The organism is Pseudomonas sp. WS 5059, from assembly GCF_012985525.1.
Lineage (GTDB): Bacteria > Pseudomonadota > Gammaproteobacteria > Pseudomonadales > Pseudomonadaceae > Aquipseudomonas.
On the sequence record NZ_JAAQWO010000002.1, the window covers coordinates 451,033 to 508,703 of the forward strand.

General features: G+C 60.4%; 49 protein-coding genes (2 of these 49 only partly in view). 20 read left to right on the top strand and 29 right to left on the bottom strand.

The genetic code is table 11. The features are described from left to right. On the top strand, positions 1-2,556 hold the 3' portion of the coding sequence (locus HBO12_RS06865) for a dermonecrotic toxin domain-containing protein (protein WP_170041771.1). It extends 183 nt beyond the left edge of the window; only the last 2,556 of its 2,739 coding nucleotides appear in the window; its start codon lies off the left edge, out of view; it ends in the stop codon at positions 2,554-2,556. Positions 2,557-2,667: 111 nt separating this feature from the next. Here HBO12_RS06865 and HBO12_RS06870 read toward each other — a convergent pair whose 3' ends face one another. The 13 genes from HBO12_RS06870 to yaaA all read right to left on the bottom strand — a co-directional run bounded on the left by HBO12_RS06870 (position 2,668) and on the right by yaaA (position 20,857). Further along, a complete protein-coding gene (locus tag HBO12_RS06870) occupies positions 2,668-4,119 on the bottom strand; it encodes a mannose-1-phosphate guanylyltransferase/mannose-6-phosphate isomerase (protein WP_170041772.1) in 1,452 nt (483 codons plus the stop codon). A 185-nt stretch (positions 4,120-4,304) separates the two neighbouring features. Next, positions 4,305-4,958 (bottom strand): alginate O-acetyltransferase AlgF, encoded by a 654-nt coding sequence (locus HBO12_RS06875; protein WP_169954553.1) that lies wholly within the window; start codon positions 4,956-4,958, stop codon positions 4,305-4,307. Positions 4,959-4,974: 16 nt separating this feature from the next. Then, complete coding sequence (locus tag HBO12_RS06880) at positions 4,975-6,165, bottom strand: alginate O-acetyltransferase (protein WP_170041773.1); 1,191 nt, start codon at positions 6,163-6,165, stop codon at positions 4,975-4,977. Positions 6,166-6,176: 11 nt separating this feature from the next. Next, a complete protein-coding gene (locus HBO12_RS06885) occupies positions 6,177-7,709 on the bottom strand; it encodes an MBOAT family O-acyltransferase (RefSeq protein ID WP_169954551.1) in 1,533 nt (510 codons plus the stop codon). Positions 7,710-7,924: 215 nt separating this feature from the next. Further along, the gene (locus tag HBO12_RS06890) at positions 7,925-9,025 is read right to left on the bottom strand and encodes a mannuronate-specific alginate lyase (protein WP_170041774.1); all 1,101 of its coding nucleotides are present in this window, start codon (positions 9,023-9,025) and stop codon (positions 7,925-7,927) included. A gap of 8 nt (positions 9,026-9,033) precedes the next feature. Then, positions 9,034-10,482: an alginate O-acetyltransferase gene (locus tag HBO12_RS06895; RefSeq protein ID WP_169954549.1), complete on the bottom strand. Its 1,449-nt coding sequence runs from the start codon at positions 10,480-10,482 to the stop codon at positions 9,034-9,036. Positions 10,483-10,493: 11 nt separating this feature from the next. Next, a complete protein-coding gene (gene algG, locus HBO12_RS06900; RefSeq protein WP_170041775.1) occupies positions 10,494-12,083 on the bottom strand; it encodes a mannuronan 5-epimerase AlgG in 1,590 nt (529 codons plus the stop codon). After that, positions 12,083-13,570 (bottom strand): alginate export family protein, encoded by a 1,488-nt coding sequence (locus tag HBO12_RS06905; protein ID WP_170041776.1) that lies wholly within the window; start codon positions 13,568-13,570, stop codon positions 12,083-12,085. The genes algG and HBO12_RS06905 overlap by 1 nt, the downstream gene beginning before the upstream one ends. Further along, a complete protein-coding gene (gene algK, locus HBO12_RS06910; RefSeq protein WP_170041777.1) occupies positions 13,567-14,946 on the bottom strand; it encodes an alginate biosynthesis TPR repeat lipoprotein AlgK in 1,380 nt (459 codons plus the stop codon). Before algK ends, HBO12_RS06905 begins: the two co-directional genes overlap by 4 nt. Before the next feature lie 164 nt (positions 14,947-15,110). Then, a complete protein-coding gene (locus HBO12_RS06915; protein ID WP_169954545.1) occupies positions 15,111-16,280 on the bottom strand; it encodes an alginate biosynthesis protein Alg44 in 1,170 nt (389 codons plus the stop codon). 37 nt (positions 16,281-16,317) lie between these two features. Beyond that, complete coding sequence (gene alg8, locus HBO12_RS06920) at positions 16,318-17,799, bottom strand: mannuronan synthase (RefSeq protein WP_463671603.1); 1,482 nt, start codon at positions 17,797-17,799, stop codon at positions 16,318-16,320. A 148-nt stretch (positions 17,800-17,947) separates the two neighbouring features. After that, the gene (locus tag HBO12_RS06925) at positions 17,948-19,264 is read right to left on the bottom strand and encodes a nucleotide sugar dehydrogenase (protein WP_170041778.1); all 1,317 of its coding nucleotides are present in this window, start codon (positions 19,262-19,264) and stop codon (positions 17,948-17,950) included. A gap of 813 nt (positions 19,265-20,077) precedes the next feature. After that, positions 20,078-20,857, bottom strand: coding sequence for a peroxide stress protein YaaA (yaaA, locus tag HBO12_RS06930; protein WP_169954543.1), 780 nt, complete (start codon positions 20,855-20,857; stop codon positions 20,078-20,080). Between the two features lie 147 nt (positions 20,858-21,004). Between yaaA and HBO12_RS06935 the strand changes: the two genes are divergently transcribed. The 7 genes from HBO12_RS06935 to HBO12_RS06965 all read left to right on the top strand — a co-directional run bounded on the left by HBO12_RS06935 (position 21,005) and on the right by HBO12_RS06965 (position 32,305). After that, positions 21,005-22,129: a polysaccharide deacetylase family protein gene (locus tag HBO12_RS06935; RefSeq protein WP_169954542.1), complete on the top strand. Its 1,125-nt coding sequence runs from the start codon at positions 21,005-21,007 to the stop codon at positions 22,127-22,129. Between the two features lie 323 nt (positions 22,130-22,452). After that, positions 22,453-23,847 carry a PhoH family protein gene (locus HBO12_RS06940; protein ID WP_169954541.1) on the top strand — a complete coding sequence of 465 codons (1,395 nt, stop codon included), beginning with the start codon at positions 22,453-22,455 and terminating at the stop codon, positions 23,845-23,847. 149 nt (positions 23,848-23,996) lie between these two features. Then, the gene (gene moaC / locus HBO12_RS06945; protein ID WP_170041779.1) at positions 23,997-24,470 is read left to right on the top strand and encodes a cyclic pyranopterin monophosphate synthase MoaC; all 474 of its coding nucleotides are present in this window, start codon (positions 23,997-23,999) and stop codon (positions 24,468-24,470) included. Continuing rightward, positions 24,467-24,709, top strand: coding sequence for a molybdopterin converting factor subunit 1 (gene moaD / locus HBO12_RS06950; RefSeq protein WP_170041780.1), 243 nt, complete (start codon positions 24,467-24,469; stop codon positions 24,707-24,709). Before moaC ends, moaD begins: the two co-directional genes overlap by 4 nt. 2 nt (positions 24,710-24,711) lie before the next feature. Then, positions 24,712-25,158 (top strand): molybdopterin synthase catalytic subunit MoaE, encoded by a 447-nt coding sequence (moaE, locus tag HBO12_RS06955; RefSeq protein WP_169954539.1) that lies wholly within the window; start codon positions 24,712-24,714, stop codon positions 25,156-25,158. A gap of 223 nt (positions 25,159-25,381) precedes the next feature. Beyond that, entirely contained in the window at positions 25,382-27,340 is a 1,959-nt protein-coding gene (locus HBO12_RS06960; RefSeq protein ID WP_170041781.1) for a hypothetical protein, read from the top strand. Positions 27,341-27,430: 90 nt separating this feature from the next. After that, a complete protein-coding gene (locus tag HBO12_RS06965; protein ID WP_170041782.1) occupies positions 27,431-32,305 on the top strand; it encodes an RHS repeat domain-containing protein in 4,875 nt (1,624 codons plus the stop codon). 17 nt (positions 32,306-32,322) lie between these two features. Here HBO12_RS06965 and HBO12_RS06970 read toward each other — a convergent pair whose 3' ends face one another. From HBO12_RS06970 to HBO12_RS06980, 3 genes are all read right to left on the bottom strand, one after another. Beyond that, positions 32,323-33,450 (bottom strand): NAD(P)/FAD-dependent oxidoreductase, encoded by a 1,128-nt coding sequence (locus tag HBO12_RS06970; protein ID WP_170041783.1) that lies wholly within the window; start codon positions 33,448-33,450, stop codon positions 32,323-32,325. Between the two features lie 145 nt (positions 33,451-33,595). Then, positions 33,596-35,071 carry an ATP-dependent RNA helicase RhlB gene (rhlB, locus tag HBO12_RS06975; protein WP_169954535.1) on the bottom strand — a complete coding sequence of 492 codons (1,476 nt, stop codon included), beginning with the start codon at positions 35,069-35,071 and terminating at the stop codon, positions 33,596-33,598. A gap of 78 nt (positions 35,072-35,149) precedes the next feature. Then, entirely contained in the window at positions 35,150-35,824 is a 675-nt protein-coding gene (locus tag HBO12_RS06980; protein WP_169954534.1) for an alpha/beta hydrolase, read from the bottom strand. A 344-nt stretch (positions 35,825-36,168) separates the two neighbouring features. On the opposite strand from HBO12_RS06980, the gene HBO12_RS06985 reads away from it, so the two are divergent. The 4 genes from HBO12_RS06985 (at position 36,169) to HBO12_RS07000 (ending at position 40,338) form a co-directional block, all read left to right on the top strand. Further along, complete coding sequence (locus tag HBO12_RS06985; protein WP_170041784.1) at positions 36,169-37,200, top strand: amino acid ABC transporter substrate-binding protein; 1,032 nt, start codon at positions 36,169-36,171, stop codon at positions 37,198-37,200. 72 nt (positions 37,201-37,272) lie between these two features. Beyond that, positions 37,273-38,454 carry an amino acid ABC transporter permease gene (locus HBO12_RS06990; protein ID WP_170041785.1) on the top strand — a complete coding sequence of 394 codons (1,182 nt, stop codon included), beginning with the start codon at positions 37,273-37,275 and terminating at the stop codon, positions 38,452-38,454. A 10-nt stretch (positions 38,455-38,464) separates the two neighbouring features. Beyond that, positions 38,465-39,562, top strand: coding sequence for an amino acid ABC transporter permease (locus tag HBO12_RS06995; protein ID WP_170041786.1), 1,098 nt, complete (start codon positions 38,465-38,467; stop codon positions 39,560-39,562). A gap of 11 nt (positions 39,563-39,573) precedes the next feature. After that, positions 39,574-40,338: an amino acid ABC transporter ATP-binding protein gene (locus tag HBO12_RS07000; protein ID WP_170041787.1), complete on the top strand. Its 765-nt coding sequence runs from the start codon at positions 39,574-39,576 to the stop codon at positions 40,336-40,338. 56 nt (positions 40,339-40,394) lie between these two features. Here HBO12_RS07000 and HBO12_RS07005 read toward each other — a convergent pair whose 3' ends face one another. Both HBO12_RS07005 and HBO12_RS07010 read right to left on the bottom strand, forming a co-directional pair. After that, positions 40,395-40,889 carry a type II toxin-antitoxin system MqsA family antitoxin gene (locus HBO12_RS07005; RefSeq protein WP_170041788.1) on the bottom strand — a complete coding sequence of 165 codons (495 nt, stop codon included), beginning with the start codon at positions 40,887-40,889 and terminating at the stop codon, positions 40,395-40,397. Next, positions 40,886-41,197 (bottom strand): type II toxin-antitoxin system MqsR family toxin, encoded by a 312-nt coding sequence (locus tag HBO12_RS07010; RefSeq protein WP_169954528.1) that lies wholly within the window; start codon positions 41,195-41,197, stop codon positions 40,886-40,888. The genes HBO12_RS07005 and HBO12_RS07010 overlap by 4 nt, the downstream gene beginning before the upstream one ends. Positions 41,198-41,356: 159 nt before the next feature. On the opposite strand from HBO12_RS07010, the gene HBO12_RS07015 reads away from it, so the two are divergent. Continuing rightward, positions 41,357-42,016: a FadR/GntR family transcriptional regulator gene (locus HBO12_RS07015; protein ID WP_170041789.1), complete on the top strand. Its 660-nt coding sequence runs from the start codon at positions 41,357-41,359 to the stop codon at positions 42,014-42,016. After that, entirely contained in the window at positions 42,006-43,286 is a 1,281-nt protein-coding gene (locus HBO12_RS07020) for a CynX/NimT family MFS transporter (protein ID WP_170041790.1), read from the top strand. Before HBO12_RS07015 ends, HBO12_RS07020 begins: the two co-directional genes overlap by 11 nt. Here the strand turns inward: HBO12_RS07020 and HBO12_RS07025 are convergent. The 8 genes from HBO12_RS07025 to HBO12_RS07060 all read right to left on the bottom strand — a co-directional run bounded on the left by HBO12_RS07025 (position 43,283) and on the right by HBO12_RS07060 (position 51,090). Beyond that, positions 43,283-43,930 carry a DUF1120 domain-containing protein gene (locus HBO12_RS07025; protein WP_169954525.1) on the bottom strand — a complete coding sequence of 216 codons (648 nt, stop codon included), beginning with the start codon at positions 43,928-43,930 and terminating at the stop codon, positions 43,283-43,285. The two genes, HBO12_RS07020 and HBO12_RS07025, sit on opposite strands and share 4 nt — an antisense overlap. A 17-nt stretch (positions 43,931-43,947) precedes the next feature. Continuing rightward, complete coding sequence (locus HBO12_RS07030) at positions 43,948-45,090, bottom strand: DUF1120 domain-containing protein (protein ID WP_170041791.1); 1,143 nt, start codon at positions 45,088-45,090, stop codon at positions 43,948-43,950. Positions 45,091-45,101: 11 nt separating this feature from the next. Beyond that, positions 45,102-47,525 carry a fimbria/pilus outer membrane usher protein gene (locus HBO12_RS07035; protein WP_170041792.1) on the bottom strand — a complete coding sequence of 808 codons (2,424 nt, stop codon included), beginning with the start codon at positions 47,523-47,525 and terminating at the stop codon, positions 45,102-45,104. A 193-nt stretch (positions 47,526-47,718) separates the two neighbouring features. After that, a complete protein-coding gene (locus HBO12_RS07040) occupies positions 47,719-48,420 on the bottom strand; it encodes a fimbria/pilus chaperone family protein (protein WP_170041793.1) in 702 nt (233 codons plus the stop codon). 33 nt (positions 48,421-48,453) lie between these two features. Further along, positions 48,454-49,080: a DUF1120 domain-containing protein gene (locus HBO12_RS07045; protein WP_170041794.1), complete on the bottom strand. Its 627-nt coding sequence runs from the start codon at positions 49,078-49,080 to the stop codon at positions 48,454-48,456. 90 nt (positions 49,081-49,170) lie between these two features. After that, positions 49,171-49,791: a DUF1120 domain-containing protein gene (locus HBO12_RS07050; RefSeq protein WP_169954520.1), complete on the bottom strand. Its 621-nt coding sequence runs from the start codon at positions 49,789-49,791 to the stop codon at positions 49,171-49,173. 25 nt (positions 49,792-49,816) lie between these two features. After that, positions 49,817-50,437, bottom strand: a complete 621-nt coding sequence (locus HBO12_RS07055) for a DUF1120 domain-containing protein (protein ID WP_169954519.1) — start codon at positions 50,435-50,437, stop codon at positions 49,817-49,819. 32 nt (positions 50,438-50,469) lie between these two features. Next, positions 50,470-51,090 (bottom strand): DUF1120 domain-containing protein, encoded by a 621-nt coding sequence (locus tag HBO12_RS07060; protein WP_169954518.1) that lies wholly within the window; start codon positions 51,088-51,090, stop codon positions 50,470-50,472. 397 nt (positions 51,091-51,487) lie between these two features. On the opposite strand from HBO12_RS07060, the gene HBO12_RS07065 reads away from it, so the two are divergent. From HBO12_RS07065 to HBO12_RS07085, 5 genes are all read left to right on the top strand, one after another. Further along, positions 51,488-52,297 (top strand): response regulator, encoded by an 810-nt coding sequence (locus tag HBO12_RS07065; protein WP_170041795.1) that lies wholly within the window; start codon positions 51,488-51,490, stop codon positions 52,295-52,297. Between the two features lie 194 nt (positions 52,298-52,491). Continuing rightward, positions 52,492-53,127 carry a response regulator gene (locus HBO12_RS07070; protein ID WP_169954516.1) on the top strand — a complete coding sequence of 212 codons (636 nt, stop codon included), beginning with the start codon at positions 52,492-52,494 and terminating at the stop codon, positions 53,125-53,127. Between the two features lie 96 nt (positions 53,128-53,223). Next, positions 53,224-53,694 carry a nuclear transport factor 2 family protein gene (locus tag HBO12_RS07075; protein WP_169954515.1) on the top strand — a complete coding sequence of 157 codons (471 nt, stop codon included), beginning with the start codon at positions 53,224-53,226 and terminating at the stop codon, positions 53,692-53,694. A 36-nt stretch (positions 53,695-53,730) separates the two neighbouring features. Further along, positions 53,731-54,015, top strand: a complete 285-nt coding sequence (locus tag HBO12_RS07080; RefSeq protein WP_346266476.1) for a GIY-YIG nuclease family protein — start codon at positions 53,731-53,733, stop codon at positions 54,013-54,015. Positions 54,016-54,096: 81 nt separating this feature from the next. Beyond that, a complete protein-coding gene (locus tag HBO12_RS07085; RefSeq protein ID WP_170041796.1) occupies positions 54,097-55,026 on the top strand; it encodes a glutathione S-transferase family protein in 930 nt (309 codons plus the stop codon). A gap of 115 nt (positions 55,027-55,141) precedes the next feature. On the opposite strand, the gene HBO12_RS07090 is transcribed toward HBO12_RS07085, so the two are convergent. Together HBO12_RS07090 and yejK are read right to left on the bottom strand one after the other, a co-directional pair. After that, positions 55,142-55,495 (bottom strand): glutaredoxin family protein, encoded by a 354-nt coding sequence (locus tag HBO12_RS07090; RefSeq protein WP_169954512.1) that lies wholly within the window; start codon positions 55,493-55,495, stop codon positions 55,142-55,144. Further along, positions 55,495-56,499, bottom strand: a complete 1,005-nt coding sequence (gene yejK, locus HBO12_RS07095) for a nucleoid-associated protein YejK (RefSeq protein ID WP_169954511.1) — start codon at positions 56,497-56,499, stop codon at positions 55,495-55,497. The genes HBO12_RS07090 and yejK overlap by 1 nt, the downstream gene beginning before the upstream one ends. Positions 56,500-56,895: 396 nt before the next feature. Between yejK and HBO12_RS07100 the strand changes: the two genes are divergently transcribed. Next, entirely contained in the window at positions 56,896-57,177 is a 282-nt protein-coding gene (locus tag HBO12_RS07100) for an HU family DNA-binding protein (RefSeq protein WP_169954510.1), read from the top strand. Between the two features lie 67 nt (positions 57,178-57,244). On the opposite strand, the gene rlmF is transcribed toward HBO12_RS07100, so the two are convergent. Next, positions 57,245-57,671: the 3' portion of a 23S rRNA (adenine(1618)-N(6))-methyltransferase RlmF gene (rlmF, locus tag HBO12_RS07105; RefSeq protein WP_169954509.1), read on the bottom strand. Its footprint extends 590 nt past the window's final position; the window shows 427 of its 1,017 coding nt (coding positions 591-1,017); its start codon lies beyond the right edge, outside the window — the gene reads right to left on this strand; the stop codon is at positions 57,245-57,247.

The window sequence follows — 57,671 nt, forward strand, 5'->3', positions numbered from 1 at the left end:
ATATCCAATGAGCGGATTTTTCCAGCCTTGCAGACGGCCAAGATCCACCTGGCGCCGGATGCGCCACACTCAGGCCCGACCCTACACATCAGCCTTGCGCAATACATCACCGCCAATGGCTGGAGCGTTCCGCAAAACCGCGAAGAGCTCAGCCAACTCAGGCAGACCGTATCGTCCCTAGAGCCCACAGCCACCTCCAATGCCTACGCAGTCATTACCGAGCAGGTGGCCAGGGCCAATCTGGAGAAAGCCAAGTTCAAGTCCATTGCGCTGGATACCGCGGTGGCATTTCCCGATGTGCGCCAAGAAGCCAAAAAGCTGGCGCAAGCTATTGTGTTCCAGTTGACCGGAACCCATGTGGACGCCGACAAGACCTATTTGAATCGGTTTGACGCATCACAATCTGCGGCCACCGTTACCGGTTGGGAACACTTGAAGGAAGAGCCCACTTCATCCATCACGTTGACCGACGCGGTATTGAAGAACTTTTCCGAGCACGACGGGATTCCCGGCACTCTGGACTCGGAAGCAGGTTTGTATAAAGACGGCCCCGGGCAAAGCCAAAAAGCCGGCTACGGTGCTCATAACCAAATCCCCCTGAAGCCTTCGGACTTCATGAAGGCCCTGTGGAAGTCCGATTTCCAGACGAGCATGTCCGAAAAAATCCACAGCTTCTGGAAAGACCACGCCGACGACTACCGCACCGTTCAGAAAGGCATATTCATCTATAAGGCCGGCGAGCAACTCAAGGCCCAGGAGGCCAGGCTACCGGCTGAGCGAGCGCTGCAGCCGGCCGAGCATGAGTTCACCCACAGCGACTATCAACGGCTGATGAAGGCTGTTACCGGTGAGGCATTGGCTGAAGACCAGCCCCTGACCGTCGACAAGCTGCAGGCGAAATCCCCGGTAAGTGGCGACGTCCAGGTCCATACCTTCGATATCAATGGTTTTCAATCCAGTGACATTGTGCGTTTTACCCTACCCGGGGAGGGCTCCCCAAAATATGTCAACGGTCGGCTGGATGGCGTGCAGATTCTCTATATCCCTGATGCCCAGCCGGCTTTTCTCAAGTTCGCCTCGCTGGAAAAAATGGATCAGTGGGTCAGCGAGCAGGCCAGGACGCCCCAGTCGCGCACCGCCCTGGAGTCGCACTTTTCCCTGGCTGATCGGCAGAACAGCGATACCGGGGGATTTGGCAGCACCTTGCTCAACGCAATAGTACCGCTGAGCTCCCTGGTGCCTGATATCCGTCCCAAAGATGGCCTGGATACCACGTTGGAGTACCTCGGTACGGCAAGTGTCAGCGATCAGGAGGGCAGCGTCATTGACCGCGGCAACTTCGCGATCAAGGGCGATGTGTTCAGCCACATGGCGGACCTGAGCCAGCAGCGCATGAACAACGATGCAGACACCGCGATCAAATCCAACAGCCAAGTCACGCGTGACACCTGGCTCAACGACATCTCGGTCGGAGCACAATTGCTGCTCAAACTGGCGCCGTTGGGCGCACCGGTCGCCGCTGCCGCCGTGGTCGCAGGCCTCACGGAAATTGTACTGGGCAGCGAAAAGGAGGCGTCGGGCGACACCCAGGCCGAGCGCCGTGATGGGGCGTCGAAGACGTTCGACGCAATGCTCAACACCTTGTTCTCTTCCGTGGGTACCGGCTCGGCAGCCGAAGACCCCTTTGCACTGCCCACTGAAGAGCCGGCAGTCCTTGAACTCGCCAACGCGGGTGTCGATGTGCCCAATCTGTTGCGACCGTCACAAGCGGGCAATCTGAGCGCCTATGTCGTCGCGGATGGCGAGGCATTGCTCGCCAGGAGCACCCTCAATAGCAAAGGGATTTATCAATTCAAGGACGAGGCGGGAGCCGATCGGTGGTTTATCCGTTACACCGATCAGTCAGGTATTGCCAATACGTATGAGATCAAAAGTGATTTCAAACTCAGTGACGGTTACGTCCAGATTGTTGACCCTTTGACGGGTAAACCCGTACTGACCGTCGAAGCGGGGGCGAATGGCGAATGGCGTTCGAGCAGGATGCTTGGGGGGAACAAACAAGCCAAGGGTGTCAACGCTTCCCGAGAACGCCCGGCCGGGTCCGGCCCGCTGGCATCAAGCTCAGCGGCGAATCAAGCATTGGTCAATCATCAGGATTGGCAATCGATCGTCGACTCGGGCACCTACAACGGCAAGCCCGTTTACATTCACTACACCAGCAAGGCAGGTTCAGAAGCCATTGCCCGCGAGCACAGTATCAACGATCTGGCGCGTGGTGAACGGCGCGCTGGTTCCAAGGGCGGGGTGTACGTTAACCCTCCAGGCCAGCAATTCAACAGTGAAAACGTTGAGAACCTGCTGTTCCTAGGCAATGAACGCTACGTGGGCAGTGGCGACTATATGGTGATATTCAGCTCTGAGCAGGCGCCCACGGACCTAGGCCCGGTCACCGCAGGCAGTCCGTTTGTTGAGCTTAAAATGCCCAAGGAAATCAAGCTGACGCCGTCGAACTTCCTGTATCTGGGGACGAACACGTTCAAGGACTATTTCCAATGAAGGCTGCCACCCTGGGAGGGTGATCAATGCCGCACTCAGAAAAAGCCCCCACTCAACCCACTGCGGATAGGGGACGCAATGGGCCGGGCGAGGGCTTTTTGTTCTGCGGTATTACTGCGCGATGGTTTTTACCGAAACGCCACGCTCGATCGGGGTCGAGCGCCCGTAGATATCTTCAAACCGCTCGATATCGTCCTCGCCCAGGTAACTGCCCGATTGCACTTCGATGATCTCCAACGGGATCTTGCCCGGGTTGCGCAAGCGATGCACCGAGGCAATCGGGATGTAGGTGGACTGGTTCTCGCAGAGCAGGAACACGTTTTCGTCGCAGGTCACTTCGGCGGTGCCGCTGACCACGATCCAGTGTTCGGCGCGGTGGTGGTGCATCTGTAGCGACAGGCACGCGCCGGGCTTGACCGAGATGTGCTTGACCTGGAAACGCCCGCCCATGTCCACCGAGTCGTAGGAGCCCCACGGGCGGTACACCTCGCAGTGGTTCTGGGTCTCGCTGCGCCCCTGTTCGTTGAGGGTGTTGACCATCTGCTTGACGCCCTGGACCTTGTCCTTGTGGGCAATCATCATCGCGTCCTTGGTTTCCACCACCACGATGTTTTCCAGGCCAATCACCGATACCAGCTTGCCGTTGCCGTGGATCATGCAGTTCTTGCTGTCCTGGATCACCACGTCGCCCTTGGTCACGTTGCCGTTGGCGTCCTTGTCGTTGACCGCCCACAGCGAAGCCCAGCAACCCACGTCGCTCCAGCCGGCACTTAGCGGCACCACGCAGGCGCGCTGGGTTTTTTCCATCACCGCGTAGTCGATGGAATTGTCCGGGCAGCAGGCGAAGGTAGCTTCGTCGAAGGTCACGGTGTCGGCGGTGTGTTCGCTGCGCTCCAGGGTCAGCACGCAGGTGTCGTAGATGTCCGGGTCGTGCTTTTTCAGCTCTTCGAGGAAGCGGCTGGCGCGAAACAGGAACATGCCGCTGTTCCAGAAGTAACCGCCGCTCTTGACGAACTCGACGGCGCGTTTTTCATCGGGTTTTTCGACGAACTGCTGCACGCGGCTGACACCTTCGGGCAGCAGTGAATCGTTGGTGGACTTGATGTAGCCGTAACCGGTTTCCGGGCGGGTGGCCGGCACGCCGAACAGCACCATCTCGCCACGCTCGGCGGCCACGGTGGCCAGGGCCAGGGCGCGTTGCAGGGCTTTTTGATCGTCCAGTACGTGGTCGGCAGGCAGGACCAGCATCAGCTCGTCGCGGCCTTCGTTGACCAGCATCATCGCGGTCAGGGCCACGGCCGGCGCGGTGTTGCGCCCGAACGGTTCCATCAGGATGCGCTGGTTCTCCAGCTTGCGCGCGCTCAACTGCTCATTGACGATAAAACGGTGGTCTTTGTTGCAGACGATGATCGGTGCGTCCATGCCTTCGAACACCAGGCGCTCCAGGGTTTGCTGGAACAGCGTGTGCTCGCCGGTCAGGGCGAGGAACTGTTTAGGGAACTGTTTACGGGAAAGCGGCCAAAGACGTGAGCCGCTACCACCGGAAAGGATTACTGGGATCATGTGTTTCTCCTTGAATCGATTTGGGTCAGAGCTACGAAGGTTTGTCGTTTCACTCTTGTTTTTGTCTCGGTCCTGAGTCGACACGCGGACAGTGTGGGAGCTGGCTTGCCTGCGATAGCGCCTTCAAGACCGCCATCGCTGGCAAGCCAGCTCCCACAAGGGGGCGTCTCAACTCAGGGAAATCATCAACGGGTCGACACGGGGCGCTTGACCCACACTGGCGACAGGTTGCTGCCGGAGCCGGTGACATACAGCACCGCCGCCTCACCACGTTCCAGGGCCACCGGCTTCACGTCGCCAACCTTCTTGTCGCCGTCGTACAGCGCCAGGCTGACCTTCACCGGGTTGATCTCGCGCTCGCCACGGCCCTTGGCGGCCACGGCCTTGACCACGTCGGTCTTGCCGTCGGCGGTCTTGAGGGTCAGGGCCTTGTCGCTGAGGTTTTGCACGCGCACCAGGGATTTCTGCTTGTTCTTGAACGGCGGTTCTTCGATCAGTTGCGGCTGGCCAGTGCTGCTGTTGACCAGGGTGTAGTAGTGATCGGCGGCCAGCTTGACCGTGACGTTCTGGCTACCGACCTTGGCGCTATAGTCGCCGCCCGGCAGGAAGCTGAAGTCGCTGCTGGCCAGCGGTGCCACATCGCTCAACGCAGTGTTGCCGACGCTGGCGCTGACTTCCTGGTTGCTGGCGTTGAACAGGCGCACGAAGCTGGAGCCCTTTGGCGCAACGGGGCCGTAGAGGGCGGCGTCACCGGCGAAGACGGACATGGATACGAAGCTCATGCCGGCAGCCAGGGCCAGGGTCTTGGCGAGACGACGCGGATTAGTAGTGAAAGTCATGTGAGTTACCTCTCTTTCAGTTTTGCGCCCGGTCGGGCGTCTCGGATTTTTCGGTTTTAACAGGGGTGTTGCTTGCCATGTTCTGTTGGCGCGTACCGGCGTGTTTGAGCTGCGCGACCCACTTGGGGTCGGCCTCGCCGATTTCGTTGTTCACCGGTAGATAGCGTTCAGGAAACTCCCAGATCAGCACTTGCGGCGGGCTGTTCTTGAAGTCAGCGCTTTTCAGGTAGCTGAGCATCGGCAGGATCGGGCCGTGGCCGTCTTCGGAGTAGTTCACCACTTCGCTGCCCAGGGCTTGCTTCAGGGCACCGACGAAGTTCCAGTTGGGGTTGGCGCTGTAGCTGGTGCCCACCAGGGCCACCGGCATTTCGCTGTCGGCAAACAGCGCGTCGTCGCCTGCGGCCTGGGCCTGCACCGCGTGGGTCACGCGTTTTTGCAGGGGCTCCTTGGGCGGCATCAGGTTTTCGAACAACGGGTCCAGGGGCAGGAACAGGCGCAGGTCACCGCTGTGGGGGGCGGTGCCCTCGGCGTCGGTGACAAAACGCTGGGGTTCGCCGCTGAGCAGGGTCTTGGCGTTGATCACACGGGCCAATTGCTTGGCGGCAACTTCGGCGCCATCCGGGGTCCAGTGGGTGTCGGTGCGCAGGAACACTTGCTGGCCATGGAGCTTGGCCTGTTGCAGCGGGCCCAGCAGGTCGGGGGCGAGGATCTTGTCGGCGGCCACCCGTGCATGGAAGTCCTGGTAGAGCCCGGCATGAATGCTCGCCGGCTGCACTTCACCCAGGTGCTCGGGGTACAGGCGCACCTTGGCCGGGACAATCGCCATCACCAACTGCACGCCCTTGGCCTTGAGGGTCTGGCGCACGCCTTCGACCAGGGCGTAGTTGTCTTGCAGGTTCTGCTCTTCGTTGACGGCGGGGTTGAACTCTTCGTCGCTGTACAGCCAGTGATCGCGACCCAGCACCACGCCGGGGCGGCCTTCGTTGAACAGCTTGTAGTCCAGCGCCGCCCAGAGGTTGGTGCCCAGGCGCTTGATCGGGAACTCATCGTCGTAATGGGTTTCGACCGCCTTGGCCCAGCGCCCGTTGAGCACGGTGGCGTCGGCGTTGGTATTGAAACCGAAGAAACTGCGCACCGACCACGCGCCCAGGGCCATGAGCAGGGCCATGAACAGCGCGGCGTAGAGGATGCGGAATGAACGGGTCATGGTCGGCTCCCTCAGAATTGGAAGTAAAGGAACGGCGAGAAGCTTTGCGCCGAGAGTTTGAGAATCGACGCCACGAACAGCAGCAGGATCAGGGCGCGCATGGCGTAGCGGGGCCAGTCGGCGGTCCAGTAGGCCGGTTGCACGGCGGCGTTGCTGCCGACGCTGAAACCGGGCTCCTGGATGCTGCCGGGGTTATCCCCAGGCACTGCCTTGATCAGGCTCGGATCAGCCGGCTTGGCCTTGTCGGCCGGGCGATTGCTGTAGAAGTCGCGCAGGCCGAAGAACGCCAGCGTGGCGTAGGCCACCACCATGGTCGCCACTTGCAGGCCCGTCAGGTTGGCGCGGTTGAGTTCCGACAGCGACCACTCGCCAAAGCTGAACATCGCGCCGTACATGCGCCCGGCGACGTGCAGGTTTTCGGCACGGAAGATCACCCAGCCCATCACCACCAGCAGGAAGGTGAAGGCCCAGCGCACCGGGTTGAAACTGCGTGGCGAGGTGTTGAGGCCGATGGCTTTTTCAATCGCCAGCCACATGCCGTGCCAGGCGCCCCAGACGATGTAGGTGATATTCGCGCCGTGCCACAGGCCGCCCAGCAGCATAGTCAGGAACAGGTTGCGATAGGTGGTCAGCGTGCCTTTGCGGTTGCCGCCCAGGGTGATGTACAGGTAATCACGCAGCCAGGTGGACAGGCTGATATGCCAGCGCCGCCAGAACTCGGTGATCGACTGGCTGATATACGGCTGCTTGAAGTTCTCCATAAAGCGGAACCCCATCATCAAGCCCAGGCCGATGGCCATGTCGCTGTAGCCGGAGAAGTCGAAGTACAGCTGTGCGGTATACGCCAGCGCGCCGAGCCAGGCGTCACCGGTGGTGGGGTTTTGCAGGGCAAAGCAATGATCGGCCACCACCGCCAGGGTGTCGGCGATAAACACCTTCTTGATAAAACCCTGCATGAACCGCGTGCAGCCCTCGGAGAATTTATCCAGGGTGTGGGTACGGTTGTTGAACTGGTCGGCCAGGTCGCGAAAACGCAACACGGGGCCGGCAATCAGGTGCGGGAAGATCGCCACGAACGCCGCAAAGTCGATGAGGTTGCGGGTGGCCGGGGTATCGCCGCGGTACACGTCGATGATGTAGCTGATGGACTCGAAGATGTAGAACGAGATCCCGATCGGCAACAGCACATGGGTCAGGATAAACGGCTCCAGGCCCGCCGATTTCATCATCAGGTTGATGCTGTCGACACCGAAGTTGGCGTACTTGAAGTAGCCGAGGATGCACAGGTCGACCGCCACGCCGAGCAGCAGCCAGCGCTGGGCCGGTTTGGTGCGCACGCCCGCGGCACCGACCTTGAGGCCGATCCAGTAGTTCCACAGGGTCACGGCGGCGAACAGCGCCAGGAAGTCCACTCGCCACCAGGCGTAGAACACGTAGCTGGCAATCAGCAGCAGCAGATTGCGATAGCGTTGCCCGCTCAAATAGTACAAGCCGAGAAAGATCGGCAAGAACAGAAACAGGAACACATTGGACGAGAAAACCATCCCGATCTCTCCATGTTTAACCAACAGTCAAGGGCCAACGGCCCCCCCAAACCCCCCACGAAAAACCGGGGAGGGTGGTACTACATTTGCACTGACGAAACGGGGTCTCTGTGGGAGCTGGCTTGCCTGCGATAACGGTGTGTCAGTTGAAATCAATGCTGAATGTCAGACCGCTATCGCGGGCAAGCCCGCTCCCACATGTGTAACCCGTTCCATCAACTGCCTTTTTCATGCGCCGGGTCGTAGACCTTGGTCAGGTCGCCACCCAGGCGGAAGGTCTTGAACGGCTGCATCTCGTGCTTGCGCTCCAGTACCTCCGGGGCGCAGGTGTAGAGGGTGCAGAAGGGCTCCAGCCAGGCGAATTTCGAATCCTGCTCCAAATCCTGCATGTCCTGTTCCTTGCCGTTCTTCTGCTCGAACAGCTGCGGATCCTTGACCCCGGCCAGCACCTTGTCGCCCAGGCGCTTGAGCGCGCCGTTGTTTTCCGGGCGTACGTCCACGCCGTTGACCAAGGCGAAACTGGCGATCATCGCCAGTGGCGGCAGCGCATAGTTGTGGTAGGCCAAGGCCCGTTGCTGGCGCTTGAGTTCATTGGGCAGGTAGCCCTGGGCGTCAACCTGGTTGGCGCCGACCTTGTATTCCTTCACTGCCCAATCGAACAGGTCGCGACGGTTGGTGGCGACGGACGTGGCCATCACCGACCAGGCGGCCCAGTACGAGTGGTTGTTGGTTTTTTCCAGGGGCAGGTTGTCCCAGTCGCTGACCACTTGCTCGGCCAGTTTGTTGAACCAGGCTTCGATCAGCTGCGATTGCTGCGGGTACTTGGCCAGCGGTTGCGACTCGGAAAACTTCAGGCGCACATAGGCCGACGCCATGCTGCCCAGCGCCCATTTGCGCATCGACTTGCCGGTGTGGTTGAAGTCCTTGGACATCAACGCATCGGCCTTGGCCCAGCTCACCAGCCAGTTCAACGTGCATTGCAATTGCTCCGGGCGACCGTCGCGCATGAACTGCATCACCCGCTTGCTGGTGTCTTTTTCCAGCTTGGTGATATCGGCGGTACTGTCGCGAAAGGCTTTTTCCGACTGCACATTCAGGGTCGAACGGGCTTTGTCGGAGCCTTCGTATTTGCTGCGAAACTGCAGCGAGCCGGTGTAGGGCGTGGGCATGGCGTCGCAGTCGTTCTTGAAGTCGCCGGTCTTGAACGCTTCAATCGGCGCGAAGTAGCCCTGGGGCGGACGCAGCGGTGCGGCGGCGTTGACGTGGCCGGCAAACATCGCCAGGCCGAGCAACGTTGGAATCAATAAATTCTGCATAGGTAACCTCATTGCCCGGCAGAGGCAGTCTGTTGACCACCCGCTGGGAATACGTTGCGTGTGCAAATTTTCGCTTCGACTTTCTGCGCCGCAGCACCCGCTTCGGGGCCCTGCACTTCCACGGCCAGCAGGTTCTGCGAGGCCCAGTCTTCATCGGTGCGCAGTTCAAAGGCGAAACGCCCGTCTGTCTCGGATGTCTCGGGTTTGTCGATCTTGATGTCCTCGTGGCGCCCGTTCATGTACCAGAGGGTGGCTTGCAGGGTTTTCACCGAGGGATCGGCGAAGCGAATGTCGACCTGGTGACGGCTGTTGCGCAGGTCCATGTTCTTGCTGTTGACCATCAACTCGTTCTTGCCCGGCTTGAGGGTGGTGCTGGCGCTCATCTGCGCCGGCTTGCCTTCGCAGCCGTTGTCGAGCAGGGCCATCATCTGGCGGTAGATGGTTTCCTGGTCCAGGCGATACAGCGGCGAGAATTCCCAGATCAGAATCTTCGGTGGGCTTTTCTGGAACTCTTCGCTGCCCAGGTATTGGATCATCGAGCCTTCCAGGCCGCCGCCGGGGAAGGCGACGTTAAGGATGTCGGCACCGATTTCCTGTTCCAGGAAACCTGCGAAGTTGTAGTTCTTGCCGCTGTGGCTGGTGCCCACCAGGGTGATCTGCGGGTTGCCGGAGTCGCCGAACAGGTCGCCGTCCGCCGCTTCGCCCTTGGGCTCGGTGCTGAACTGGTCCATGTACTGGATCGCGTAGCTGGTGCCGCACAGTTGCCCTGCCATGTTGTGCAGGGTGCCGGTCTTGCCCATGCGCCCGGATTTCTTGGTCTCGAATTCGCGCTGGGGGATCCCGGCGAATTCAGGCATGGCGCGCACTTTGGCGCCAACGATTTTCGCAGTGCGCTGGGCGCCATAGGGGGTCCAGTGCTGGTCGCCACGGAAGTAGAAGTCATGGGCCGGCAGTTCGTCCGGTAATTGCTCGTTGGTCAGCGGCGACAGGTCCGGCACCACATAGCCCATCTTGGCAAAACGCCCGAGCATGCTCTTGTAGTTGCCCAGGGCTTTGTCGAAGTCAAAGCGCGCTTTCTCTGCCGGGTTGAGCTTGTTGCGGTTCACCAGGCCACGGGTCGGCTGGTAGACCACCACCAGTTCCACGCCCTTGCTCTTGAACGCGTCGTGCAGTTGCTGCATGCGTTTGTAGCCGGCCGGGGTGGTGTCGAATTCGGTGCGCAGGTCTTCCTGGGTACGGAACAGCCAGTCGCCCTGGGCCTGTACCAGGGTGGTGAAATTCTGCTGGTAGCGGGTGGTGTAGTTCTTTGCGTCGTGAGCCTCGGGGCACAGGTTGCAGCACGGCTCGGCGGTAAAGCTCGGCGCCTTGGCTTCATCGGCGCGCACGCCGCTGCTGGCGGCCAGGATGCCGAGGGTCAAACCCGAGAGGCTGAGCAGCTTGATCATGTGTGGGTGCATAAAGGTCATCCTCAGTCCTGCAATGGGGTCTGGCGTTCGACAGGGTCGATCAGCACGGCTTTTTTCTGGCGTACCAGCAAGTCGAGAATCTCTTCCTGGCGCTCGCCCAGAACGCCGGAGAAGCTGATGCCACTGGATTTGGTCGGCGCGAGCATCGACACGCGGTACAGCTCGATGCTCAGCGGCGAGTCGATGGACAGCGGCCCGCTGCCATTGGCCGCAAGCTCGCCGCCGACCACGATCAGCGAGACCTTGGTGTCGAACGGGTCGAGCTCGATGTCGCGGTCGGTGTCGGTCAGGTCCTTGATATGGCCGTAGACGCCGGTCAGGCCGTTGGCCATGGCGAGGTTCTCGTACAGGCGGATGTTCACGCTGTTACGGATACGAATACCGTGGCGGCGGTTGCTGATCACCTTGTTGCCCCACAGCAGGTTGTCGCCGCTCTCATAGAGGGTGATGCCGTCGGTGTGGTTGCGGTAGATCTCGTTGTCGGCGATCAGGTTGTTCACGCTGTTACGGTCGATCACCAGGCCCGAAAGCTTGTTGTCGTAGCTGCGGTTGTTGAAGATGAAGCTATCGTTGACCTCACGGGAAATAATGATGCCGTGCTTCTTCTTGGTGCCGTACACAGTGTTGTCGGCAATGATCAGGCCGTGGGAACGGTCGTGGGGGTCGATGCCGTAGACGATGTTGTCTTTGTAGGTGCTGCCCTTGATCACAAAGCCTGTGGTTTCGTAGCAGTAGAAGCCGTACCACATGTCCGAGAACTCGGAATCGACGATCCAGCCGGTGGGCTCCGGGCGCTTGAGGACCTTGGCCATGTTCGGCGTGTACTGGGAAATACTCACGCCATAGGACTTGCTGTTGGCATAGCCGAAGCTGGCCATCTTGCTGTTGACGATGTAGGTCTGGGTGCCGCCCCAGGCCAGCAGGAACGGGCGGAATTCCTTGGGCGAGCGGAAGGTCGCCGGGCCGTTGGTTTTCTCGCGCCAGCCGGTGATCTTGGTGTCGCGCACAAACAGCTGGCCGTCGTTGACCAGGAACGCGCCGGCCTCCTGGGACAGGCGCAGTTCCTGGGTCTGTTGATCGATTTCGAGGATGCCTTTTTCGCCGACCACAATCGGTAGCTTGGCCAGGAACACGCCGGGCGAGGTTTCGCTCAGGTATTGCTTGGGCACTTTCTGGAGCAGGTCCTTGAGGTTCATGTAGCCGTCGTCGATAAAGATCGCCTGGGGAATGCCGTGCTGGCGCACCACCCATTCGGCCATCTTGTTGTCGCCGCCGATAAAGTCCTTGAGGGCGTTTTCCTGCATCATCCGGCGCACGCTGACCTTGCCGGCCTTGCTGCGCACGATTTTCTTCGCCACGGCTTGTGCGGTGTAGCCCGAGAGGTCCGGCAGCGCCGGCTTGGCCAGCTCCAGCGGCGCGGTGGGCGGGCTGGTGATGGTGTAGGTCTTGGCCTGTTGCAGTTCCTTGGCGATGGTGGGCGCCTTGACCTGCGGCTCGACATTGGCAAAGGCCGGGGCGCACGCCAGCAGCATTGCCGCAGCGAGCAGGGCCGAGCCTTTGAGGGCGTGAGGATTCATTGCGCAGGCTCCCATCAGAAACGCCAGATCACATCGACAAAGGCGCGGTGCATGTACGAGTCGACTTGCTTGCCATAGGCGTCGCCCGGTTTGAACACGCCGCCACGAAAGCGCACCAGGGCCGACGGTTCGTCGATCGACTGGCTGAGGGCGGCGGGCAGCAGGCCCTTCTTGAAGTACTTGGTGACCACCAGGTCCATCTCCTGGCCGAGGTCTTTCTTGCCGTCTTCCAAAGGCAGGGAGGCGCTGGACAGCACGGCGCCGGTGACGTCGTCGTAGTTGTTCTGCACCGCGTCGATGCCATTGCTGCCCACCGGCTTGTTACCGTCGACACGCCAGAACTTGTGGTAGACCAGGCTGGCGTCGTAGTCGTCGCGCAACTGCCAGGAACCGAACAGGCTCATGGACTGCATGTTGTTCATCTCGCCGCGAAACGCCTCGCCAAAACGATGCACCCGCGATTGCGTGCCGGTGAAGTTCGAGCGGTTGCTTTGCAGGCCGTTCTGTTCGTAGTCGGCGCTGGCGCGGGCATAGGCCGCACCCACTTGCCACTGCGGGTCGAGGCGCAGGCGCACACCGAGGTCGGTGGCCCAGCCATCCACATCAGTATTGCGCTTGGCGTTGGCCGGGCGGCTGCCGTCGGCGTTCAGGGCGTTGACGTTGCTGCGCTCGCCCTGCATGCCGGTGACGCTGGCCCAGTAGTTGACGCTGTTGGTGTTGCGCCAGTTATAGGCGTCGCTGTTGGCCTCCAGGCCGAGCCAGGTCAGGTCGCCGTTCTGGCGCTTGTCCAATGAGTCGGCGGCCACGCCCGGTTGCGGGTAGTCGAGCTTGCCGTCGTCATGGCTGTGATGGCCGCGCACGCCAACCCAGTGGCCCGGGGTCCACTGGTAGGCCGCGTCGGCGTAGAAGTGCTGGCGGTCCTTGTCTTCGGGGGACAGTTCCTTGAGGTCGGTGCGGTACTCGCTGAAGCGCTCGGCGGCGCCGACATTGGCCTTGAGCAGGGTGGTGTCGAAGGTCCAGTTCAGCGCTTCGATATTGGTGTCGCGCCATTGCCCGTCGTCATTGCGCAGGCGTTGGCGGCCCAGCTTGAGGATCTCGCCAGGGTAGGGGGTGAAGCCGCTGTAGCCGACCCAGAACTCGCGCAGGGCCAGGTAGTTCTTCTTGGTCTTGCGGTCGTTGTTGCTCGATTGCTCGGTGGTGTCGTCATCGGACTGTTGCAGGGTGTCGGTCTCGATGATGTCGCTGGACGCCACCGCCTGGCCCATGGCGTAGGCGCTCCACGCGCCGCGCTCACCATAGATCCACGGGCGCACATCCAGACCGATGCCGTTGACGTCGCCGCCGCGCTGGGTGCCGAGGTCGCGGTCATCTTCGGACTGGCCGGTGACTTTCACTTCCAGGCCGAAGTTCTTGTCTTCGGTCAGCGCGGCCAGGGTCGGGCACGACCACAGCAGGGCGAAGGTCAGGCCAATACCGGCCTTGACGAATGGATTGAGTTTCATAGGGTTTCCTCGCCGTCTTCTTCTTGCAGGGCGTGCAGTTGCAGCGCGCTTTGGCTCAAGGCGCCACGGGCGGCCAGCTCTTGTTGCAGCAGGCGCTGGCCCTCGGCGCGCTGGGCAGGCGGCAGTTGTTGTTCGAGTTGCGCGGCCAGTTCATTGGCTTGCGGCGTGTTTTGGGCTTTGGCCAGTTGGCTGAACACATAGGCGTTGAGCGGGTCGGGCTGGGTGCCCTTGCCTTGGGAAAACAGTTGGGCGATAGCAAAGTCGGCGCTGTTCTGGCCGTTGCGCGCGGCGGTCAGCAAATGGTCCAGGGCTTTTTGCGGGTAGACCTGGCCCAGGTAGCCACGGCGGTAGATCTGGCCGAGGTAGTAATCGGCGGCGACTTCCCGGCCCTGGGCTTTCTGAAAGTGCGCTTGCGCGGCCTTGGCATCGGCCGGCACCCACTTGCCTTCGTAGTAGAGCTTGCCCAGCAGCAGTTCGGCGCGGGGCTGGTCGGCGGCGCGGCCGTTGTCGAGGTACTTCATCATTTGCTCGACGTCGCCCAGTTCCGGGAAGTCGTAGAGCAACTGCGCGAGGCTGACCCAGGACGCCGGGTAGCCGGGGGCGATTTTTTCCAGCAGGGCCTGGGCGGTCTTTTCGTCCGTCTTGCCGAGTGACGCATCACCCAGCACACGGGCCACACTGTCGACCCGCTGGGCGCTGACGGTGCCACGGCTGTAGTCGGTCTGCATCTGCTTGAGCAGTTCGGCCTGTGGCTGCGGCTGCTCGCGCTTCTGGTAGACGGTGGCCAGTTCGACGTAGCAGATATCGGTGCTGCTGAGCGCGGCCTTGCAGATTTTTTCGATGTCATCCAGGTGCTGGTCGTAGGTGCCCTGGGTGCGGTACAGCAGCACCTGCGCCAGGCCGGCTTCCGGATAGCCGGCGGTGCGCCAGGTATCGATCTGCTGCTGCGCGTTGATGCTGGGGAAATCGTGGGGGTATTGCAGGTACAGCATGGCCAGGGGGATCAGGGTGTTGCCTTCGCCATTGGCAAAGGCTTTTTTCAACAGGCCTTCGGCTTCACGGTGCTCGGCTTCGGTGGCGCCGGGCTTGGCCACCAGCAGGCGGCCGAGACGGGCCTGGGCGCGGGGCGAGATATCGGCGGCCGCGCGGTAGGTGGCTTCGGCTTGCTTGATCTGCGCCGGGTCGCCGCTGCCGACCTGGATATCGGCCAGGCCGACCTGGGCTTCGCTGTAGCCCAGTTCTGCCAGTTGCTGGTAATTCTGTGCGGCGGTGGCGGTGTCGCCACGCTTGAGGGCTTCATTGGCCAGGCGCTGGTCGGGCAGGCCGGCGCAACCGGCCAGTGTGACGGCCAATGCCAGCAGCGCCACAGGTCGCATGGGGGAGCGAGCTTTTGTAGGAGCTGGCTTGCCTGCGATGCGCGCGACTCGGTTCGCCTGCTGCACCGAGTCGATGCTATCGCGGGCAAGCCCGGCTCCCACAGAAGTGGGCTCCCACAAGGGTTGTGTTGTTCTTGAAATAGGGTTCACAGGCAAATCCTCGCTTACAAACCAGCAGCCATGGCTTTATCAATCAGCCAGTTCAGGGACGGGCCACGGTCGCTCGTCACTTCTACCGGGCGGCCGGCATAGGCGCTGTCCAGCGGGGCATCGGGCTTGATCTGCACGCGGATATCCGAGGACAGGTCGGCGCTGTTGAGGCTGGTGCTGCTGACGATGGTGCCGGTGCGGGTCTGTTCCTCATCGGCGACCTGGAAGCTCACCGGGGTGCCTGGGCGCACATCACCGAACTGGCGATAGGAGAAACGCGCCTCGACATTCGCCTGGCTGCCGCGCGGCACCAGTTGGAAGATCACATCACCCTTGCTCGCGTATTGACCGTCGGCCACCAGTTGCTGGGCGACGATGCAATCGCAGGGCGAGGTCAGGGTGCCGGTCATTTGCTTGCCGAACAGCTCTTCGACCTTGGCCGGTTGCAGCTGGTCTTCGTCCAGGTGGCCCTTGAGCACATCCAGCATGCTGGTGCTGAAGGTCGCCAATGGCGCGCCTTTGGCGGCAACCCCGTTGTCCTTGATCAGGCTTTGCACGGTGCCGTCGCGGGGCATGGTCACGTTCATGCCCGGCACGCTGACCAGGCCGGCCTGGGCATGGCTAACGAAGTACATGCCATACACCGACTTGAACACAAAACCGAACGCCGCCAGGCCCACCAGGAAGATCGCCAGGCTGAAGGTCACGGCGCGCAGGCGGCCAAAGGCGGTCATGCCGCTGCCGCTGTCCTTGACCTTGCGTGCCTTGGTGAAGTTGTCGCGCTGCAAGGTCGCCAGTACATCGCCCATGGTCACGATATCGCCGGACAGGTGCGAGGTGATCAGGTGGCGCAGGGTGGAAATATCCTGGGCATCCAGGTTCTGGAACTGGCAGCCGGTGCGGCCGGTCTGGCGGTCGTGGGAACGGATCAACAGCTCCACGTCCATCGCCAGGCCGAGGTTGTCGATGACAAATTGCAGGCGCGCCTTATGCACATCGCCAACCTTCAGCGGTTGCTGGGCGGCATTGAAGGCCAGGCCGCCGGCGGACAGGTCGATGACCCGTACTTCCATGGGGGTGCGGTCGGCGCCGAAGAAGCGCAGCTTGGCCGGGATTTTGACCCGGGCGTGTTGGCGCTGGGCTTCGGATTCGTGGACAACATTGGCGTTTACTTGACTGTTCATCAGGGCATTTCCTTAAGTTAATTCAGGCTTGGCAGGGTCAGACCATCATCAGCAACACGGCGACGAAAATGCTGCCGGCGGAGAAGGTCATGGTCCGAGACGACCAGGTGTTGAACCAACGCTGTGCGCTTTCCAAATCACGGGTCAGTTTGGTGTCCTGGCGGGTCCAGGATTGTTGATCGAGGCGGAAGAACACGTAGATCTTCACCAGCGCGCCCATGATCTGGTTGTAATAGAGAATCACCGGGTAGGCGGGGCCGATCTTGTGGCCCGAGCACGACAGCAACAGGGTCAGGATCAGGCGCGTGATACCAATCCACAAAAGGTAAGCGAGGATGAACGCACCGCCGTACTTGAAGGTGGCGATGATCGCCACGGTCAGGCCGAGCAGGGAGGTCCACATCGACACGCGCTGGTCGAACAGCACCACGCTGGTGAACAGGCCCAGTCGGCCCATACCCAGGCCCAGGGCCCGGGAGTTCTGGCGCAGGTTGTTGCCGTACCAGCGGAACATCAGCTTGCGGCTGGCCTTGATAAAGCTTTTTTCCGGTGGATGCTCGACGGTGTTGATCGCTGCATCGGGCACGTAGAAGGTGTCGTAGCCCAGGCGCATCAGGCTGAACCAGCTGGACTTGTCATCGCCGGTGAGGAACTTGAAGCGGCCCAGGCGCCAGTGTTGCAGCGAGTCGCTTTCCACGTCGGCGATAAAGCCGGGGTCGGTGACCACGCTGGCACGGAACACCGACATGCGTCCGGTCATGGTCAGCACGCGCTTGGACAGGGCCATGGAACACATGTTGATGTGGCGCTGGGCGAAGCGCAGTTTGTGCCACTCGCTCATGATGTAGCCGCCGCGCACTTCGCAGAACTCGTTGGTGGTCAGGCCGCCGACATTGCCGAACAGCTGGAACCACGGCACGGTCTTGCGTACCACGCCTTCGGCGAGCACGGTGTCGCCATCGATCACCGCCACCACGGCGCGGTTGTCCGGCAGGTGGCGGGAGATGGCGCGGAAACCAAAGGCCAGGCCATCGCGCTTGCCGGTGCCGGCGATGCGCACGAAGTCGAGCTTGACGTGAGCCGGTGGGTTCATCTTTTCCCAGAGGCTCTTGACCAGCAGCTCATCGGACATTTCCACCAGCGAGCAGACCACGGTGGTGGGGAAGCCGCACTCGATGGCCTCGCGAATCACCGAGCTGTAGACCTGGGCGGTGGTCAGCGCGTCGATGCGAAAGCTGGTGACCATCAGGAACACGTGGGAGGGGTCCGCCGCCTTGCCCAGCTTGCGCACTTTGCGCCGCAGGTGCGGGTAGACCACGTACAGGAACAGCATGCCGCGCACAAAGTGCGTAGCGCCCATGGAGTAGCGCCAGATGCCAACGGCGCCAATCAGGAAAATGAAATTCTTCGACTGCGAGTCGAATGTGCTCGCCGGCAACGCCAGGGCCAGGCACATCAACACGCTTAAAAACAACAGCCAACCGGCGGCCTGAAGGAGGCCGTGCTTTAGCCTGTGCATAATCTGCATCCGTCTGGAGTCTCGGGCGAGCCTGTGGGGTGGCCCGATGGGGTTGTGGCAGGCTTGCAGTGGGGCGCCATCGCCGGCGAGTCGGCTCCTACATGACATGCGCGACCTGTAGGAGCCGGCTTGCCGGCGATCAGCGCGCTTACCAGCAAATGCCTTCGGTACGCCCATTGACGCTGGTGGCCTGGGACATGAAGCCCACCAGGTCGATCACTTGCTTACCGTGCGGGGCTTGTTGGGCCAGGGCGCGGAATTTCTCGTCGCGGTTGCCGAGGATGATCACGTCGCTGCTGTTGATCACATCGTCGAAGTCCGAGTTGAGCAGGGACGACACGTGGGGGATCTTGCCTTCGATGTAGTCCTTGTTGGCCCCATGCACACGGGCGTATTCGACGTTGCTGTCGTAGATGCTCAGGTCAAAGCCCTTGCCGATCAGCATTTCCGCCAGTTCCACCAGTGGGCTTTCGCGCAGGTCATCGGTGCCGGCCTTGAAGCTCAGGCCCAGCAGGGCGACCTTGCGCTTGTCGTGGCTGGAGACGATGTCGAAGGCGTTCTGCACCTGGGATTCGTTGCTGCGCATCAGCGAGTTGAGCAGCGGCGCCTCCACATCCAAGGAACTGGCGCGGTAGGTCAGGGCGCGCACGTCTTTTGGCAGGCACGAGCCGCCGAACGCAAAGCCTGGGCGCATGTAGTACTGGGACAGGTTGAGGGTCTTGTCCTGGCAGACCACTTCCATCACTTCGCGACCATCCACGCCGACCGCCTTGGCGATGTTGCCGATCTCGTTGGCGAAGGTGACCTTGGTGGCGTGCCACACGTTGCAGGTGTACTTGATCATCTCGGCAACGGCGATGTCCTTGCGGATGATCGGTGCGTCGAGTTCTTCGTACAGCGACTGCAGGACGTCGCCCGAGGCTTTGTCCAGTTCGCCGATCACGGTCATCGGTGGCTGGTCGTAGTCGGCGATGGCGGTGGATTCGCGCAGGAACTCCGGGTTGACCGCGACACCGAAGTCGACCCCGGCTTTCTTGCCCGAGCAGTCTTCGAGGATCGGGATCACGACGTTGGCCACGGTGCCGGGCAACACGGTGCTGCGTACCACGATGGTGTGGCGGGTGGTCTTGTCACGCAGGACAAAACCAATCTCGCGGCATACCGCTTCGATGTAGTTGAGTTCCAGGTCGCCGTTTTTCTTGCTCGGCGTGCCCACACAGATCATCGACAGGTCGGTATCGCGGATGGCGTCGGCGAAGTTGGTGGTACCGCGCAACCGGCCGGTGGCAATGCCCTGGCTCAACAGTTCGCCCAGGCCGGGTTCAACGATGGGGGATTTGCCCGCGTTGATCAGGTCGATCTTATCCTTGGAAATATCCACGCCGACCACTTCGTGGCCCCGTGCAGACAGGCAACCGGCACATACTGCACCCACGTAACCCAAACCAAATATGCTGATGCGCATCGCATTTACCTCTATCTTTATCACGCCATTAGATGGCCGGAGTTCATGTTTTCAAGCGTCACTCATGCACTAGGTAATGCCGTGAATAGACACTGCATTGCCATGTACAGGCATGTTAAAAGTCGAGTGACTAACTAATGCACTCAAGTTGTGCGCAACTTGGCCTTGTTGTTGGGGCTTGCCCTGAAATGCAGCCAGCCTTCGGTGAGAAGGGTCTGGCGCCAGTGCCGCAATGCCTTGATATGGACATGAAGCCCTTATCTATCAATGCCTTGGGTTGTCTCACTGGCCCATTCGGGTAGGCTTAGCCTTGGCCTTGTAGGGGATGGTCATGCAACCTTATCGCCCGCCCTCAACTAAACAGTTGGTAATTAGACCGAAGAGTCATAGTTGTATGTGACAACTTCACTACTTCTTTTGGTCGCTGTGTAAGTCATATCGCACAAGAACAGAGATAATCGTTACCGGTGGTATGAGCGGCCCTGGAAGACATAGTTCCGGGCCGCTCATCCTGTTTCTCGAAATTTCTTGAAATATTAGGAAAGATGGCACTAGTACTATATTGATAGCACTTGCGGATTGGGCTAGTGGTTATAGGGAGTTGGCGCGGGGATATAGTTTTATGCCACTACTGTTTTAAAAAATTGGTGCCACTACGAAAAAAACTGACGAATGTCGAGTGAAAAAAACGTTAGGAAATCTGAAGAAAAATTATTGACGCCAAAATAATGACGATTTCATTGGGGAAATGCAGATAAAAATGTGGGAGCTGGCAAGCCAGCTCCCACATTGGATTTGCGCTGTATTGGTGACCTATTGCGGTGCGTGGTCGCGCAAAAACACCAGGTTGTCCGGCTTGGACTGTTCGGCACTGAAGCGATAGCCCTGTACGTCGAACTGCTTGAGCTGCGCCGGGTCGTTGATGCGTTCTTCGATGACGAAGCGGCTCATCATGCCCCGGGCTTTCTTGGCGTAGAAGCTGATGATCTTGTACTGGCCGTTCTTCAGGTCCTTGAACTCGGTGTTGATGATCCGCGCGTTGAGGGCCGGGCGCTTGACCGCCGAGAAGTATTCGTTGGAGGCCAGGTTCAGCAGCACGTCATCGCCTTGCTCGGCCAGGGCTTCGTTGAGCCATTCGCTGATGCGTGTGCCCCAGAAGGCGTACAGGTCCTTGCCACGGGCATTGGCCAGCTTGGTGCCCATCTCCAGGCGGTACGGCATCATCAGGTCCAGCGGGCGCAGCAGGCCGTACAGGCCCGAGAGCATGCGCAGGTGATCCTGGGCGTAGGCGAAGTCGGCGTCGTTGAAGGTCTGGGCGTTGAGGCCGGTATAGACGTCGCCCTTGAAGGCCAGCAGCGCCTGCTTGGCATTGGCCGGGGTGAAGGCGGGGGTCCAACTGCCGAAACGCGCGGCGTTGAGGCCGCCGATCTTGTCGGAAACATGCATCAGTTCACTGATCTGCGCCGGGCTCAGCTCGCGCAACTGCTCGATCAACTCTTGGGAGTGGTCCAGGTATTGCGGCTGGGTAAAGCGCTGGGTCGCAGGCGGGCTCTCGAAATCGAGGGTTTTGGCTGGGGAAATCACCATCAGCATGAAGTCGTCTCCTGTAATCGTCGGGGGATTCTAGGGGGTTGGGGCCTTCGACTCCACCTATCGCGGCAATAGCTGCCATACGGTTATCCCTGTGGGAGGATTGCGATCGGCTATAGTGGCCGACGACTCTGGAGGGGGAGACCCGTTGTGCGAATTGCGCTTTTGTTGTGCGCCTGGCTGACCTGCCTGGGTGCCCAGGCGGCCAGTGTGGATGTCGCGAGCCTGGACCGCGGCACCTGGCCGGAAAAACTCAGCAGCCCGGCGCTGTTCGATGTGGCGTCACGCGCCGAAATCCTCATGTTCGCCAACGCGCTGCTGGCCAGCGAGGCCCTGGATGAGCCGGCCCTCAAGCAGCGCCTGGGGCTGAAGATCATCAATCAGGGGGCCATCGACGACCTGCGTCGCCACCTCTGGCAACGGTTGCTGGAAAACTACGGATTTGCCCAGCAAAGCTGCGAGCAGGACGCCTCGTTCTGCTACCTGGTGGACAACATGGACGACCTGCGCGAGCAGGCCGGCAAGTTCGCGGTGGGCGAGCAGTCCTTCTATATAGGCTGGGCCGGCCCCAGCCGCGCGTTTCACCAGCGCTACCTGGACGAGCTGTTGCGCAAGGCCGCCCTGTTTCCACAGATCAGCAGCGAAGTCGCACGTTTTGGCGATTTCGAGCGCAACGGTGATGAACTCAATGACCGCCTGTTTTTACTGACCTTCGATGGCGGCCCGTCACCGATCAGCGGTAATACCGACTGGCTGGCCGACTACCTGCGCAAGCAAAAAATGACCGCGACCTTTTTTGCCCTCGGCAATAGCCTGCAAACCCGCCTGGAAAAGACCTCGCCCGCCGATATGCAGGCGTTGTACCAGGGCCAGTGCGTGGGCATCCAGGGCTGGCAGTACCGCTCCCATAGCCATTGGGTCGACTGGCAGAGCTCGATCACCCGCACGGCATCACTGACCCAGAACCTGTTGCCGGAAAACTACGTGCCGCTGTTTCGCCCGCCCTACGGCCAGCGGCGGGCTGACAGCCAGGGCTTCTTCCAGGGCCAGGGCCTGCAAGTGGCGCTATGGGATATCGACTCCCAGGACGAGCCCGGTCAGCTCAAGGCCGACGAGTCGGCCCAGCGGGTGCTGACGCTGATGCTGTTGTGGCGCAAAGGGGTGATTGTGTTCCACGACACCCAGGACAAGGCGCGGGTCGCATTGCCGCTGTTGCTCCAGGCAACGGCGCAAAGTGGACTGGGCTGGCAGGACTGTCGGGAGGCGTTTCGCTGAAAAGCGCAAAGGCCCGGCCCTGTTGGGGATGATGGCGTTTCGGGGTGATTTGCTGCGACATTTCGATGCAGGCGGACTTCCGACTTTAGCGGTGTGTGTGGCGGCCCGCCAGTGCTATTCGTCATCCTGAAAAATAAACTTCAAAAAAGCGTCAAAGTGCTTTTTCCTGTCATGGGTTTTGCGGTATTACGAAGGCAGATCGCCGAAACCTGCACCACAGGTGGCGTCTTCCCAGACTCCCTTTGCGGTGTGTTCGGCGGTCGAATCGAGGCGCAGCACTGTTGTGGTATTGCGTCGACTGGCTCCCACAAAGGTGACCGAGTATGGATGATCATGGACGTAACCCTTCTTCCGACCAGCCAATCCTTTATGTGCTTGATACCAATGTATTGATCCACGATCCAAACGCGTTGCTCAATTTCGAAGAACACCACGTCGCCATCCCAATGATCGTGCTCGAGGAACTCGACAAACTCAAAAGCGGGCACCACAGCGTTGCCGCCGAATGTCGCCAGGCGATCCGCCTGATCGACAAGACCCTGGGCGAAGCCTCGCCCGAGGATGTGGAAGTCGGCGTACCGATCCAGCGTGGCAAGAGCGGGCCCAAGGGCTTGCTGTCGATCCTGATGAGCAAGCGCAGCGAACCCAACAGCCTGCTGCCGGAAAACCTCAACGACAACAAGATCATCAACCAACTGATCGACCTGCACGCACGTGACAAGGACCTGCGCCTGGTGCTGGTGACCAAAGACATCAATATGCGCCTCAAGGCACGAGCGTGTGGGATCGCCGCCGAGGACTACAGTACCGACCAACTGGTCGACGACGTATCGATGCTGTCCCGTGGTTATCACACCATGACCGGCTCGTTCTGGGACCGCGTCAGCAAGGTCGAGACCCGCCAGGACCATGGCCGCACCTGGCATCAGGTACAGCTGACCGACAACTTGCCGGCGGTGCATATCAATGAATTCATCATCGACGAACAGGGTTTTGTAGGCTGGATCAAAGAGATCCAGGTCGACAAGCTGCTGATCCTCGACCTGCATCAGGAACCCCTGTTGCACCAGGAAGCCTGGGGCCTGAAACCGCGTGATATCTACCAGAGCCTGGCGCTGTACGCGTTGCTCGACCCGGACATCCACCTGGTCAACCTGACCGGCGCGGCGGGTTCGGGCAAGACCATCCTCGCCCTGGCGGCGGCCATCGAGCAGACCATGGTCACCAAGCGTTATCGCCGCATCATCGCCACTCGCAGTGTGCAGGGCCTGGACCAGGAGATCGGCTTTTTGCCCGGCACCGAAGCGGAAAAAATGGAACCGTGGCTGGGGGCGATCACCGACAACCTCGAAGCCTTGCACATGGATGACGAAAACACCCATGGCAGCGTCGACTACATCCTCAGCAAAGTGCCGTTGCAGTTCAAATCCCTCAACTACATTCGAGGTCGCAGCTTCCAGCAGAGCCTGATTTTGATCGATGAATGCCAGAACCTCACCCCGCACCAGATGAAAACCATCATCACCCGTGCCGGCGCCGGTTCCAAAGTGGTGTGCCTGGGCAACCTGGCGCAGATCGACACCCCTTACCTGTCCGCGACCAGCTCCGGGCTGACCTACCTGACGGAACGCTTCAAGGATTTCCCGAACGGCGTGCACATCGCCTTGCAGGGCGTCCCTCGCTCGATTCTGGCCGAATACGCCGAATCCCACCTGTAACCGCCCAGTGTGGGAGCGGGGTTGCCCGCGATAGCGGTGGGTCAGTCGATGATAAGTTGACTGACGCGCTCCTATCGCAGGTAAGCCAGCTCCCACCTTTTGATCTGCGTTGGGTTTACAATCGGGGGCTTCTGATCAGGAGTATCCCCGTGCTGACTCATCTCGATTCCCAGGGCCGTGCCCATATGGTCGACGTCACCGACAAAAACGTGACGTTCCGTGAAGCTGTGGCCGAAGCGCGGGTGCGCATGCTGCCCCAGACCCTGCAAATGATCGTCGACGGCGCCCACCCCAAGGGCGATGTGTTCGCCGTGGCCCGCATCGCCGGGATCCAGGCGGCGAAGAAAACCAGCGACCTGATCCCCCTGTGCCATCCGCTGATGTTGACGGGCGTCAAGGTTGAGCTGGCCGCCGAAGGGGAAAATACCGTACACATCATCGCCCGCTGCAAACTGTCCGGGCAGACCGGCGTGGAAATGGAAGCGCTGACGGCCGCCAGTGTCGCCGCGCTGACCATCTACGACATGTGCAAGGCGGTGGACCGTGGCATGACCATCGAGAACATCCGCCTGCTGGAAAAGCTTGGCGGCAAGAGCGGGCATTTCAAGGCGGACCAGGCATGAGCATCCACGTACTGTTTTTTGCACGCTACAACGAGGCGGTAGGCCTGGACTCCCTGGAGGTCGAAGGCGACTTCGCCACCGTCGATGCCGTGCGCCAGGCACTGGCCGCAGATCCTGGCTTCGAGGTGCTCAATGAGGCCAGCCTGATGTGCGCGCGCAACCAGGAACTGTGCGCCCTCGACGAGCCTTTGCAGGCCGGCGATGAAGTGGCCTTCTTCCCGCCCGTGACCGGAGGCTGACCATGGCCATTCGTGTGCAAGCCCAACCCTTTGACCCCGGCGCCGAAGTCAACGCCATGCACGCCGCCAATGTAGGCGTGGGCGCAGTGGTGAGCTTTGTCGGCTATGTACGCGATTTCAACGACGGCCTCGATGTGGCGGGGATGTTCCTCGAACACTACCCCGGCATGACCGAAAAGGCCCTGGCCAAGATCGCTGTCGAGGCTGAGCAGCGCTGGCCGCTGCTCAAGCTGGAAGTGCTGCACCGCATCGGCGCCCTGGAGCCTGGCGAGCCCATCGTGTTCGTGGCGGCTGCCAGTGCCCATCGCCAGGCGGCGTTTGATGCCTGTGCGTTTGTGATGGACTACCTCAAGACCCGCGCGCCGTTCTGGAAGAAGGAAAACACCAGTGAGGGGCCGCGCTGGGTGGAGGGGCGCGACAGTGATCATGCGGCGGCGGATCGCTGGTAGTGGCGAGCAGCACCCACTACTAGCTCTATTTGACCTATAAAACCTTTGGTTTAGGCCAAAAGGTTCTGCACAACTGTCAATTCTGACAGTTGTTCGTCATTCTCCTTTAATACTTAATTACACTCACGGGCATTGGGTTTTCCTTTAGAGATAACCAGGCTGTATTAAGTAGTTATGCCTCCGATTGTACTTCATCGAAGATGAAAGTTTCAGGGAGAAAAAAATGACTGAGGAAAATAAACTGTCCAGGCTTTCCCATTTCAGGGTTACATGCCCGGATGGCTCGAACTTTACGGATAATCTTTATGCCAACGGGCGCCATCAATGTGAGGTTGTTGTTGAAGTAATAAAAGAGTGCCAAAATAGAATTGGGGTATGGGAGCGTACTGAATTAACTGATGAAGAAATTGAAAGTATCAGAGTTGTTTCGTTTTTTTCAGAAGATGGAGGATTTTTACCTAGTGGTTGGAGTTGTGATGAGAGAAAAAATATTTACAGTGAAGGGCTTTGGGAAGGTGATAAAAAAGTAGAACTGAAACCAACTGATTATAATCCGGGTCCCCTGGTTCAGAGGGTTTCTCGTTACTTGCGTTTCAGTTCGCAAGGCTCTATGGAGTCAGTCAGACTTGTAGCATGTATGGTTTTGAACGGTCAGGTTTATAAAACCAAGTCGTTGGCGGAAGATAGCGGTTTTGATTCGTCGGTTACCCTCCAGCCAGTGGTTCCATTTAGACTCTCTGTGAAAGATTTGGTTGAGTATAAACATGCAGCAGTTTCGGATACAACGTTCTATGCGACGGTATATTATTGGACTCCTCCTGCTGGGGTGGTGTTCGTTGCGCAAGAAGGTCTTGACCGGCCGTTGGATATGGACTACGAGGGTGACCATTTTCAGACTGGTTACGCTTATGCAAAACAGGGCAATAACACTCCCCATAAGGGGGGTGTAGTTGTTAATAAGGGGAACTCTCCCGTTATGCGGTCGGATATATTCAAGCCTTACGGTATTCCGGTTTACAATTATTATGTGCGGACTGATATGCGGCCGACAATCATGAGGGCAATAACGGCACGATCTCTTGCTTTGAAAGTTGATGTTACGCACGACTCGAATAGCACATGGAGTTTAATAGATAATTTTGGAAACTTACATCAGTTTGTATTGGAGTCGGCCGGTCCTAACTATGAAGGATTGCGTATAAAAGATAAGGGGCCAGACCTGAAGTTGACCTATTTCAAGATAAAACTTCCTAATAATCAAACTTGGACGGATGCTCTTTATAGCAACGGTCGTCATCAGTGCAAGGTCCAGGTCGAGGTGATATTGGAGCGCGAGGATACAGGTCCTGTTCCACTGACTGCAGAGCAGCGTGCTAGTGTGACGATTACACGTTACTCAACAAATGTACACGAAGTATTGCCGCCTGGATGGTCGTGTGATGTTGAAAAAAATATGTTTGACACGGGACGCTGGGTGAGAGATGGCATCATGGAAGATGAGCAACGCAACATAGGCCCGGATGATAATGGTTCGGTACCGTTTTCAGAAATAATTGATCGGTATATGCGTTTCGACTCGACCACTCCGATCGAAACTCAAAAATTCATGGCCAGAATCATAATAGATGGGGTTGTTTATACAACTAATCCGATATCTACTCCAGGTGGTAGTTCAATTGATATTCTTCCGATTAGACCATACCGTCTAAGCGTGCGCGATTTGACAGTTTATCATGATTTTGATGCGCAGCATGATGCTAATAGTGACGCAGATGTTTTTTATTATAATCCACCGGCGGGACTGAGGATTGTCTCCACGATGGGGCTTGACAACCCTTTGCAAGTCAATGATGAGGGTGATTACTTTCAAACGTCATTTTCGCAAAAAATCAACAGAGATGGATATCGGTATTGTAAGGCCGGTGTTGTCTTGCAAAAAGATGTGCCAGGCTTGAAGCTGCGGACTCATGATGTTCAGAGAAATGCTAACTTTCTTAATCCTTATATTGAATACAATGTTGTGTCTACTATTTTTCGTGTAGTGAAAATTTGGACAAAAAATCCAATTGTTGAAGGTGATACAAAAAGTACATTGCGTGTCTGGGATAATTTTGGATGTGAGCATAGATTTTTTATAGAGAAGGCGGACAGTGGGCGTAGTTTAGAACTGAGAGATGCGTGAGTGTGCGATTTCTGATGGCGAGTTCGGGTATGTAGTGTTCGTTTGGATTTAACTATTTTGCTGGTTGTCTGTACAGTTGAGGAGTTAAAAATGAATGTCTATTCTAATGCTTTTAATTTCAGTTCGTATCTCAACGGTTCAGTTGATCCGCGCACGGGGCAGTATGGTGGGCAAATTCGTTTGGCCACTTTGTATCCTGAAGGCCCACAAGAGGTGAGTCGGGATATTATGCTGTCGTTTTCTATGCTTAATTCCATTAATAGCCCTTACGGTATCGGATGGCAGCTCAGTAATACTTCATTTGATTTGGTCAGTCTGAATTTTACCTTGCTCAATGGCGGAAGATATCAAACCAGTGGTCTGCCTTCGGTAGGCGGCACGATGATATTCAAGGATTACAAGTTAAAAGATCTAGTCGTCAAACGACCGGATACCAATACGCTGCATGTAATTTACAAAGATGGATCTGTAGAAGTTTTACGTCGCACAAGCAGTACTGTGCCGTACCGGATAGACGCTATATTGTTCGAGAATGGCGAGCGCTTGACTTTCCGGTACGGCACTACAGGTTTTTTGGAGCGGATCCTCAACCATAAGCAAGAAGATCTACTTATTCTGACCTACTCCACCGGGCGTTTGTCGTACGTAGATGCTCGGGTCGAAGGGGGGCGTTATGCCCGCATTCAGTTTACACAGATCAATAATCTTTTGACGAGAGTGACGGCCCCCTATGATCGTAGTGAACCGCCCGGCGCTGCGGCTTATGCGTTTGAATACTGGCCGGAGTTTCGCAACGGCCTGGTCCCTCTTAAGCGAGTTTATTCGCCGATGGGTGGGGAGGAACTGATTAGTTATGAGGAGAACGGGCACCAATATGCCAACAACCAATACATTCCACGGGTCGTCCGTTGGGTGCAGACACCAGGGGCCAGTCAGCCGGACATGATCCGGACCTATGCCTACAGTCAGGGCAAGAATTTTACCGGTTACCCGTTCTCCGGCGGTTTTCGCGAAGGCGAAGACAACCTGTACTTGGTAGGCAGCGCTTATGACTACTGGACCGAAGAGACCAGCCGCAGTGCTAATAATGCGGTGCTGAGCGTCAGCCGCACCACCTATAACAAGTTTCACCTGTTGACCGAAGAACGGGTTACGCGTGAGGGGACGCGGACCCAAATGAACATCACGTACAACACGGTCCCCGGCCTGTTTCCCGCCCAGCCAGCCAATCTCCACCTTGCCAAAACCATCACCAAACGCTATGAGCTAGTGGCTGGTGGTACCCCGAGGGAAGAGATCCAGCAGATAGAAACTGACGACTACGGCAACGAACTCAGTCGCACTGAGCCTTCCGGTATCCGTACCGAATACAGCTATTACCCGATTGCGGGAGAAAGCGGCAAGTGCCCTGCCGACCCCCACGGTTTGTTCCAGCGCTACCTCAAAGAAGAGCGACTCGTGCCCGTAGGAGGCGCGCCTGCCGCGCGGCTCACGGAATATACCCATACACGTGTCCCGCAGACGGGCAGTAGCTATTTTGTGCTGCAGCAATCCATCAACCAGGCTGGTGTGCTGGCCATGCAGCAGACTTATTACCAAACCCCTGTCGAGCTGGCTGGCCGGTTGAAGAGCGCCACCAGTACGGTCGGCGGGCAGGCGCTGACCAGTGAGTTCAGTTACGTGATTCAAGGCGATAATGTGCTCGAAACCCGGCGGCTGAAGGGGCGCGAGGGGCAATGGCTTGAGGCCAAGCGCACGCTTTCGCTGGTCAATCGACGCCTGTTGTCGATGACGCGAGACGGCGAAAGCACTCTGGATCTGGCTTACGACGTCAGTGGCCGATTGACGGTGGAAACGGTTGCTCCCGGCACACCGCAAAAAGCCACGCGGCAATACGCCTACCATTTTGCGCAGGGGGTGACGCGTGCCCATTTGATCACCACGGATGCGCAAGGGATCAAGGCCATTACTTACTATGATGGTGCTGGCCGCCAGGTGGCCGAAGCACAGGTGATCGGCTCGAATCAGGAGCGACCCACTTGTACCTGGCGTTATGACGCGCTCGGGCAAACCGTCGAAGTGGTCGATATGGATTACGTGACCGAAGGGCAGCGCTTGTTGAAAAGCACCCACACCTACAACCGCTGGGGCAACGCGAGCCGTGTCACCCACGCCGATGGCCGCGTAGTGATCAATGAGTACGACCCGCTGCTCAATCTCACGGAAGAGGGCGTTGTGGGCGGGGAACGCCGTATCACCTATTTCAATGCCTACAACCAGCCGATCAAGGTCGAGCGCCTGGATGCCAGCAACAATAAAGTTGAAGTGGAGTCGTACACCTACGATGGCCTGGGGCGATGCCTGACGGTATTGGATATCAATAAAACGCTCACTGAGTTGACTTACGACGGGTTTGACCGGCTGGTGACGACCCTGCAGAAACCGGTCGACGGTACCCCGCAGCGGCTGAGTAAAACTGACTACGTCCCAGGAACCAGCAGTGAGTTGGCCAGTGCCATCACCGTCGACGGCAAGCGGTTGGGGGCCCGTACTTACGACAGCCTGGGCCGGATGACCAGCCAGGTGCGTGGGACGGGACAGGCTACGACCTGGGAGTACGAGGCCGGTTGGTTTGAACCTATTGCCATGGTTTCCCCCCGGGGTGGGCGCCAGGTCATGACCTATGACAAGCAACTCGATGTGCCGACTCGGATTGAGATGACAGGACTGCCGGTGAGCACCTACCGGTATGATCCGGTGGGCGGAGCATTGACGCGTTCGGAGACCAATGGCCTGATCCATGAGCTTTTCCAGGATGCCATCGGCCATCCCGAGAAGGACATTCAAACCGCCAGCGGTACGTCGCTGACCTCCCAGTATGGCTACTCCCCCGCAGGGCGCCTGCTGCATCAGACCTCAGCCGATGGCCAGCGCAGTGCGCTTGCATACGATACCCTCGGGCGATTTTCCAAGATGACCACCGGCCCCCTGGTGATCGAACAGACTTACGACACCCTGGGCCGGCCGCAGAACCTGACCACCACCTATGAAAGCACGAAGATTCTCACACGCGTGACCTACGACTCGCTGGGTCGGGAAGCTGAGCGCCGCTTTGAGCAAAACGGTGCATTGTTCCAGGTGTTGGCCAGTACGTATTACGTCAACGGTATGTTGGCGACTCGGTTTCTTCGCAATGCGAGTTCACAGGTGGTCATTGGCGAGACCTTCACCTACGACGCCTACCTGCGGCTCAAGACCTATCGCTGTGAGGGGCCTGAACATCCCAAGGATCACCTGGGCCGGGGCATTGTCGGGGAGGATTACACCTTCGACAGCCTCAATAACATGACGCGGGTCGTCACTGCATTTGCCGATGGCACACAAGACACCTGCCAACGTTATTTTACCGGTACCGACCCCACGCAGTTGACCCGCCTGACCCATACCCGACCGGTGCAGGATGTCACCCTGACATATGATGCAGCGGGCAACTTGCAGGCGAGCCCGGAGGGTCACGCCTATACGTACAATGGCTTTGAACAACTGACGGCGGTGAAGGCCGGCCCTCTCAACTACAGCTATAAGTACGATGCCGAGGCGCGCCAGGTGCATGCATCCCGGGGCGCTGAACCGCCCGTGATGCTGGCATACGCCGGTAGGCGTCTGGATCTGCTGGTTGAAGGCAGTAAAAAGATCCGTTTCGCTGACGGTGGGGATGAGGTGATGGCGCGCAGTGGTGGCGTGGGCGGCCCACAACTGCATATGAACGATGCCAGCGGTAGTGTGCGCGGCCTGTCAACTCCCGGTCAGCCCCATGTCCGCCGGCACTACACGCCCTATGGTGATGCATATATCCCCCTGGATGATGGCAAGGTCCGCAGCATGGCCGACCTGCAACTGCCGGCGTTCAATGGCGAGCGTCTGGATGTGCCGACCAACCTGTATTTCCTCGGTAATGGTCTGCGGGCCTACAGTCCTAGCCTGAGGATGTTCTTGCAGCCTGATCTGTTGGGCCCATTTGATGAGGGGGGGATCAATTGCTATGCCTACTGTGCCGGCAACCCGATCAACATGCGCGATCCTAGTGGGATGTGGCCTGGCTGGGTGAAGTGGGTATTGACCGGGGTAGCACTGGCGTTGTCGGTGGTAACGCTTGGGTTTGGGGCTGTCGGTCTTGCGGCCACGGTATCAGCTGCTGCAGCTTCGGCAACGTCAGTTGCTGCGGGGTTAGCTGCGGCAACAGTGGCGATGACCGCTGTGGGGGCGCCGGTCGTTGCGGGGGTTTTTGCGGGCGCGGCAGCCACTGCGACTGCGGCTGGCGCTACGATTGCCGCTGCCGCCGCTGCCGCCACAGGGTGGGTTATCGCCTCCAAGGCAGCGATCACCGTCGGAGCGGGGCTCGGTGTTGTAGGCGGGACGTTGAGTGTCGCGGGGCTGGCTACTGCCGAGGTCGATAAAGCCATGGGGTGGGACCGTTCGCACATCATCCGTAGGCTGGGGTGGGCCTCCCTCGGGTTTTCAATTGCCTCGTTGGTAGTGGGTATTGGGGGGGCTTATACCTCGTGGCACATGACCTACACCTCTGCGGCCTCAAAGGCGGCCGGAACCGGAAAACTGCTGGAAAGTCCCGCCGCCTTGGGGTTAATCGCGGGGGGCAAACGCATGTTGGGCTTATCCTACAAATTCACCGATAAATGGGGCATCACCCCATACAGCCAGCTTTTTGGGGCTACACGGGCTGTATTGAGATTTACCAATCTGGGGCGCTCGATTCAAGCGAGAGTCGGCTCACCGGCCACACCTCGACCGGAAGGCGGCGGCCCTGCTTCAGCCCAACCCCAGTCACAACCCACTGCCAGTCGAGTGGTCGATATGCCCGGCAGCAGCGCCGGCTTCTACCAGTCATTCAGAGAGGAAGCCTTGCGCATTCGCCAGCCCATCCTGGGGGAATTGTATCGAGGGTAGGCTTGGCAAACGCCGCATTAACCCAGACGCCGGGGCGACAACATCGCCTCGGTCAATCCCGCACCCACCAACGCCTCGGGTAACGCCAGCCCACGCACCAGCGCCGCGCTGGCCTGGCCCATCGCTGGTGAGGTCTGGATGCCATAGCCACCCTGGGCCGCGACCCAGAACAAGCCCTCTACCTGCGGATCAAAGCCACACACCAGGTCGCCATCGCTGACAAAACTGCGCAGCCCGGCCCAGGTGCGCGTGGGGCGGCGGATGCTCAGGGTGGTGGCCTGTTCGATGTGATAAATCCCCGTGGCGATGTCCAGTTCTTCGGGCTGCACGTCGTGGGGCTCGACCGGGTCGGCATTGGCCGGGGAGCCGAGGAACATGCCGGCGTCGGGCTTCATGTAGAACGAGCCGTCGAGGGCGGCCAGCTCCGGCCAGGCATGGATATTCACGTCTGCCGGCGGGGCGAAGATAAAGGCACTGCGGCGCTTGGGTTGCAGGCCGATTTTTTCGGCGCCGGCCAGTTCCGCGACTTGGTCGGCCCAGGCCCCGGCGGCGTTGATGATCACTGGGGCACTGAAGCGCTGTTGCGCGGTGCGCACTTGCCACTGGCCTTGATCGTCACGGGCCAGTTTCTGCACCTGGTTGTCGGTGTGGATTTGCCCGCCATTGCGCCGAATGCCACGCAAGTAGCCCTGGTACAGCGCATCGGTGTCGATATCGCAGACCGTCGGGTCGTAGATCGCGCCGTGGACTTTTTCCGCGCGCAGGATCGGCAGCATACGCAGCGCCTGCTCGGCACTCAGCAGCCGCGTCTCGGGCACCAGGGCCTTGGCGCTCAGGTATTGGCGCTGCAACTCGTCAGCGTCGCCCACCAGGTCCACCAGCAGTTCGCCACGGGGCGTGAGCAAGGGGTGTTCGCTGAAACCTGCGGGCGGGTGATCGAAGAAGTCGCGGCTGCCCAGGGTCAGGGCGCGCACTTGCGGCGTGCCGTAGGCCGCGATGTACAGGGCGGCGGAGCGGCCGGTTGCGTGATAGCCCGGCATGGACTCACGCTCCAGCACGATGACGCGGGCGTGTCGGGACAGCCAGTAACCGGCGCTGGCACCGGCGATGCCGCCGCCGATGATGAGGTAGTCGGCCTGGTTCATGGGTTCCTCCTTGAATATAAAAGCGCTGAAAGCCAATGTGGGAGCGGGCTTGCTCGCGAATGCGGGGTGTCAGTCTCTGGATATATTGACTGATCCACTGCATTCGCGAGCAAGCCCGCTCCCACATGGTTTACCGCAGTCCAGCTTAAGGGCGTTTACGCTCTACGGGGCGCAGCAAGTGCGTCGGCGGCGTCTCGCAGCTGATCTTGCGGCCCAGCAGGGTTTCAATCGACGGCAATTGATACGAATCGTCTTCCCCGGCAAAGCTGATCGATACACCCGCAGCGCCCGCCCGGCCGGTACGGCCGATGCGGTGTACGTAGTCGTCCGGCACTTCCGGCAGGGTGAAGTTGATCACGTGGCTGATGCCATCGATATGAATCCCGCGGCCCGCCACATCGGTGGCCACCAGCACGCGGATCTTGCCCTCGCGAAAGCCTTCCAGGGTCTTGATGCGCTTGTGCTGCGGCACATCGCCCGACAACTGCGCGGCGTTGACGCCATCGCGTACCAGGCGTTCTTCGATGCGCCGTACTTCGTCCTTGCGGTTGGCAAACACCATGACCCGCTCCCAGCCGTTGTCGTTGACCAGGTTGTAGAGCAGCTTGTATTTGTCGGCACCGGCCACGGCATAGATATGCTGCTCGACGTTCTCGCTGGCAACGTTCAGTGCCTCGATCTCGACGATGGACGGGTCGGTGGTCCATTGCTTGGCAAGGTTCATCACGTCTTCGGTGAAGGTCGCGGAGAACAGCAGGGTCTGGCGCTCGTTTTTCGGTGGGGTCTGGCGAATGATCTGGCGCACTTGTGGGATAAAACCCATATCGAGCATCCGGTCGGCTTCGTCCAGCACCATCACCTCGACCATGTCCAGGTGCACGTCGCCGCGCTGGTTGAAGTCCAGCAAACGGCCCGGAGTGGCGACCAGGATGTCGCAGTGCCGCGCTTCCAGGTGCTTGAGCTGTTTGTCGAAGTCCATGCCACCGACGAACGTCATGACGTTGAGGCCGGTGTACTTGGTCAGGTCGGCGGCGTCCTTGGCGATCTGCACCACCAGTTCGCGGGTCGGGGCGATGATCAGCGCCCGTGGCTCACCCATGTAGCGCTCTTTGGGCGGTGGGGTCTGCAGCAACTGGGTAATGATCGAGATCAGGAACGCAGCGGTCTTGCCGGTGCCGGTCTGGGCGCGGCCGATGGCGTCTTTGCCGGCCAGGGTAAAGCCCAGTACCTGGGCCTGGATCGGTGTGCAATACGGAAACCCCAGGTCCTGGATGGCGTGCATCAGTTCCGGAGCCAGCTTGAAGTCATGAAAGCGAGTCTTGCCCTCTTGGGGCTCGACCACGAAGTCTTCCAGCTTCCACGGCTTTACCACAGGTTTTGGCGCGCGTTCGCGGCGCGGTTTTTCTGCGCGCGGCGGTTCTTCTGCGGGCTGGGCGGCGACAGGGGCCGGGACAGCAGGCGTGGCGGGCGGCGGTTTTGGCGAGGCAACAGGCGCGGTTCGGCCAGGCTGTTTACCATCATTGCGGCTGCCGGACGTTTGGACAGGGGCGCTGGGAACAGGGGCGAGTGGTTCAGCCTCGCTTTTACCGAACATCTTCTTGAGTGCTTTGAGCACGGTCATCTCATCAATTGGTTAAGGAATGTACGCCGGCCAGTGTAATGCAAGAATCGGGCGCGGCGTAGTGCGTTGGTCATGCGGCTACATAATGGCGGGCTTTGAGCCCAGGCGGCCGGACAACCAGGTGCCGATGTCGCGGATTTCTTCGGGTAACACCTCGTGACCCATTGGGTATTCCTGCCATGTCACGGTGACACCACGCAGCTTTAAATGCTCGTAGGCACTGCGACCCATGGCGTTCTGCACCACCTCATCGTACTGGCCATGCAGGCACAGGGCTGGAATTCGCTGCTGGCTGGCGGACAATTCCAGCTCATCGCTGAAAGTCGGCGCATAAGTGGAGAGGGCAAGCACGCCACCCAAGGCACCCTGCCATTTCACAAACGCGGCGTGCAGGACCACGGCGCCACCCTGGGAAAAGCCGGCAAGGAAAATTCGCGAGGCGTCTATCCCGCTGGCTTTTTGTTGTTCGATCAAATCGATGACCATGTCTGCCGACTCATCCAGCTGTTCGCGGCTGATGGCCCGTGCCGGACTCATGGCCAATATGTCGTACCAGCTTGGCATCTCGTAGCCACCATTGATGGTCACCGCACGGGTCGGCGCCTGGGGCAATACAAAACGCGTGGACAACAAGGTTTCCTGCAACGCTTCGGCCACTGGCAGGAAGTCGTAGCGATCGGCACCCAGGCCATGCAACCAGATTACGCAGGCGTCTGCGGGCTTGGCGGGCTGAAGAATCAAGGGTTCGGTCATGTTTGCTCCAAAAATGTGCGTGCGCGCCGATGGGGGGCGTCGGGGCGGTGCGTGGACGGTGGCTCAGTTAACAAGATGTCGCATGGCTGACTGTTTTGCGATTGATCCTGGGCTGAAACGGCTCAGCAGACACTCTGGTACGCCGCTTGCTATGTGTAGGTCGATGTCAGAACTATCTGAGGACGGTAACACTATCAGTGACTGCCGCCTCTGGGATAGCCGCTGCAATTACAGCGAAAGTCTCTGTCGCTTGACCCAAAAAAAAGCCAACACGGGTCGATATCGCCTCATAAGGGTGCGCAGAGGTTGGAGCTCCGACACAACAAGAGCAACTGGAGGTTTGAATGAAGGTATTGAAGTCTACCCTGGCCATCGTGACCGCGGCGACCGTCCTGGGCATCAGTGGCCTGGCCCAGGCCGGTGCCACCCTGGATGCGGTACAGAAGAAAGGTTTTGTGCAATGTGGCGTCAGTGATGGTTTACCGGGGTTCTCGGTGCCGGATGCCAGCGGCAAGATCCTCGGGATCGACGCTGACTATTGCCGCGCCGTGGCCGCTGCCGTGTTCGGTGACGCGACCAAGGTCAAGTTCAGCCAGTTGAATGCCAAGGAGCGTTTCACCGCGCTGCAGTCTGGCGAAGTCGACATCCTCTCGCGCAACACCACCATGACCAGCTCCCGTGATGCGGGCATGGGCCTGAAATTCCCAGGGTTCATCACCTACTACGACGGCATCGGCTTTTTGGTCAACAGCAAGCTGGGGGTAAAAAGTGCCAAGGAACTGGACGGTGCAACCATCTGCATCCAGGCCGGTACTACCACTGAGCTGAACGTTTCCGACTACTTCCGTGGCAATAACCTCAAGTACACCCCGATCACCTTCGATACCTCCGACGAAAGCGCCAAGTCCCTGGAGTCCGGGCGCTGCGACGTGCTGACCTCCGACAAGTCGCAACTGTTCGCCCAGCGCAGCAAGCTGGCCGCGCCGAAAGACTACGTGGTATTGCCGGAAACCATTTCCAAGGAGCCCCTGGGCCCGGTCGTGCGCAACGGCGACGACGAGTGGCTGGCCATCGTGCGTTGGGTAGGCTACGCCATGCTCAATGCTGAAGAAGCCGGCGTCACCTCGAAAAACGTCGAGGACCAAGCCAAGTCCACCAAGAACCCGGACGTTGCGCGTCTGCTGGGGGCTGACGGGGAGTACGGAAAAGACCTGAAAGTGAAGAAGGACTGGGTGATACAGATCGTCAAGCAGGTCGGCAACTACGGCGAAGTGTTCGAACGCAACCTGGGCAAGAGCACCCCACTGGAAATCGACCGTGGCCTGAACGCGCTGTGGAACAACGGTGGCATTCAATACGCACCACCAGTGCGCTGATAGCTGATGGTTCTATCACCCGGTGGGCCAACCGCCGGGTGATGTTCTGTTCCATTATTCCTGGGGCACTTAATGCAAACTCAAATCGGCGCACCAAAACAGAAGCTCAGCTTCAGTGATCCAAAAGTGCGTGGGTGGCTGTTCCAGATCATCACCATCGTGGCGGTGGTCTCGTTGGGCTGGTACCTGTTTAACAACACGCAAACCAATCTTCAGCACCGGGGCATTACCTCCGGTTTCGACTTCCTGGAGCGCAGTGCCGGGTTTGGCATCGCTCAGCATTTGATCGACTACACCGAATCGGACAGTTATGCCCGGGTCTTTGTGATCGGCCTGCTCAACACCTTGCTGGTGACCGTGATCGGTGTGGTCCTGGCGACGCTGCTCGGGTTCGTCATTGGGGTGGCGCGGCTGTCACCGAACTGGATGATCAACAAACTGGCGACCGTGTATGTGGAAGTGTTCCGCAACATTCCGCCGTTGTTGCAGATCCTGTTCTGGTATTTCGCGGTGTTCCTGACCATGCCGTTGCCGCGCAACAGCCATAACCTGGGCGACACCTTCTTTATGAGCGCCCGGGGCCTGAACATGCCGGCGGCGCTGGCGGCCGACGGTTTTTGGCCGTTTGTGGCCAGTGTGGTGGTGGCCATCGTGGCAATCGTGCTGATGGCGCGTTGGGCCAACAAGCGCTTTGAAGCCACCGGCGTACCGTTCCATAAGTTCTGGGCGGGCCTGGCGCTGTTCATCGTGATTCCGACGTTGTGCACCTTGATCTTCGGTGTGCCGCTGCACTGGGAAATACCCAGGCTTGCGGGTTTCAACTTTGTCGGCGGCTGGGTATTGATCCCCGAGCTGCTGGCGCTGACCTTGGCGCTGACCGTCTACACCGCCGCGTTTATCGCCGAAATCGTGCGCTCGGGCATTGAGTCGGTGAGCCACGGCCAGACCGAAGCTGCGCGCTCCCTGGGCCTGCGCCCGGGGCCGACGCTGCGCAAGGTCATTATCCCGCAAGCCCTGCGGGTGATCATTCCGCCTTTGACCAGCCAATACCTGAACCTGGCGAAAAACTCATCCCTGGCCGCCGGCATCGGCTACCCGGAGATGGTGTCGCTGTTTGCCGGCACGGTGCTCAACCAGACCGGCCAGGCCATCGAGGTCATTGCCATCACCATGAGCGTGTACCTGGCGATCAGCATCAGCATTTCCCTGCTGATGAACTGGTACAACAAGCGCATTGCGCTGATCGAGCGGTGAGGAAACCAGCATGACTTCCCATACTTTCAAACCTGACATGCCACCACCGAACAAAGTGTTCGGGCCGATGGCATGGATGCGCGCCAACCTGTTCTCCAGTGGGTTCAACACCCTGCTGACGTTGCTGGCGATCTACCTGGTCTACTTGGTGGTGCCGCCGATTGTGCAGTGGGCGATCCTCGACGCGAACTGGGTCGGCACTACCCGGGCCGATTGCACCAAGGAGGGTGCTTGCTGGGTGTTTGTCCAGCAGCGCTTCGGGCAATTCATGTACGGCTATTACCCCGGCGACCTGCGCTGGCGCGTGGACCTGACCGTGTGGTTGGCCATCGTCGGCGTGGCGCCGTTGTTCATCTCGCGTTTTAAACCCAAGGCGATCTACGGCCTGGGCTTTCTGGTGGTGTACCCGATCATCGCCTTCTTCCTGCTGCACGGCGGAATCCTTGGCCTGGCCAACGTCGCGACCAGCCAATGGGGCGGGCTGATGCTGACCCTGGTGATCGCCACCGTCGGTATCGCTGGCGCCTTGCCGCTGGGCATCGTGCTGGCGTTGGGGCGGCGCTCCAAGATGCCGGCGATTCGCGTGATCTGTGTGACCTTTATCGAGTTCTGGCGCGGCGTGCCGTTGATCACGGTGCTGTTCATGGCGTCTGTGATGCTGCCGCTGTTCCTGCCAGAAGGCATGAACTTCGACAAGCTGCTGCGGGCGTTGATCGGCGTAATCCTGTTCCAGTCGGCCTACGTGGCGGAAGTGGTGCGCGGTGGCCTACAGGCGATTCCCAAGGGGCAATACGAAGCCGCCGCCGCGATGGGCCTGGGCTACTGGCGCAGCATGGGCCTGGTGATCCTGCCGCAAGCGTTGAAGCTGGTGATCCCCGGCATCGTCAACACTTTTATCGCGCTGTTCAAGGACACGAGCCTGGTGATCATCATCGGTCTGTTCGACCTGCTCAACAGCGTCAAGCAAGCCGCCTCCGACCCGAAATGGCTGGGCATGGCCACTGAGGGCTATGTGTTCGCGGCCCTGGTGTTCTGGATTTTCTGTTTTGGTATGTCGCGCTATTCCATTCATTTGGAACACAAGCTCGACACTGGCCACAAGCGTTAGGAGTTCTTTTGATGAGCGAAGCAATCAAACAGCCTGTGAGCCCTGAAGGCATTATCCAGATGCAGGGCGTCAACAAGTGGTACGGCCAGTTCCATGTGTTGAAAGACATCAACCTCAACGTCAAGCAGGGCGAGCGTATCGTGCTGTGCGGCCCGTCGGGCTCGGGCAAATCCACCACCATTCGCTGCCTCAACCGCCTGGAAGAACACCAGCAGGGGCGCATCGTGGTCGATGGCGTGGAGCTGACCAACGACCTCAAGCAGATCGAAAGCGTGCGCCGCGAAGTGGGCATGGTGTTCCAGCACTTCAACCTGTTCCCGCACCTGACCATCCTGCAGAACTGCACGCTGGCGCCGATGTGGGTGCGCAAGATGCCCAAGCGCAAGGCTGAGGAAATTGCCATGCACTACCTGGAACGCGTGCGCATCCCGGAGCAGGCCCACAAGTTTCCGGGGCAATTGTCCGGCGGCCAGCAACAGCGCGTGGCCATTGCCCGTGCCTTGTGCATGAAGCCGAAAATCATGCTGTTCGACGAGCCAACCTCGGCCCTCGACCCGGAGATGGTCAAGGAGGTGCTGGACACCATGATCGGCTTGGCTGAGGACGGCATGACCATGTTGTGCGTAACCCACGAAATGGGCTTTGCGCGCACCGTGGCCAACCGCGTGATCTTTATGGACAAAGGCGAGATCGTGGAACAGGCGGCGCCCAATGACTTCTTCGACAACCCGCAGAATGAGCGGACCCGGTTGTTCTTGAGTCAGATTTTGCATTGATTGCGATGTGATGTTCAAAAGCAAACCCGGCCTGGCGCCGGGTTTGTTTTTGCGAGCTAGGAAGCTTTGAGTGCTTTAGCGTCGTTGTTTACGGCATACGTGAAGGCTGCGCGCAAATCAGCACCTTCGGCGAGGACTTTTGCCTCCGCCAGCAAGTGCGGGTGACGGTCCAACAACCGCATCAACAGCACCAAGGGTTTGGGCGCCATAAGCTCACCGCGCTCATATCGAGAGAACGCGTTGTGGCCGCCCCCGGACAACCATTGCACCGCTTCCTTTTGTGTAAGGTGAAGTTTTCGACGGATGCGTTTCATCTCGGTGCCGATCATTTTCCGAGCTGCCAGAACCAACTCGTCACCTGCTTCTCCATAGCGATCGGCACTATCGGTCTCGGGGTCCCAAAAGCCGTCGCCGCAGGCTTTGCATTCCCAGCCTGAAAGATTGTCGACCCGACGCTCCATGCCGTGGACACTGATGGTTTCGCTGCGGCCCTCGAAATAGCTCAAGGCATCAGGGGCGCCACAGATGTAGCACAGCTCGGTTTTTTTCATGGATTTTTCTCCTTGAAGGAGATTACCGGAGGCCTTCCGTCTGTGCGGTAAGTGACCTTGATGTAAATCTCCCGGTCTTTTGAGTGAGTGTGGTACACGTCCTGCCAGACTCGATGGTCTCCATAAGTGGTCATCGACTTGTACAACATCCAGTTTTCCAACGCATAGATCACTTCCTGCATTTCCTCGATGCTCAAGCGCAGGTTCCAGGCACATTGCTGCGCTGTCTTGGTAAATGCGTTCCTCCCAAGCCGCCTGACATCCGCCTTTATCACCGCCAAATCGTAATGAGGTGTGTACTTTTCCATAAGACACCTGCGTTCAATAATTACCCTCAGAGGGTAATTTTACTAATCGAAAATTCGGTTCTTTTGCCCGCCTGAAAACCCTAGTGCGTTGCTTCCGTAGGCAACTCCGAATAGGCTGTACGAAAATTCATCCTATGATTGGACGAAAGCACCAGGCCCATGCCAAACATCGCCCCGCTTATCAAACGCTCCCTGGTCGACCAGGCCCTCGATCAACTGCGCCAGCGCATCACCCAGGGCAAGTGGGCCATTGGTGAACGCCTGCCCACCGAGCCGGAGCTGTCTGCCGAGCTGGGCATCAGCCGCAATACGGTGCGCGAGGCGATGCGGGTGCTGGCGTTTTCCGGGCTGATCGAGATCCGCCAAGGGGACGGCAGCTATCTACGCTCGATGACCGACCCGCTGGGGGTGATGAATGCCATGTCTCATTGCACCCTGGTCCAGGCCCAGGAGACGCGGCAGATTCTCGAAGTCGAGGCCATTGGCCTGGCGGCCTTGCGCCGTACGCCGGAGGATTTGCTACAGCTGCGCCAGGCGCTGCAGGCCAGTGGCGAGCACTACCACGGCGACCTGGAGCACTACATCCAGTGCGACCTGGTGTTCCACAAGCGCCTGGTGGATGCGGCCCACAACCCGGCCCTGAGTGAGCTGTACCAGTACTTTTCGAGCATTGTCGGCGCCCAGTTGCGCCAAACCCTGAATATCAAGCCGCGCCGCCAGGCGGTATTCGACCTGCATGTCGAACTGCTCGAGGCCGTGGAACAGCAGGACCCGGAGCGTGCCAAGGCGCTGTCCCGGCAGTTGATCAATGAACCTTGAACCCGAGAACGCCATGCCCCGTGCAGATAACGCCCTTGAAGAATTGCTGATCGACGCCGAAGCCGATGATGCGGTGGTCCAGCACAGCCCGGTGCAGGTGCATCGCCCGTGGCTGTTGTTGCTGGGCCTGATCCTGGTGGCGTTGAACCTGCGTCCGGCGCTGTCGAGCATGGCGCCGTTGCTCAGCGAAGTGTCCAGCAGCCTGGGGCTGTCGGCGGCCCAGGCCGGGCTGCTGACTACCTTGCCGGTGCTGTGCCTGGGCCTGTTTGCGCCCATGGCGCCGATCCTGGCCCGCCGTTTTGGCGCCGAGCGGGTGGTGCTGGGGATTTTATTGACCCTGGCCGCCGGGATCATTCTGCGCAGCTCGTTCGGTGAGGTCGGGCTGTTCGCCGGCAGCCTGCTGGCCGGGGCCAGTATCGGCATCATCGGGGTGTTGTTGCCGGGTATCGTCAAGCGTGACTTTGCCAGGCAGGCCGGGGCCATGACCGGTGTCTACACCATGGCCCTGTGCCTGGGCGCGGCGTTGGCGGCCGGTGCCAGCGTGCCGTTGAGCCACTATTTCGCCGACAGCTGGAACATCGGCCTGGGCTTCTGGATGCTGCCGGCACTGGTGGCGGCGCTGTTCTGGTTGCCGCAAGTGGGGCACAGGCACGGTGCGCACCAGGTGGCTTATCGGGTCAAGGGGCTGTTGCGTGATCCGCTGGCCTGGCAGGTGACCTTGTATATGGGCCTACAATCCTCCCTGGCCTACATCGTGTTCGGCTGGTTGCCGTCGATCCTCATCGGCCGTGGCCTGAGTGCCACCGAAGCCGGGTTGGCCCTGTCCGGCTCGATCATCGTGCAGTTGGCCAGTTCCCTGGCCGCCCCCTGGTTAGCCACCCGTGGCAAGGACCAGCGCCTGGCGATTGTGGTGGTCATGCTGCTGACCCTCGGCGGTTTGTTCGGGTGCCTGTACGCACCGCTGGACGGTTTGTGGGGCTGGGCGATCCTGCTGGGCCTGGGCCAGGGTGGCACGTTCAGCCTGGCGCTGACCCTGATCGTGCTGCGCTCGCGCGACTCCCACGTGGCCGCCAACCTGTCGAGCATGGCCCAGGGCATCGGCTACACCCTGGCTTCCCTCGGCCCGTTCGCGGTCGGCCTGGTCCACGACTGGACCGGCGGCTGGACTGCCATCGGCTGGATTTTCGCGCTGATCGGCTTTGGCGCAATCGCCGCCGGGCTCGGCGCCGGGCGTGCGCTGTATGTGCAGGTCAGCAGCGAAAAACTCTAGAGGTACAGCACTTCCAGAGTCGCCGAGCCGTCGAGCGGGGTGTCGCGGCTCAGGTCCAGGTTCTGCCGGGCATTGATCACCGCTTCGACCTTGACCGTGCTGACCAGCTCCTGGATCGCCGACGGCCCGGCGGTGCTGCCCTGAATGTCGGTGAACCCCAAGTAGCTGTTGGCGCCGATATCGATGGGGTTGAGGTTGGCCGTGCGCCAGGCCAGGCCGCCTGTGGTGGACTCGGTGCCAAAGACCGTTGCGGTGCTGTCCACCAGGGTGTGGCGCGGGTCGAAACTCATGGAGTAGAGGCCGATGCGATTGCCGCTGTGGTCCAGCCCCAGCCCGTAGTAAATCTCGCTGTTGACCGTGGCTGTGCCATCGCGATTGTCGCGCATGCGCAAGGCAAAGCGACTCGGGGCGTTGCAGCCGATACTGACTTGCAGTTGCTTGATTGGCAGGCGCGTGCCGCGTTCGAGGTTCAGGTCCTGCTGGGAAATCTTGCCGTAGTCGATCAGCCCGCCACTGGACAGCAGTGGGGTGCAGGCGGTGGGCGTGATCCGGCCCGTGACGCTCAGGTCGACGGTCGAGGCTGCTGCCGCAGGGAGGGCGGCCCATAGCAGCAGGGAAGAAACAGCCAGGCTCAAGTTGTTCATAAGACAGGTTCCAGAGGTCAGAGGTAGATGATTTCGAGGGTGCCGGAGCCGTTGATATGCACCACGTTGCGCAGGTCCAGGGACTGGATCGGAGCCAGGTAGGCCTTGACGCGTACCGTGCCGGCCAGGTGCTGGATGGCAATCGGGCCCTGGGTGTTGCCGACGCTGTTGGTGAAGCCCATCAGGCTGTTGGCGGCGATTGGGATTTGCCGGGCACTGGAGCTGCTCCACGCCCGGCCATTGCTGGTGGAGTCGGTGCGATACAGCGTGCCGAAACTATCGGCGCTGAAGTCTGCGGGGTCGATGTTCAGGTAGTAGCGTCCGATCTTGTTCCGGCTGGCGTCCAGGTCCAGGCCGTAGGCGGTTTCATCGGTGCCGCCGGTAGCCGAGCCGAAGCGGTTGTCATGCATCAGCAAGGCAAAGCGTGCGGGCGCATCGCAGCTCACGGAAAACTGCAAGGTGCGGGTGGGCAGTGGGTTTTCTTGGGTGGCGCTCAGGTCCTTGGCCAGCAACGTGCCGTAGTCCACCAGGCCGCCATTGGACAGCAATGGGGTGCAGGCGGCTGGGGCGAAGTGGGCGTGCAGGGTCAGTTCCCGGTAGCGCCCGCTCTGGCGTGCGTCGAATGTCCCGGACACTTCCCAGGTGGTTGCCTCACGTACGTGGGTGGCGGCCACATCGGCCCAGGCGCTGAGGCTCAGTTGCAGGGAAAACTGCCGGCCCTGGACCACGCTGGCACCTTGTACCGGTGCGACGCCATGGCCTGGCCGCCAGCTCAATGCGCTAGCGACGCTGGCCGGTGGCTGGCCGGCGCCAGGCAACAACCCCAGCTCCACGGCCTGGCCATCCAGCACGCCATCGCTGACATGCAAGGCATAGGTGCCGTGCTCGGTAAATTGCAGGCGGTGTGCATTTGCAGCCAGGGCGCTATAGAACACGCTCATGTCCGACGGTTGCGGGCAATTGAGGTTCAGGCTCAAGCGGCGTTCGCCGAGCAGACGCTGGGGGGCACTGTCGTTTTGTGCAAGACGGCTCATCTGGCCGAAGTCCAGCAGCGACTCGCTGATATTCAACTGGCACTCGTCATTGGCCAGGGCGTTGCCGGCGAGGCCGACGCTCAGCACTGCAGCGGTCAGTCGCCGCAGGGCGCGCAGAAGGGGCATGGTGATCTTCCTCATAAGGGGTTGCAGCGCGCGGGCGCGGTTTCGAAATACACCTGGGGATCGCCCTTGGCCGGCAGTTCGAACTGCAGCCGGCAACGCGCCAGACCTGGCGCGCTGACCCACAATCCCGATGGCTCCAGCACGTTGGGCAGAAACACCTGGCCGCTGTCCTGGACCAGGGTCACGAACTCGCCGCTGGCGGTACTGACCGAGGCCCCGCGGGGCAACAGCACGCCCTGTTCGGTGCGTGCGGTGAGCAACACCCGGCGGGTCAACGTCACTGCGAAGTCCACCCGATCCACCGCCCCGCGCCCGGCCGAGATCATCGTCAGGCCATTGTTGATATCGGCATTGCGCGGCAGCGAGCGGGTCTGCACTTCCACCGGGCTGCGGCCATAGGCGCTCACCTGGGGGACGACGGCCTGGCCTTGCCAGTCGGTCCATACCGGGCCGCTGGGGGTGCTCAGCTTGATCCCGCCCATGTCGCCCACCGCGACCACGGCAAAGGTGTCGCGCACCGGATAAGGGGAAAACGTCACGCCACCGTCGTGCACCACCACGCCGCCGCGGGCGCTGCCCTGGTAGCTTGAACGCTCGGCGTCGGAGCGGCTGTAACTGAAGTCCAGCTGGCTGTAGCGGGGCAGGGCGGAGACGCCGAGGGTGGTTTCCACTTGTTGGTCACGGGTGTCGTGTTCGGCGCTGACGCGATAACTCAGTTGATCGTCGATCTGTTCGTTCAGTCCCAGCCCCGTGCGATGTTCGCCGCCCGAATTGCGGACCCAGCCCCGCACCCGACGGTTCTCACCCAACGGCAGGCTGACATTCAGGTACACCGCGTTGTCCTGCTGCTGGTGCCCGCCCATCTGCCACTCGGCACTGGCCGACAACGACACGCTACCGACGCTGGTGCCCCAGGACGCCAGGCCGCGGCTGCTGCTGTCGCCATCAAAGCTGCTGGAGCGCGACACCCCGGCACTGAACGCCCCCAGCCATGGGTGGGACCAGCCCACCGTGGCGCTCTGTTGATCGCGATAACGTGAGCGGCGCTGCTGGGTGGATTGCGGTTCATAGGTGGCTTCTTCCAGTTCCCGGTAGCCCGGTGTGCGCCAGGAGTTGGCCACGCTGAAGGCCCATTGTTCATTCAGGCGCTGGGACCATGACAGGTCGGTCTGCACCCCCCGGACTTTGTCCGGGGCCTGGGTGTCGGCCATTTGGGTGGCCAATTGCACCTGGCTGTCGAGCCACGGCAGCCACCCCAGGCTCAGCCCCGCCGCCCGGTATTCGCTGGACGCCAGCACGCCACTGCCCAGGGACAGCTGCGGATGTACAGCGCCGGTCCAGCCCGCGCTGACCACCCACGGATCGTCGCCCTGGGCATCGCCGATATTGCGCACGCGGCCTGCCGCCACCGAGTACCCCGGCGCGGGCAACCCAAGGCCGAGCATGGCGGCGGGGACCGTAAAGCGGCGTTCGCCACCGCTGCTTTCCTTGACCGTGACTTCGACGTCCGAGCGTGAGTTCAGGCGGCGCACATCGGTCAGGGAAAACGGCCCGGCTGGCACCACTGTGGAGTGAATCAACGCGCCGTTCTGCCGCACCTCGACCTGGGCCGGACTGTTGGCGATGCCTTCGATGGTTGCGCCCTGGCCTTGCTCCTGCAGGGCCTGTTCGGTGAGCACTTGCACCCCGGTGATCTGCGCGCCGGCCAGTACCGGGTTGTAGAGGTTGATCTGCCCCGTCTGCAGCACTGCCTGATGGTTGGCAAAGGTGCGTTGGGCGTAGGCTTCCAGGTGGGTGCTGCGCGACAGGCCATCCTGCCAGGTCTGTACCTGGCGGCTGCGCACGATCCAGTCACCGGCGTTGAAACCCACTTCGGTGTTGGCCGAGCCGAACCGGCTGTCGTCGTCACCGAAGCGGTTGTAGAACCCGGTGAGATCGTAATTGAGCAGGCCGGCAAACCCCCCGGTCCGATAGCCCGAGACGTCCTGTTGCAACGGCCGCAGCGCCTCGGTCGGCACCACCAGCGATACGCTGAGGTTGGCCGGATCGGGTTCTACCAGGCTTTGCGGATACTGCGCGAGCACATCGTGACAGGGGCCGCTGTCATCGGGCACCACCAGGTTGGCGGCGTCCAGCAAGGCCTGGTCAAAGCACAGGCGGCCCTGTGCATCGAAGCGCACTTCCAGGCGCCCGCGGTGCTGGCCATTGACCCGCAAGGTCACGGCGTGCTGGCCTGCGGTAAAACGCGGGGCGTCCAGTAGCAGGCTGGCCAACTGCGGGTCGATACCGCGCTGGTGCAGGGTGGTGGCGTCGAAGCCCGGCTGCTCCTGGGCCCAGCCCGTGGCGGGCAATAGGACTCCCGCCAGCAGCAGGGTGGGGAAGGTGAACCGTGTGGGCACGGCGTTGCCGGCACGGCAGCTCAATACTGTTTTCACGAAAGGCACTCGAGTGATGGGCGTCTGTGCGCCCTGGCGACGGTCTTCGAGCAGGCCCACTGTGGGCGCCGGCTGACCAGCGAAAGCCGTCGACGATTGCGCGGGGGGCCTGGTGCCTCGCGTTGCTCTCGGTTTTTTCGCCGGCAAGCCGGCGCCTACAGGGGGGCAGGACGCCTGGCTCTTGGTTTTTTCGTCAGGTGATAGGGGCTTCGTAGGCGGCCACGGCAAAGCCATAGACGGTGGCCGGTTGCAGCCGCACTTTGCTGGCAGGGCCGCCGGTGGCCGGCACACTCAGGGTTTCCCCCGGCAACACGTAGGTGCGTGGCAGCATGGCCTTGCCATCGCCGGGCAGCAGGCGCAGTTCCTGGGCCAGGCGCACTACATACGGGCTGTCGTTGCGCACCTGCAGGGTGTTGCCGTGCTGCGACCAGGTGAGGCCGGTCCAGGGCGTGCGATTGGGCGCCAGGCCTTTTGGATGAATGATCACCGGCAGGTTCTGGCGGACCGTCACCCCCACACGGGCATGCCCCGCTTCGGTGGCCGGGCGGCCCTGGGGCATACCTTCGAAGATCGCCCGCTTCAGCCGTTGGGTCAGCAGCGGTTGCGGGCTTTGCAGGATAAACCGCACCAGTTGCGATTTGCCCGCCTCCACCCGCGACAGCGGCGGCGTGACCACCAGCAGCGGTTCGCTGTCTTCGGGAATGTCTTGCAAGGTGACGTGCAGCAGGGCCAGTTGGCTGTCGGTATTGGTGACCGAAACAGCGGCCTCACCTTCGGCTTCGTAGACGATGACCACGGAGGTATCCGGGACCATGCCGTCGGCCTGCGCAAGGGCGCCAAACAGCAGTGTCAGGGCCACGATGCAGGCCCTGGTGTTGAACAATGTCGTCGTCATGACGGGGTTTTCCATGGGGGTTGCGTGAAGAGGTCAGAGGTAGCGCAAGTCCAGCACGATGGAGCCATCGAGCGGCACTTCCTGATTGAGGGTCAGGTACTGGGCGAAGTTGATGGACGTGTCGATGCGCAACTGGGCGCTCAACTGGCCGATAAAGTCGGGTTGGCGGTCACCGGGCGGGGCAAAGCCGACATAGGATTTGGGGTAGGCATTGGGTTCCGGCGACCAGGTTTCACCGTTGTCGCTGGAGGCCAGGGTTTGCATGGGTTGCGCGTCACCCACCGGGTTGCGGTAAGACAGCGCCACCGATCCCAGGCGCTCGGCCGGGACGTGAATGTTGCGGCCCAGGCCGTAGAAAAAACCGGGCGCCAGTGAGGACTCGGCGCGGTTGTCCAGCCCCACCAGGGCAAACAGCATCGGCCTGTTGCACTGCACGTTGAGCTCCAGCAATTGGCTGGGCAGCACGGTGAACTCGTTGGAGATCAATGTATGGGCAGGAATCTTCCCGTGATCGACCGTGCCGTCGTCAGACAGCGTGACGTGGCAGGCATCCGGTGTCAGGCGGCCGGTCACTACAAGGTCGACAAAGGAAGCGGCTAAGGTCGCCGCAGTGGTCGTCAACAAAAGCAATACTGTCAGGAGGCGAGGGAGCGTGTTCATCAGTGGGCGCCACGGGTCGGGGTGAATGCGGGCGATACAAAAACAACGCCCATGCCGCAGAGGGGTTGCCAGGCATGGGCGCCCATGGCGTTACAGGTATTTCACTTCAAGGGTTGCCGAGCCGTCGAGGGTGACCTCGTTGCTCAGGTCCAGGCTATCGGTACGGGCGATGCTGGTGACGACCAGCAGCTCGGTGACCATTTCCTTGACGGAGGCGGGCTGGGTGGCGTCGTCCAGGGCGGCGACTGCCATGTACAAGCCCGCGTCCCAGAACTTCTCGCTGTACCAGGTGTTGCCGCCGTCCCCGGAAGCAATCGGTTGCATCGCCACGCCATCGGCCACGGGATTGCGCAAGGTCAGTTGATACCAGCCCAGCTTCTGGGTGCCGTTGATCAGGCCCAGGCCGTAGTCGGAGGCCACGGTGGAGGATCCGGCACGGTTATCGATGGAGTGCAGGGCAAACTGAATCGGCGCATCGCACAGCACAGCCAGGGTGATGACGTGGCTGCCGATATGCGTCGGGTTGTCTGGGCGCAAGTCCTTGGCGGAAATCTTGCCGTGGTCGATCACCCCGCCGCCGGACAGGTTGGGGGTGCAGGCGCTAGGCACAATCAAGCCCTTGACGGTGAGGTCGACGGTCGATGCGGCGTAGGTGGTGGCGCAACCGAGCAGCATCAGGCTGGTGGCGAGGGCGGTAAACAGGGGCTTCATGGGGACGAATTCCTTTCGATTAGGTTTACAGATAGGTGACTTGGACCGTGGCGTGCCCATCGACGGGGACTTCGTCGGTCAGGGTCAGGCCATCGGCGGGGGCGATGTGGGTGTACAGGCGGATCTGTGCGTCGAAGTCCCGTACCGCAATCGGCACCAGTTGGTTGCCCAGGGCGACGGCCGTCAGCATGTTGTGGGTGAGCAGGCTGGTGGGTAGCCAGGTCACGCCGCCGTCCACGGAAGTGATGGTGCGCACCGCCACACCATCGGCCACGGGGGCATACAGATGGAACGCGGCACCGCCGAGTTTTTCCCCTTCTGCCGTCATGCCCAGGCCATGCCAGCTGGCGTGGTTGGCCGAGGAACCGGCGCGGTTGTCGACCGTGGTCAGGGTGAAGAACGTTGGCGCCTCGCAGCGCACGCTCAACTGCATGGATTGGCTGGGCAGTGCGGTGTACTGCTCGGCCTGGAGATCCCTGGCGGCCATTTTTCCGTAGTCGACCATGCCACCGCCGGAGATCAGCGGCGCACAGGCGCTGGGGGTAATGGTGCCTTTGACGGCGAGGTCGGTGCTGCTGGCGGCCAGGGCCAGTGGCGAGGCGGCAAGCCACAACACGGCCAATGGAATAGCGGTGGAAAAATGCATGATTGGAACCTTCCGTGTGGACGGGGTTTTAGTTACAGGTACAGCACTTCCAGGGTCGCGGAGCCGTCGATGGGCGTCTCTTGACTGAAGTCGAACTGGTCGGCACGGGCGATGCTGGCGCCGACTTCCAGGTCCATCACCAGGCTCTTGACCGGCAGCAGGGTGGTGGCGTCGTCCAGGGCGCCGGCGCCCCATAGGGTCTGCAGTTCCCAGTTGCGCTCGTTGTACCAGGTGCGGCCACCGTCACCGGAGGCGATAGGTTGCACACTCACGCCGTCGGCGAGCATGTTCAGCGGGGTCAGGTAAAACCGGCCCAACCGCTTGTCGCCATTGACCAGGCCCAGGCCGAAGTCGCTGCCGCTGGTGGAGGTGCCACTGCGGTTGTCGATGGGGTTGAGGGCGAAGGGAATGGTTGCGTCGCAATCGATGGTCAATTGCAGCGTCACCCGGGGCAATGAGGTGGGATTGTTCTGGAGCAGGTCCTTGGCGGCGATTTTTCCGTGGTCCACCACGCCCCCGGCGGAAAGCGCGGGAGTACAGGCATTCGGGGTGATCAGGCCTTTGACGGCCAGGTCCACGCTGCTGGCGGCGAAGGCGGAGGTAGCGCTGGCGAGCAACAGGGCGGTGCCCACCAGGTTTAGCGACTTGTTCATTTCAGGTTGTTCCAGTGCAAGTTCGGCGATTGATGCGTGCAGCCGGCAGTGCCTGTCCCTTGGAGGGGGCGGGTTGCAAGGCGGCTTGGCGTATCTGTTTCGGGGTGGCCGCAGTGCGGCCTGCCCGTTCCCTCTGATTGGGGTGGAGCGCAATTTAGCGACGGGGGGGAGCGGGGGAAATACAACTATTACGACAATCACCGGGAGGCGGAAATCAGTTTTGTTTGTGTCGGAATAGGTTGCTGGATATGTAGGAAAGTTAGGTTTTTCGTAGTTGTTGCATCGTCATGCCGCCATCCATAAGGCTATTTTCAGGCGGCGATAGCAGTCATGAGGGTTTGGCTGTTGCGTCAGCGCCGTCGTGCGCTGCAGGACGGATCGTCACAATGAGGTGAACATGGAGACTGACGTATCGTTGAGCGCAGTGCTTTCCGGTGAATTGACACCCTCGAGCGCCCCCCCATTGCATTGGCAGCACCTGACCGTATTGGTGGTGGAGGACCACTCCACCTACCGCGCGCTGATGGGCTGGTTCCTGAAAAAACTGGGGCTGGGCCATCACTTGGTTGGCGACGGGCAACACGGCCTGGCTGCCCTGGCCGAACGTCCGTTCGATCTGGTGATCAGCGATTGCCAGATGCCACTGATGGACGGCTACACCATGAGCCGGGCGATCCGCCTGCGCGAACACGCCAACGCACAGCGGCGTGTACCGATCATTGCCTTGACCGGCAACCTGGTCCACGACGATCCCCAACGCTGTCGTGATGCCGGCATGGACGCCTGGTTGCTCAAGCCGCTGAGCCTCGAGCAACTGCATGGCGTGCTGGCGCTATGGCTACCCGGCCCGGCGACCATCGCCCCGAGTGCCATCGCGGCGGTGCCCTGGCCGACCCGTGCCGGCCTGATCGAGACCTTTGGCGATGCCCGCGTAGTGGACCAGATGCTCACCAGCCTGCTGTGCGAAGCCCGGGAAGACAGCGCCGCCCTGGCTCACGCGCGCCAAGCCCTGGATGCGCCGTTGACCGCCGAGCGCCTGCACCGCCTGGTGGGCAGCCTGGCGTTCCTCGGCGTCGCCGAACTGGAGCTGCGCGGGATGAGCCTGATCGAGCGCATCCACACCCAGGGCATAGTGCTGAGCAAACAGCAGTTGGACGCCTTTCAGGAGGACTTGCGGGCGTACCTTCGTTACTTGGGGGCGTTGTGATCAGGGGGGCTTGTAGGTCATTGCCAATCTGTACTGCGGGTTATGTATGTAGGTAATTTCTGTTTACTTTGTAGGCTTTAAAAAAATCACTACAAAACACTGATCGCCACGCAAAAGCCTGGGGTATGGACGGTTGTTGAGGGCCGCCGGCGAGGGTATTTTGCGGGCTCAGTTGCCATCATCCGTGGGGATTTATGCTTCGCGTAATTATTGCTGACGATCATCCCATTGTGCGTATCGGGCAGAGAGTGGTGATCGAGGCGAACGGTCGGTGCAAAGTGGTGGGGGAGGCTGACGGGCCCGATGAGCTGCTGCGGTTACTGCAAACCACTGCGTGCGATGTGCTGGTGACCGACTTCGCCATGCCCGGCGGGCAGCAGGCCGATGGCTACGGCTTGCTCAGCCTGTTACACCGCCAGTATCCACAGTTGCCGGTGATCCTGGTGACCATGTTTGCCAACGTCGCCACCCTACGGGCTTCTTTTGCCCATGGCGCCCAGGCCATTGTCGCCAAGAGTGCTTCGGCCAAGGAGTTGCCCCAGGCGATCAAGACGGTGAGCGCCGGCCAGACCTTTGTCAGTGAATGCCTGCGGGTGCAACTGGTGGAGGCGGGCACCGGCGATCAGTCGCAACAACCGCAATTGTCCGGCAAGGAACGGGAAGTGGTGCGCATGCTCGCCAGCGGCATGACGGTCAGCCAGATCGCTGCTCGGGTCAATCGCAGTATCTCCACCATCAGCAAACAGAAAAGCACGGCCATGAACCGCCTGTGTATTTCCACCGACGTGGATCTGTTCGCCTATGCCCGTAGCTGCGGCATGGTGCCTTAGGGGTTTACCCCTGGCATTCCCGGGATTGATGCCGATGGCGTTGCAGGCCATTGCACACTATCGTGACTGACTTCCCACCTTTGCCGGATGCAACCCATGAGCGACGCCCACAACGCCCTGATCAGTGAGTTCTACAGCGCCTTCCAGCGCCTGGATGCCGAAGCCATGAGTGCCTGCTACACCGAGGATGTGCGGTTCAGCGACCCGGCGTTTGGTGAACTGCGCGGGCGCGATGCCGGCGACATGTGGCGCATGCTCACCACCCGGGCCAAGGACTTTTCCCTGACCTTCGACCAGGTGCGCAGCGACGACACCCTCGGCAGCGCCCATTGGGTGGCGACGTATCTGTTCAGCCAGACCGGCAACACCGTGGTCAACGATATCCAGGCCCGTTTTGTGTTTCGCGACGGCAAGATCTGCGAGCACCACGACCACTTCGACCTGTGGCGTTGGTCGCGCCAGGCCCTGGGTGCGAAGGGCCTGCTGCTGGGCTGGACGCCGCTGGTGCGCAACGCGGTGCGCGCCCAGGCGTTGAAAGGGTTGAAGGCGTTCCAGGCCAGTCGTTGATAAGATTGGCGCTCTTTTCGTTTGCCAGAACCTTTTGTGAACAATCCACCTGAACCCATCGCGCCCAAGCCCTGGTTTGTCTACCTGGTGCGGGCGGCCAATGGCTCGCTCTATTGCGGGATCAGCAACGATCCGCTGCGCCGCTTTGCGATGCATCAGAGCGGCAAGGGCGCGCGGTTTTTCCTGTCCAGCCCGGCGGTCGCGCTGGTGTATACCGAGGCCTGCGCGAGCAAGGGCGAGGCGCTGCGCCAGGAACGCCTGATAAAAAAGCTCAAGAAAAGCGCCAAGGAGTGTCTGGCCCGGGCTTATCAATCTGACTGATCAGTTCCCATCAGGCCAATGGCTAGGCCGCAGGGTTTTTGCACGATAATCTGGCCGCTCCTTCATCTGGCGGAGTCCGGCATGTCTGAGTTGATCCTGCACCACTACCCCCAATCCCCTTTTGCGGAAAAAGCCCGCCTGCTCCTGGGCTACAAAGGGCTGTCCTGGCATTCGGTGACCATTCCCCCGGTGATGCCCAAGCCCGACCTGACGGCCCTGACCGGCGGCTACCGTAAAACCCCGGTGCTGCAAGTGGGTGCAGATATTTACTGCGACACCGCGCTGATCGCACGCCGCCTGGAACAGGAAAAGGCCACGCCGCCGCTGTTTCCCGAGGGCCAGGAACTGGTCAGCCAGAGCTTTGCCGCCTGGGCCGATTCTGTGGTGTTTTCCCATGCCGTGGCCTTGGTGTTCCAGCCCGAATCCCTGGCCGTGAAATTTGCCAAGGTGCCGCCGCAGTTGCTGCAGGTGCTGGTGGCTGACCGCAGCAAGATGTTCGGCGACGGCAGCGCCAGCCGCGTGCAACTGGACGTGGCGCGGCACCAGTGGCCGGCAATCATTGCGCGCCTTGAGCAGCAATTGCAGCGCCAGTCGGGGGATTTCCTGTTTGGCGAGCCATCGATTGCCGACTTTGCCATGGCCCATCCGTTGTGGTTCCTCAAAGGCTCGTCGGTGACCTCGCCGCTGGTGGATAACTATCCGGCTGCCAGCGCCTGGCTGGCGCGGGTCCTGGGCTTTGGGCATGGCACTGCCAGCGAGATGGGTGCCAAGCAGGCCCTGGAAATCGCCCGCGATAGCGCGCCTGCAGCGTTGCCGGATGAAGTGTTTGCAGATCCCAACGGGTTCAGGGGCGGCCAGCAAGTGACCATCGCCGCGACCGACTATGGCGTCGACCCGGTGGCGGGGGAGTTGATGTTTGCCGGCCGTGAAGAACTGATCCTGCGTCGCGAGGATGAGCGCGGCGGCACTGTGCATGTGCACTTTCCGCGCCTGGGCTTCTTAATCCGTTAATCAAACCGCTGTAGGCGTGGGTTTGCTCTAATGCGCAGATCGCCTGTGGGAGCGGGCAAGCCCGCTCCCACATTTGATCTGCGCTTAACTGATCGGCATTAGGGCTTGCTCGCGCCTACAGGTTCAGGGCGGACAGGATGGCATCCGGGTTGTAGTCGCGAATCTGCGTGCCATTCACGTCCACAAATGGAATCCCGCCGCCTCCCAGGGCCTCATAGGCCTTGCGGCCCTGGGTATCCTTTTCGATATCCACGCTCTTGTAGGGAATGCCTTTCTGATCGAGGAACCGCTGGGTCTGCTTGCAGTACCCGCACCACTCGGTGGTGTACAGCGTCACCCGGGCGGTGGCCCGCACCTGCTCCGGCACCACCTGCGAGGGGTTGAACAACCGCTCGATCTTGCCCCAGTTCTGGATCGCCACCACCACCAGCAGCACCAGCAGGACTTTCTTCAGGACCCCGCCGAGCATCAGTTACGGCGCTTGAGCTGGTCGGTCAGTTGGGTCGGCAAGCCCTTGATGATCAGGGTGCCGGCGGCTTCGTCATACTCGATCTTGTCGCCCAGCAGGTGCGCTTCAAAGCTGATGGACAAGCCTTCGGCGCGCCCGGTGAAGCGGCGGAACTGGTTGAGGGTGCGCTTATCGGCGGGGATTTCCGGTGACAGGCCGTAGTCCTTGTTGCGGATATGGTCGTAGAACGCCTTTGGCCGATCTTCATCGATCAAGCCCGACAGTTCTTCCAGGCCCATCGGCTCGCCGAGCTTGGCCTGGCTGCTGGCGTAGTCCACCAGGGTCTTGGTTTTCTCGCGGGCGGACTCGTCCGGCAGGTCTTCGCTCTCGACGAAGTCGCTGAAGGCCTTGAGCAGGGTGCGCGTCTCGCCCGGGCCGTCGACGCCTTCCTGGCAGCCGATAAAGTCGCGGAAGTACTCCGAGACCTTCTTGCCGTTCTTACCCTTGATAAACGAGATGTACTGCTTGGACTGCTTGTTGTTCTGCCATTCGGACACGTTGATCCGTGCCGCCAGGTGCAACTGGCCCAGGTCCAGGTGGCGCGAGGGCGTCACGTCCAGCTCGTCGGTCACCGCCACGCCTTCGCTGTGGTGCAGCAGGGCGATGGCCAGGTAGTCGGTCATGCCCTGTTGATAGTGGGCAAACAGCACGTGGCCGCCGACAGAGAGGTTGGATTCCTCCATCAGCTTCTGCAGGTGTTCCACGGCAATCCGGCTGAAGGCGGTGAAATCCTTGGCGCCGTCGAAATATTCCTTCAACCAGCCGCTGAACGGGTGCGCGCCGGACTCGGCATGGAACAAACCCCAGGCCTTGCCTTGCTTGGCGTTATAGCTCTCGTTGAGGTCGGCGAGCATGTTCTCGATGGCGGCGGACTCGGCCAGTTCGGAGTCACGGGCGTGGAGAACTGCGGGCGTGCCGTCGGGTTTTTTGTCGATCAGGTGGACGATGCAGTGACGGATCGGCATGGGCTTCTCGGCTGGTTGGGCGGGAGCGGTTGGCCTCCCGGAAAAAGTCGCCAGTGTACCGCACCCGTTGGTCGCGGCGTCGTTTGCAGCGGTTTTGGCAGGCCTCTGACGGCCCATATGCCTTTTTTTCACGGTTTAGAGCGATAAAGCTGACCAAATGGGTAGGTAGAAGCGGATATTTCCCCGTCTCTGTGCTAGTTTTGCCCCGTCTTACGCGATGTATCGGCGTTAAGCGTGCATTCAGCATTTGTCAGGTCGAACCAAACCCCGTTTCAAGCATCTATAACCCCGATCTCTCGCGGTTATGGCCAGGGGTGCCAGGCCTTGACGGTCGGGCTCGATGGCTGACACTGCACTCTGCAATCCAAATGAATTTGATAGGGAAGGAACACCACAATGGCTTTGACTAAAGACCAACTGATCGCTGATATCGCCGAATCCACTGACACCACCAAGGTTCAAGTACGTGCAGTACTGGAGCAACTGGCTCAGATCGTTGGTGACCAGCTGGACAACGGCGGCGAAATCACTCTGCCAGGTGTTGGCAAGCTGAAAGTGGCCGAGCGTCCAGCCCGTACCGGCCGTAACCCTTCGACTGGCGCTGCCATCGAAATCGCTGCGAAGAAAGTGATCAAGCTGGTTGTGGCCAAAGGCCTGACCGACTCGATCAACAAGTAAGACGCAGCAAAAAAAACCGTGCATCGGAGCGATCCGGGCACGGTTTTTTGTTGCCTGCGATTTGCCTCTAGCGCACCCAGCGCTGGCGCCAGATCTGCTGCTCGTTCTTGGTCTGGAAGGTCCATGCCACAAAACGGCTCTGTTTCTGGCCCTGGGACATCTCCACCACCTGGCTTTCCAGGACCCCGGCCTTTTTCAGCGCGGTCTCGATGGCAGGCAGGTTGGACGCTTTTGACACCAGAGTGCTGAACCACAGCACCTTATGCGCAAAATGCGCGCTTTCGGCGATCAATTGCGTGACAAACCGCGCCTCACCGCCCTCGCACCACAGCTCTGCCGATTGGCCGCCGAAGTTCAATACCGGCAATTTGCGCTTGGGGTCGGCCTTGCCCAGGGCACGCCACTTGCGCTCGCTGCCTTTGGTCGCTTCATCCATGGAGGCATGGAAGGGCGGGTTGCACATGGTCAGGTCAAAACGCTCACCCGGCTCCAGC

What these genes read in the sequence shown, in the direction of transcription:
- HBO12_RS06870 (WP_170041772.1), bottom strand. Translation starts at nt 4,119, where the DNA reads ATGATCCCAGTAATCCTTTCCGGTGGTAGCGGCTCACGTCTTTGGCCG.
- HBO12_RS06875 (WP_169954553.1), bottom strand. Translation starts at nt 4,958, where the DNA reads ATGACTTTCACTACTAATCCGCGTCGTCTCGCCAAGACCCTGGCCCTG.
- HBO12_RS06880 (WP_170041773.1), bottom strand. Translation starts at nt 6,165, where the DNA reads ATGACCCGTTCATTCCGCATCCTCTACGCCGCGCTGTTCATGGCCCTG.
- HBO12_RS06885 (WP_169954551.1), bottom strand. Translation starts at nt 7,709, where the DNA reads ATGGTTTTCTCGTCCAATGTGTTCCTGTTTCTGTTCTTGCCGATCTTT.
- HBO12_RS06890 (WP_170041774.1), bottom strand. Translation starts at nt 9,025, where the DNA reads ATGCAGAATTTATTGATTCCAACGTTGCTCGGCCTGGCGATGTTTGCC.
- HBO12_RS06895 (WP_169954549.1), bottom strand. Translation starts at nt 10,482, where the DNA reads ATGCACCCACACATGATCAAGCTGCTCAGCCTCTCGGGTTTGACCCTC.
- algG (WP_170041775.1), bottom strand. Translation starts at nt 12,083, where the DNA reads ATGGGAGCCTGCGCAATGAATCCTCACGCCCTCAAAGGCTCGGCCCTG.
- HBO12_RS06905 (WP_170041776.1), bottom strand. Translation starts at nt 13,570, where the DNA reads ATGAAACTCAATCCATTCGTCAAGGCCGGTATTGGCCTGACCTTCGCC.
- algK (WP_170041777.1), bottom strand. Translation starts at nt 14,946, where the DNA reads ATGCGACCTGTGGCGCTGCTGGCATTGGCCGTCACACTGGCCGGTTGC.
- HBO12_RS06915 (WP_169954545.1), bottom strand. Translation starts at nt 16,280, where the DNA reads ATGAACAGTCAAGTAAACGCCAATGTTGTCCACGAATCCGAAGCCCAG.
- alg8 (WP_463671603.1), bottom strand. Translation starts at nt 17,799, where the DNA reads ATGCACAGGCTAAAGCACGGCCTCCTTCAGGCCGCCGGTTGGCTGTTG.
- HBO12_RS06925 (WP_170041778.1), bottom strand. Translation starts at nt 19,264, where the DNA reads ATGCGCATCAGCATATTTGGTTTGGGTTACGTGGGTGCAGTATGTGCC.
- yaaA (WP_169954543.1), bottom strand. Translation starts at nt 20,857, where the DNA reads ATGCTGATGGTGATTTCCCCAGCCAAAACCCTCGATTTCGAGAGCCCG.
- HBO12_RS06940 (WP_169954541.1), top strand. Translation starts at nt 22,453, where the DNA reads ATGGATGATCATGGACGTAACCCTTCTTCCGACCAGCCAATCCTTTAT.
- moaD (WP_170041780.1), top strand. Translation starts at nt 24,467, where the DNA reads ATGAGCATCCACGTACTGTTTTTTGCACGCTACAACGAGGCGGTAGGC.
- moaE (WP_169954539.1), top strand. Translation starts at nt 24,712, where the DNA reads ATGGCCATTCGTGTGCAAGCCCAACCCTTTGACCCCGGCGCCGAAGTC.
- HBO12_RS06960 (WP_170041781.1), top strand. Translation starts at nt 25,382, where the DNA reads ATGACTGAGGAAAATAAACTGTCCAGGCTTTCCCATTTCAGGGTTACA.
- HBO12_RS06965 (WP_170041782.1), top strand. Translation starts at nt 27,431, where the DNA reads ATGAATGTCTATTCTAATGCTTTTAATTTCAGTTCGTATCTCAACGGT.
- HBO12_RS06970 (WP_170041783.1), bottom strand. Translation starts at nt 33,450, where the DNA reads ATGAACCAGGCCGACTACCTCATCATCGGCGGCGGCATCGCCGGTGCC.
- rhlB (WP_169954535.1), bottom strand. Translation starts at nt 35,071, where the DNA reads ATGACCGTGCTCAAAGCACTCAAGAAGATGTTCGGTAAAAGCGAGGCT.
- HBO12_RS06980 (WP_169954534.1), bottom strand. Translation starts at nt 35,824, where the DNA reads ATGACCGAACCCTTGATTCTTCAGCCCGCCAAGCCCGCAGACGCCTGC.
- HBO12_RS06985 (WP_170041784.1), top strand. Translation starts at nt 36,169, where the DNA reads ATGAAGGTATTGAAGTCTACCCTGGCCATCGTGACCGCGGCGACCGTC.
- HBO12_RS06990 (WP_170041785.1), top strand. Translation starts at nt 37,273, where the DNA reads ATGCAAACTCAAATCGGCGCACCAAAACAGAAGCTCAGCTTCAGTGAT.
- HBO12_RS06995 (WP_170041786.1), top strand. Translation starts at nt 38,465, where the DNA reads ATGACTTCCCATACTTTCAAACCTGACATGCCACCACCGAACAAAGTG.
- HBO12_RS07000 (WP_170041787.1), top strand. Translation starts at nt 39,574, where the DNA reads ATGAGCGAAGCAATCAAACAGCCTGTGAGCCCTGAAGGCATTATCCAG.
- HBO12_RS07005 (WP_170041788.1), bottom strand. Translation starts at nt 40,889, where the DNA reads ATGAAAAAAACCGAGCTGTGCTACATCTGTGGCGCCCCTGATGCCTTG.
- HBO12_RS07010 (WP_169954528.1), bottom strand. Translation starts at nt 41,197, where the DNA reads ATGGAAAAGTACACACCTCATTACGATTTGGCGGTGATAAAGGCGGAT.
- HBO12_RS07015 (WP_170041789.1), top strand. Translation starts at nt 41,357, where the DNA reads ATGCCAAACATCGCCCCGCTTATCAAACGCTCCCTGGTCGACCAGGCC.
- HBO12_RS07020 (WP_170041790.1), top strand. Translation starts at nt 42,006, where the DNA reads ATGAACCTTGAACCCGAGAACGCCATGCCCCGTGCAGATAACGCCCTT.
- HBO12_RS07025 (WP_169954525.1), bottom strand. Translation starts at nt 43,930, where the DNA reads ATGAACAACTTGAGCCTGGCTGTTTCTTCCCTGCTGCTATGGGCCGCC.
- HBO12_RS07030 (WP_170041791.1), bottom strand. Translation starts at nt 45,090, where the DNA reads ATGCCCCTTCTGCGCGCCCTGCGGCGACTGACCGCTGCAGTGCTGAGC.
- HBO12_RS07040 (WP_170041793.1), bottom strand. Translation starts at nt 48,420, where the DNA reads ATGACGACGACATTGTTCAACACCAGGGCCTGCATCGTGGCCCTGACA.
- HBO12_RS07045 (WP_170041794.1), bottom strand. Translation starts at nt 49,080, where the DNA reads ATGAACACGCTCCCTCGCCTCCTGACAGTATTGCTTTTGTTGACGACC.
- HBO12_RS07050 (WP_169954520.1), bottom strand. Translation starts at nt 49,791, where the DNA reads ATGAAGCCCCTGTTTACCGCCCTCGCCACCAGCCTGATGCTGCTCGGT.
- HBO12_RS07055 (WP_169954519.1), bottom strand. Translation starts at nt 50,437, where the DNA reads ATGCATTTTTCCACCGCTATTCCATTGGCCGTGTTGTGGCTTGCCGCC.
- HBO12_RS07060 (WP_169954518.1), bottom strand. Translation starts at nt 51,090, where the DNA reads ATGAACAAGTCGCTAAACCTGGTGGGCACCGCCCTGTTGCTCGCCAGC.
- HBO12_RS07065 (WP_170041795.1), top strand. Translation starts at nt 51,488, where the DNA reads ATGGAGACTGACGTATCGTTGAGCGCAGTGCTTTCCGGTGAATTGACA.
- HBO12_RS07070 (WP_169954516.1), top strand. Translation starts at nt 52,492, where the DNA reads ATGCTTCGCGTAATTATTGCTGACGATCATCCCATTGTGCGTATCGGG.
- HBO12_RS07075 (WP_169954515.1), top strand. Translation starts at nt 53,224, where the DNA reads ATGAGCGACGCCCACAACGCCCTGATCAGTGAGTTCTACAGCGCCTTC.
- HBO12_RS07085 (WP_170041796.1), top strand. Translation starts at nt 54,097, where the DNA reads ATGTCTGAGTTGATCCTGCACCACTACCCCCAATCCCCTTTTGCGGAA.
- HBO12_RS07090 (WP_169954512.1), bottom strand. Translation starts at nt 55,495, where the DNA reads ATGCTCGGCGGGGTCCTGAAGAAAGTCCTGCTGGTGCTGCTGGTGGTG.
- yejK (WP_169954511.1), bottom strand. Translation starts at nt 56,499, where the DNA reads ATGCCGATCCGTCACTGCATCGTCCACCTGATCGACAAAAAACCCGAC.
- HBO12_RS07100 (WP_169954510.1), top strand. Translation starts at nt 56,896, where the DNA reads ATGGCTTTGACTAAAGACCAACTGATCGCTGATATCGCCGAATCCACT.